Raw genomic sequence first — 57,671 nt, 5'->3', positions numbered from 1 at the left:
AAATATGGTGAGTTAATTAAAGAAGTTATTTATGATAATAATAGTAATGTTTTTCAAACAATAGATTATACTATTAAAAAAGGTGAGAATGTTATTACACGAAAACACATAAATAATGAAATACAAGAAAGTATAACCTTTGTTAATGGAGTAAGGCATGGTGAATATAAAAAGTATGATTTTAATGGAAATTTAATCATAGATGGAAATTATTTAAATGATAAAATGAATGGTCTTTGGACCTGGTATGATAATGGAAAGATCAATGCGACAATAAATTATTTAAATGGTGAGATTGATGGTGATTACATTACTTATTATCAAAATAAAAGAATAAAGTCAAAAACATTATATGATTTCGGATTAGAAGTAGGAAAAAGTATTGACTACTTTAAAAATGGAAAGGAGAAAATTTCAACTAATTACTATCAAGGGAAATTACATGGCAGAAAAAAGTTTTTTGATCCAACAGGTAAATTACAATTAGTTAGATTTTATGAATATGGAAGATTAATTGGATATAGTTATGAAGATAAAAATGGAGATGAATTACCTATGATTCCTTTGAAAAATGAAACAGGAAAGATAATCTCTTATTATAATAATGGAAAAATAGCTAAGGAGTTAGAGTATAAGAATGGTGATCTAATTAATATATATAAGTCGTATTTCTATAATGGTAATCAAGAAGATGAAATTCATTTTGTCGATGGAGAATATGAAGGTGTGAAAAAAGAGTTTTTTGAAAATGGTAAATTGATGGAAGAATCTGAATATTCTTATGGTGTTCTTCATGGAAAGAAAAAAGAGTATTTTGAAAACGGTATTATAAAAAGCGAGGAATCATATATAAATGGTCAGTTAAATGGTATTTGTTTGTACTACAACGAAAAAGGAAAACTTAAAAAAAAGAAAAACTATTGCAATGATAAAATATGGTCAGAAGAAGTCTTTTAGATTTTTCTTCCAATTAACTATAATCTTATTATCACCTCTTCTTATTTTTTCTCAAGAAAATAAAGAACAAGATTTTTATAAAAGAAAATATCCTGAAGCTCTTAAAGTAAGGTTGAATCAGGAAATCTCTGTTTCAATTACTCTAAATAAAGGAAAATTAGAAATAAATCAAGAATTCTTGGAAGAGGATCTATATTTAAATTCTTCAGCGAATTATGCTTCTAAAAGCAGTGTAAAGTATTCTTCTTTTTTTGAGTTAGAAGAAATAGAAGCTTCTTCTTTTTCTTTTGAAAAAGGAAAATATGTCGAATATGAAGTAGAAAAATTTACAGAGAAAGATAATTTGAACGATGTATTTTATGATGATGTGAAAGAATTAAGTTTTATTTATCCTAATTTAAGAAAAGGATCTAAAACCAAACTTTATTATAAAGAAAAAATAAAAAATCCTAGATTTTTAGGACACTTTTACTTTGCTGATTATTTCCCAATAATCAAAAACAAAATAACTTTAATAGTTGATAAAGGAATTGAACTTAATTTTAAAAAATTTAATCTAAACAAAATAAATTTAAAGTATTCAAAAAGAAACAAAGGAAGAAAAGTTATTTATTCTTGGGTAGTAGATAACGCTATTGCTTTTAAATTTGAAGATGATTCACCTAACTACAAAAACGTTTTACCGCATATAATTCCTTACATTACTACTTATAAAGTTAAAGGGAAAACGAAGAAAGTTTTGGGTAGTGTAAGAGATCTATATGATTGGTATTATTCGCTAGTTAAAGATGTAAACAAAGAAAAAACAAATCCCGAATTAGTTCAGTTGGTAAAAAAACTAACAGATAATAAAAAAAATGATCTAGAAAAAGTAAGAGCTATTTTTTATTGGGTTCAAAAAAACATAAAATATATTGCTTTTGAATATGAACTAGGTGGATTTATCCCAAGAGAATCTAATGATGTTTTCCATAAAAAATATGGAGATTGTAAAGATAACTCGAGTATACTTTTTAAAATGTTAGAAATTGCTGATTTGAAAGGTAATTTAACTTGGATTGGGACAAGAAGTATTCCATATTCTTATAATGAGGTACCAACACCAGCCGTTGATAACCATATGATTTTGTCTTACGATTTCGATGGTAAGACTTATTACTTAGATGCAACAGGGAGATATATAGAATTAGGAATGCCAACATCTTTTATTCAAGGAAAAGAGGCTCTTATTGCAGATGGGAGTAACTTTAAAGTCAAGAAAGTTCCTATTATTAAGGCTGAAAAGAATAAGATTAAAGATTCAACAATCATACGTATTTCTAAAAATAGTTTACTGGGGAAAACTGAATCGATAATTTCTGGATATCCAAAAACAGATTTTTTTTCGCATCTGGAAAGTAAGAGTTCAGAAGCGAAATTAAAAGAATATTATAATATCAGATTTAGAAAAGGGCACAATAAGTTTTTAATAAAGAATATTGTTGAAAATAATAAGTACAACTATGATAAAGATTTTAAAATCAAATATGACTTTGTTATTGATAATTATATAAAGGAAATAGGGAATGAAATTTATGTAAACTTAAATCTCAATAAAGAAATACAAAAATTTAAAATTGAAAAAGAAAGGGAGTTTGATATTGAATATAATTATAAAAGTTCGTTTGAATATGTTACTGTTTTAACCATTCCTGAGAATTATGAAGTTGATTATATTCCCGAAAATATTATGATAAACGATGAATTATTAAAAGTATCAATTAATTATAAAGTTAATGGTAATAAAATAATTTACAAACATGATTTACAATTAAACTATTTAGTTCTTAATAAACAAGAACAAGACTATGTGAATAAACTTATAGAAAAAATTCTAAAAAATTATAAAGAAATAATAGTACTAAAAAAAACAAATTAATATGAAAAAAAAGCTAACCGTTTTATTTATTGGATTATTTATAAGTAATGTTTTACTTTCTCAAGTAGATCCTTTTTTTAAGCAATACGATTGGGAAACCAATCCGAAATACGAAATTGTAGATAATAATGAAGATATTGTTTCACTGAAAGATAAAATTGTTACAGAGTTTTATTTTGAAAATAATTCTTTGGTAGAATACTTTTTAGAACATAAAGTATTATGGTTAAATTCTGATGAAAAAATTGAAGATTACAATAAAGTTTATTTACCCCATTCTTCAAGCTCAGAATTAGTAATTAACAAAGCCAGAGTTATTGATGAGAAGGGAAACATTATTGAGCTAGATAAATCAAAAATCTTAACTGCAAGTGATGAAGAAACTGGAAAGAAATATAAATACTTTGCTTTTGAAGGATTAAAAAAGGGTAGTTTTATTGAATATTTCTATGTTCAAAAAAAGACTCCATCGTATCAGGGAAGAAAACTATACTTACAGTCGTCGTTTGATAAGAAAAATGTGGAGTTTGATTTATTATCACCTAAAAATTTAGTTTTTAAATTTAAGAGCTTTAATGGTATTCCGTCGGTTGTACAAGATACTTTAATAAAAGAAAAACAACATTGGAAATTAAGAGTTAAAGATATTAAGAAGCTAGAAAAAGAATATAAATCGGCTTATAACGCATCTAGAGGTTTTGTAGCGTATAAATTAGATAGAAATACGGCTAGAAACTTATCTAATATTGTATCCTATAAAAAAGTGGCTCAAAATATTTATAAGTTTTATTACCCATCAGAATATGAGAAAAAAACTACTTCATTAATTAATAAAGTAATCAAAGAAGCAAATATTAAAGAAAATGACAATATTGATGATCAATTACGAAAGTTAGATCTTTTCGTAAAATCTAATTTTTATATTTCAGACTTTTCAAATAACGAGCTAGAAGATTTAGATGTTGTTTTAGAAAAGAAAGTGATGAACAATATTGGTGCTATTAAATTTTATGTAGCAATAATAAAAGCACTCGGCATTAAGCATGAATTGGTTATAACGAGTGATAGACTTGAAACTAAATTTGATAAAGAATTTGAAGCAAATAATTTTTTGAATGATTTTCTATTTTATTTTCCAAAAAACAAAAAATATTTAGATCCAACTAATATGGAGTCTAGATTTGGCTTTCCTCCAGGTAATAGTACAGATAATTACGGATTATTTATAAAAGAAGTAATAGTAGGAGATTTTAAATCTGCTGTGGGTAGAATAAAATATATTAAACCCGTAAGTGCAGAAAATACGGTTGATAAAATGTCTATCAATGTTACCTTCAATGCAGATAATATTTCTGAATGTAAAGTGAAGTTGGAAAGAGAATTTAGTGGTTATTATGCAATGAGTATTCAACCTTTTATGAATTTGATACAAGGAGATAAAAGGAAAGAACTAGTTGATGGTATAGCAAAAAGTATAAGTAAAAATATAGAAATTACAAAAAGAGAGGTTCAGAATGACTCTCCTGAAATGTTCGGGGTAAAACCTCTTAAATTCACTTTTGATTTTACAACAGAAACATTTGTTGAAAAAGCAGGTAACAAGTATCTGTTTAAATTGGGCGAGTTGATTGGACCACAAATTCAGATGTATCAAGAAAAGGAAAGAGTTTTGCCTTTAGAAGAAGACTTTCAAAGAAGTTATTACAGAACAATTGTTGTAAATATTCCTAGAGGATATAAGCTAACTAACCTTGAAGATATAAATATTAATAACGCTTTTAATAATGGGGCTAAGGAATTATTTTCTTTCAAGTCATTTTATAACTTAGAAGGAAATAAATTAGAGATTACTGCTGATGAGCATTACAGAGAAAACCTTATTGAGGTTAATTTATATGAAAAGTATAGAAAGGTAATTAATAGCGCAGCCGATTTTAATAAAATTGTTCTACTATTAGAACCTGATACTAAAAAATAGATGTTAATCTATTTTTTAACCCACTCTCGAACGATTGTATCATGTGGTAATTAGCAAGTAAATCAATAAGCTATGTGATAATTTAAAAACTACTTTAAGAATTTGAAGTAGTTTTTAATTTTTAAAGGAAAACTTGTTATGAGTAGGAATTATGAATAATCTGGAAAAGTTATATTTCGTGAGTTTTGTTAAAGTTAATTGGTTGGATGTTTTACATGCTAGAAAATGAAAAAAAGAATAATAATTTTGTTGATATTAACCTTGTTAGGAGCTTATATATTTGTAAAAGCTATTAATTACTACAATGTTGCGAACGACGTTGTTTTATTAGAAACTTCTGCGTTTAGGAAATATCTTAAAATCTACGATCTAACAGAAAACAAAGCACCTCGTAATATTAATGCTTTAAAAGAATATATAAAGATGAAGAATTTGTCGTTATATAATAAAATGAAAGCTATTGATATAAATTATCTTAAGAAAGAAGGTGAAAATTATGGGGTATTATATCTTAACGGTTTTGATAATAAAGACGATTCACTAAACATATCATATAATTTGAGTGATGTTGATTTTTTTCATCCATGACCATAAAAGGAGATTTAAAATTAGATCTTCATATGATTTTAAAAAGCGTTCCAATATTGTTTATAAAGTCAGTAAAGATTCAATTATTAATGTAGGAAAGATTGATGTAAAGAATTTTTATAAAGAAAAACTAAACTGTGAAAACCTAACTAAAAAGAGTTTAAATTATCATCCTAAGCATACTATAGAGGTTAAAATATACAATAATACTGTTAACTATAGTTCAAATGAATTATCAAAAGAGAGTATTAATGTTATAGATAATGAATTAAAAAAGAGTAGGTTTTATTTAGATAAAGAGAACGTATATCTAATTAGGTTAAAGGTTTCTCAAATTGAAATTTATGAATGTCTTGATTAGTTTTTCGGGCTTCGATATTAGTCCTTTCAGTTGATTGATTAATAGGGATAAACAACAACAAATTAAATGAAGTATTTAATAAAGTACCCTTTAGAATTTATTGTCGAAGATAAAAAGGACACTAATTTAGATATAAATGTAGTTCTTGAAACGGACGAGGTTTTTTTTGCAACGATTTTTACAATAGAAAATATTAAGAATCTAATTGTTAAAGACCAAAGTTCTTATTTTTGGGCTACAGATATGATTATAGTGAAAGAGGTGACAAAGCGAGCTATATATGAAGCTATTGGAGATATAATTGAAGATGGATACTTAGAGATGTCTCTGTCAAAAATAGGAAGTACTTCTGATGTCTATGGAGAGGGAAGTTCTTTTGTTACTTTACAAGGAAAAGGTCATCTAAGTATAGTAAGAAATGATAATAAGATTAATTAAGATATTCCCGTTCTTGGAAATTGTATCATGTAGTTGAGTAAGAGGGATCAACAACGATAAATTTTAATAGTTAAAACATGTAAGAAGATCGACTTCCGTTCATCTTTTTGTCTTTAATGTAAAGTGGTATTTTAGAGTTTTGAATTCTTTAAGCAATGAATATTATACTTTTTATAGATTATTTGAATTAGAATGCTACGCGATATAATCTTACGGTAGCGGGAGGAGATATAATAAAAAGATTAAATGGAGCAGGAGCAAAAAATATAGATACGGTACATATATTAGTTAATTAAATTTTTGAAAGATGTCAAAATTTAAATGTAAATGCAGAAAAATTATCAGATTAAATCAAATACCTAATCCCAATGAGTGGTTAATTATATCAGACATAGATTATGATAATTATTCTGGAATGATTGATAGCGAAAAACTCTATACGAAAATGGAAAGTATGTTTAAATGTTTTAACTGTGGAAGGTTATGGGTTTTTTGGGATGGATTAGATTTAGAGCCTACTTCTTATAAAATCGAGAAAGTAGATAGTTTAAAAGAATTTGGTAATGGGTCAAATTAGGCTCCTTGCTTCCGGACGATTGCATCGTGTGGTCGAGTAAGAGTGAGCAACAAGAATAAGTTAATAATTAAAAAAATCAAGAAGATGGGCTACGGTTCATCTTTTTGTTTTTATAAAAGGGTTATTTTAGGAGTTTTAAATCAACTAAGCTATGAATATTAGATTTTTTAGGTTATTTGAGTTAGAATGCCACATGATACAATCATGCGATAGAAGAGTAAATTTTAATATTATGAATAAAATAATTTCGTTGTGCTTAATAGTTTTGTTTTTTTCTTCTTGTAATCAAGAAAGTAAAAAAAATATTTCATGTGAGTTATTCGATACTGAAAATTTGAATCAAAAAATAAATTCAGTAAATGATTTAGTTTATCAAGGGTTCAATCCTGTAGAAGGAAATATTCAATTATTAGAGAAAAAGAATGGAGATACGGTTGTACATTTACAAATAGATCCAGATTTTAATGATTTAAGATGTAAAATATGGACTATAAAAATTGATTCTATTAATATAGAAAATGTTAGCGCTTTTTTATTGAAATATAACTTGTATATGACAAGCAGTAGATGTTATTCATATACTGAAAGTAGTACTTGTCAATTCTCAGTTTTTAACCCAAAAAATAATAAAGTATATATATGTGAGGCTTATTTACAGGATGATAAACCTATATTAAAAGTTATATATTTTATACCTCGATAGTTTAGTTTTGTAATCTATCCCCGCTCCCGCACGATTGCATTGTGTGGTTGATTATGAGAGAGCAACAACAATAAGTTATCAACTAATTTTAACTAAGAACAATGAAGAAAATAAATAAAGAAATATTAAATATTTACTATAAATATGATAAAGATTTTGACCTATTAAATGAATCTTGGGCAAAAAAGGAAGATAAAGAGTTAGTTAATTTTGAAGTTGCACAGATTTTTGGAAAGTATATAGAAGGGTTAGAGTTAGTAAATAATAAGTTTATAAGTGAAAAATTAAAAGAGGTTACACGTAATGAAATCAAAGAAATAGAATTGTATTTTGAAAATGACGTAATAGAGTTATTAAAGATGGAATATGGAAACAATTAATTAGATTATTATACTTCTCTTCTGTAAGAATTTTTCGTATGGTTGACTAAGCGTGAGCAACAACAATAAATTGATAATTAAAAGTGGCAAAAAGATGGACTTTCGTTCATCTTTTTGCTTTTTAAATAAGCAACAAAATCTATATAAACTAAATTCTGTACCTTTCTGTTTTTAAAATTTAACCCATGAGACTATATAAAATAGCAGTTGCTGCACTTTTAGTAGCTCCTTTGTTAACGTCATGTAAAAAGGAAGCTCCTAAGGAAGAAATCTCTAAAGAAACTGTATTACAAGAATCTAAAAAACTCAATGCATATTTTGACAAACAGTTCCAAGAAAACTTAGGACGTCATCCAATGTATCAAACCTATATTGGAATAAAAAAAGATGCTGATAAATGGGATGATATCTCTGATGAGTTTGCTGCAAAAGAATTAGAGCTAACCAAGCAGTCATTACAATGGTTACAAGATTCGGTAAATACAAAGGCTTTAAATGCAGATGCTAAATTAAGCTACGATTTATTCAAGCAACAATTAGAAAATACCATCGCAGATTTTAAATATAGTTTTCATAACTATCCGGTAAATCAAATGCATGGAATGCATGCTGAGATACCAGCGTTTTTAATCAATATGCATCAGATAACAGATGTAAAGGATGCTGAAAACTATATTGCACGTCTGCAAAATTTAAAAGACTTGTTTAAGCAATTAGTTATTAATTTAAAATTGCGACAAGAAAAAGGAATCATGCCCCCAAAGTTTGTATTTGCTAAAGTATTAGATGATAGCAGAAATATTATTAAAGGAGTACCTTTTGATAAATCGGGTACACCAAGTACTTTATTAAACGATTTTACGACCAAAGTAGAGAAGTTAGAAATTGATGCTGCGGAGAAAACATCTTTAATTAATAGAGCTAAAGAAGCATTATTAGCATCGGTATTACCAGCTTATAAAAGTTTAATAGCAACTTTAGAAGCACAAGAAAAAGTTGCATCTACAGATGATGGAGCTTGGAAGTTACCAGAAGGAGAAGCCTTTTTTAACAATGCTTTAAAACGTACAACAACTACCGATTTAACTGCGGAGCAAATTCATGAAATAGGCTTAAAAGAAGTAGCAAGAATTCATGATGAAATGCGTGCTATTATGAAGAAAGTTGGTTTTAAAGGAACCTTACAAGAGTTTTTTAAGTTTATGAAAAACGACCAACAGTTCTATTTTGAAGACTCTAAGAAAGGAAGAGAAGAATATATGGCAAAGGCAACTCATATGATTGATAGTATGAAAACTCGTTTAGATGAGTTATTTATAACCAAGCCAAAAGCTGCTTTAATTGTAAAAGCGGTAGAGCCATTTAGAGAAAAATCTGCAGGAAAAGCTTTCTATCAACAACCTGCTATTGACGGATCTAGACCAGGAACGTATTATGCAAATATGTATGATATGGCAAGTATGCCGTCATATCAAATGGAAGCATTAGCGTATCATGAAGGAATTCCGGGGCATCATATGCAAATTGCTATAGCGCAAGAGTTAAAAGACGTACCGATGTTTAGAAAATTTGGACGCTATACAGCCTATGTAGAAGGATGGGGGTTATACTCTGAGTATGTACCAAAAGAAATGGGATTCTATGCAGATCCGTATTCAGACTTTGGACGTTTAGCTATGGAGTTATGGAGAGCCTGTCGTTTAGTAGTAGACACAGGAATTCATGCTAAAAAATGGACTAGAGAAGAAGGAATTAAGTATTATACAGATAATACACCAAATGCAGAGTTAGACGCCATTAAAATGGTAGAAAGACATATTGTAATGCCAAGTCAGGCAACAGCATACAAAATCGGAATGTTAAAAATATTAGAACTGCGTAAAAAAGCAAAAGATGCTTTAGCAGATAAATTTGATATTAGAAAATTCCATGATGTAGTACTAACGAGCGGACCATTACCATTAAATGTATTGGAAGCTAAAGTAGATGAATACATAGCATCTGCAAAATAAAAATAGGAAATATACCTAATTGAAAAACCTCGCCATTAGGCGAGGTTTTCTTTTTGATAAATTGTTAGATGTATCAAATAAATAGTATTTGAAAACTAATTACACTACTTAAGACACAGTTGTATAAAAAGAGTCACTTTATTTGGTATTATTTTTGTTACTTTTAAAACATCTAAGAAAGTATACATGAAAAAAGTAGTATTACTAACATTTTTCTTCATAGCAAGTAGTTGGGCATATGCACAAGAACAAGAGGAGCAAACTCCGGAAGAAACCATTTGGTCTCTTTCTTATAAAGATGCTTTAAAACAGGCTAAAAAGGAAAAGAAACCATTGGTAGTGTATTTTAAGGGATCAGATTGGTGTGGTCCTTGTAAGAAATTAGACAAAGAACTCTTTAGTGCGACAAAATTTAAAGATTTGTCCAAAAAGCATTTTGTATTGTATGAAGCAGATATTCCGATGAACCAAGATTTAGTTACAAAAGAAAAGCTGGCTGTAAACAAAAAGTTGGTAAAGCAATTTAAAGTGTCTTCCTATCCAACGATACTTGTTTTAAATCACAAGCAAAAAGTATTAGGAATTAAAAAAGGATTAATCTTAACCGAATATTATTATCCCTTTTTTGAAAGCTATATAAAATAAAAAACCGTTGCAATTGCAACGGTTTTTTTTGATTGATTTTCTGTTAGATTTAGGTAATATTATTTTTGGTTAATTACTCTAAATTCAGTTCTTCTGTTTACTCTGTGCTGAGCCTCCGTACAAGTAACACCATCAGAACATCTGTTCTTTAATTTAGACTCCCCATATCCTTTAGCAACTAATTGACTAGCGTTAATTCCTTTAGACATTAAGTAGTTTGCTACAGACTGTGCTCTTCTTTCAGATAAATCTAAGTTAGAAGCTTTAGAACCTCTAGAATCTGTATGAGAAGCTAACTCTACTTGAACACCATCTTTTAATACTGGTAATAATCTAGAATCAATTAATCTTTTTGCCGCAGAAGTTAAGGTAGCACTTCCTAAGTTCCAGTTAATTGGTAATGGGTTATACGTTAATAATTCACACTCAACTTCTTTCCAAGTAGTTAATCCTCCTTTGTTGATTAATACTTCTTTAGTAACAGTTTTGAACTTCGCAGGAACAGTAATCTCTTCTTGCCATGCATCTTTTACTAAAACAGTTTTTCTAATTTCCTTATATACTGCAGGAATTTCGATAGAACGAGTCGTTGGTGGTGTTACCATTACTCTCTTCGTATATGTTTTTTCAAAACCTGGTACCGAAATTTTTTGAGTATTCGCATCATTACTTAATTTAGTAATAGGAATCGTTACAAATGTTGCAGGAGTTGGCTTATAACACCAATATCTACAATCGTTAGGATCACTAGACTCACAATCTGGAGCTTTTTCGCTCATCTCCCAACGTGCAGAAGCTGCTTTTGTTTCAATAGTTTCTTCATCAGGACTAAAAGTTGCTTTGATAACTCTTAATCTGTTAGCATCTTCTTTGGCAGTATATGTTACTACTTTATTTTCCCAAACAGCAGGTACAACTTCTAAACGTTGTCCAGCTTCTTTAACCATTACTCTTTCAGTTACTGTTTTGTACTCTGCAGGATGTGTAACAATCCTTTTGTATGCAGGTGCTACTTCAATAGTTACATCTTGGTTTTGCCAAACTTCTGGAGTTTTACAACGTACATAACATTTTCCTGGCTCTGGGTTTTGTGGTAAATCTTGTGAAAAAGCAGATACACTTGTAACTACTAATGCCCCTAATAATAGTTTTTTCATAATGAATATAAAATTAAATTAATGATTATTTAGCTTTCTTCAATATGACACTTAAGAGGGAAAAAAGTCACATTTACCCAAATATAAGAAAAATATGTAAATGTTAAAAAGTGTTAAAATTTTATTTTAACTTATTGTAGTATAGGCTTTTGATGATTCCGTCAGACAGTCCTATTTTAGGTACGTAAATTTTTCTTGCACCACTCCATTTCATGGCAGAAAGATAAATTTTTGTTGCAGGAACAATTACATCAGCTCTATCTGGATTAAGACTTAATTCTGAAACTCGTTCTTTATAAGACATCTTTTTTAAGAACTGATATTGGGCATTTAAATAAATATAAGAAATAGGTCTTCCCATTTCTCTACCCGACATTTTAAAGATCTTATTAATATTACCTCCAGAACCAATTAAAGAAATACGCTTAAAGTCTTTAGTATTTTCTTCAATCCATTGCTGAACTTTTTTAAACAAGGCTTTGTTTTCAGATTTTTTATTATTGATTAAACGAACGGTACCAATTTTAAAAGATTTAGAATTGACAATTCTACCGTTAGAAAACAAGGTAAACTCGGTACTACCACCACCTACATCAACATATAAATAAGTAGCATCAGATTCTATTAATTGGTTTAAGTCTGTAGAAGAGATAATGGCTGCTTCTTTTTTACCATCGATAATTTCAATATCAATGTCGGTATCTTTTAAAACTTTAGCCACTACTTCTTGTCCGTTAGAAGCCTCTCTCATAGCAGAGGTAGCACAAGCTTTGTATTTTTCTACACCATGCACATTCATCAACAATTTAAAAGCTTTCATTGCTTCAACCATTCTATGAATGTTATTTTCAGAAATATGTCCTTCAACAAAGGAATCAGCTCCTAAACGAATAGGAACACGAACTAATGATGATTTTTTAAATTTAGGTTCTTTGTCTTTTTCCTCAACAACATTTGCTACTAATAATCTTACAGCATTTGATCCTATGTCTATAGCTCCGAACTTCTTTATTTTCAAAATGAGAATCTTTTATTTATGATATTTAGGAAATTCAATTAAAGAGGTAGTTCCTTTTTTAATGTTTTTCCAATGTTTTTCTTCAAACTGAATACCAATGACACCACAGGTGGTTACATGTGCAATGGGTTTACTACCAAATTTATTTACAAATGTATTAATACCATGGTCATGACTAAAAATAATAGCACTATCAAAGCTATCATCTAAAGCTTTCACGGTTTTTACCAAGTATCCGTCGCTAAAACTATATAATTGGCGTTTAATTTGCAAGTTTGAAAGAGGGTAACCAAAGTTTTCACAAAAAATAACAGCAGTATGCAAAGCTCTGTTTGCACTACTAGAAACAAAAACATCAGGTTTTTTAATTTCTTTAGCTAATATTTTAGACATTAAATGAGCATCATTGATACCTCTTTCTTTTAAAGGACGATCAATGTCTTTTACGCTATCATAAGTCCAAGATGATTTTGCGTGACGTACTATATATAATGTTTTCATTGTTTAGTTAAAAACGATATGTAAATATAAAATTATGGAGCCAAACGTTCAAGTTTCCAAGAAAAATCTTTTTCTAAAGAATAACGAATACGATCGTGCATTCTGTTCGGACGTCCTTGCCAAAACTCAATAGAAACAGGTTTAACAATAAATCCACCCCAATGTTCTGGTCTTGGAATTTCCTGTCCCTTAAAATGTTCTTCAAATTTACTTAAGTTGGTATCTAACTCATTTCTAGAAGCAACCACAGTACTTTGATTAGAAGCCCAAGCACCTAATTTACTTCCGTCTGGTCTAGATTCAAAATAACCATCCGATAAATTGTTGGCTACTTTTTCTGCAACCCCTTTAATAATAATCTGACGTTCTAATCCTGGCCAAAAGAAAGACAAACAAACATGATCGTTTTGTAAGATCGCTTTTCCTTTTTCAGAATTATAGTTGGTGTAAAAAATAAAACCTTCCCATGTGTATTTTTTGAGTAATACAATGCGGTTTTTAGGAAAACCATCTAAACCAATCGTACTAATATTCATGGCATTGGCTTCATCAACCATTTCCGATTCATCGGCAGTTAAAAACCAATTTCTAAATAATTCTATTGGGTTCTCAGGACAATTACTTTCTAGTAATTCTTCCTTTTCATAAGACTTTCTATAATCGCTTAAATCGTGTGACATCTGAATCTTTATAACTAAAGTAAAAATACAACATACTTAGGTAATTTAGCAAGATTTGTCAATTAAAAAGCAAGATTTGTAAAAGCCAATATAAAGCTTAAAAATACTTTTGCGACAGTTCATCCTAGAAATAATACAGTTGGGAACTTTCTTTTAGAATTTATTCTTTTTCTGCTACACTTTTGTAGTGTAAATAGACCAAACAATGAAAAAAATAGTAAACATTTTAATCGCTTTTAGTTGTAGTTTTTTAATCGCACAAACAACCATATCGGGTAAAGTTACCGATGTAAAAGGAAATGTAATTGAAGGAGCAAATGTATATTTAGATGGTACCTACGATGGGGTTTCTACCAATGCCGATGGAAGTTTTTCTTTTAGCACTTCAGAAAAAGGAAATCAAACCTTAATAGTTTCATTCATTTCTTTTGAAACTTTTGTAAAAACAGGAGATGTTTCTCAATTAAAGAGTTTACAAGTAAAATTAAAGGAAGATGTAAATACCTTAGATGCAGTAAATATCAATGCTGGAACCTTTGAAGCAGGAGATAATGCCAAAGTAACTGCATTAAAACCTTTAGATGTTGTTACTACAGCAAGTGCTTTGGGTGATTTTGTCGGAGCATTACAAACATTACCAGGAACCTCTACTGTTGCCGAAGACGGTCGTTTATTTGTGAGAGGAGGTAGTGCAGAGGAAACGCAAATTTTTATTGATGGAATTCGTGTGTTTACACCATATACCCCTACTACAAACAATATACCAACACGTGGTAGGTATTCACCGTTTTTATTTAAAGGAATTACATTTTCTACAGGAGGATATTCAGCAGAATACGGACAAGCATTATCGAGTGTTTTATTATTAAATACAGTTGATGAACCGACACAAGAAAAAACAGATTTAGCGTTTATGACGGTAGGTGTTGGTGTTGGAAATACACAGTTATTTGGAAAAAACTCATTGAGTGTAAACGCTTCCTATATCAATCTACAACCGTATTTAGAATTGTTTCCAGATAGAAATACATGGAGAAAACCTTTTGAAGCATCGAGTGGAGAAATGGTATACCGATATAAAGTAAATGACGATGCCATGTTAAAATTATACGGGGCGTTCAGCTATTCTAATTTCGACTTAATACAGGAAGATATCAATTTTGAAAATGGATTCGAGTTTGCACTAAGAAATAGAAACTTATATTTCAACGGTTCCTATAAGCATCGATTAGCAAATGACTGGACAATCTCTGGAGGAGCTTCATTTACCAACGATAATTCAAAAATTGGCATCTTTGATGATCAAATTATTGATAATGAGAATTCAGCCCATTTTAAAGTAAAATTACGCAAACGTTTTTCAAATAGATTTAAATTAAGTTTTGGATCAGAATATTTCGTGACCAATTTTACAGAAGCATATAAAAGTACTTCAAACGGAAATGCAAATTATGGGTTTGACAATAATATCTTCGGAAGTTTTGCTGAGGCCGATATTTTCTTCTCAAAAAAGTTAGCAACTAAAATAGGAGTACGTGTAGAAAATTCAGAATTATTAAATCAATTTACAATTTCACCAAGAGCATCTATAGCCTATAAATCAGGGGAGAATAGTCAGTTTTCTTTAGCATATGGACGCTTTTATCAAAATCCACGAAATGAGTATTTAAAGTTCAGTTCTAATTTTGAAGCAGAAAATACAACACACTTTATTGCAAACTATCAGTATGTAAAAAACAAACAAATATTTAGAATAGAAGGATATTATAAAGATTACAAGGATTTGGTAAAGTATGACACCGAAAGAGTATTACCTACCACCAACTTTACAAACTTAGGAAGTGGTTTTGCAAAAGGAATAGATGTTTTTTGGAGAGACGGAAAAAATGTGAAGAACTTAGATTATTGGGTTTCGTATTCTTATTTAGATACCGAAAGAGATTTTAAAAACTATCCTGTAAAAGCAACACCTAATTTCGCGTCAAAACACAATTTATCTGTAGTAGGAAAGTATTGGGTAGATAAATGGAAAAGCCAGTTAGGAATCAGTTATAATTTTGCCTCGGGGAGAACTTATACCAATCCAAATGTAAATGGATTTTTAAATCAACAAACAAAGAATTATAATTCGGTGAGTTTTAACTGGGCCTATTTATTAAGTCAGCAAAAGATTTTATACTTCTCAGTAAACAATGTATTAGGAACTCAAAATGTATTTGGATATAACTATAAAAATACTCCAAATGCAAATGGTATGTTCGAAAGACAAGCAAGAGTACCTGCAGCAGATAGCTTCTTTTTTGTAGGATTCTTTTGGACGATTAGCGATAACAAAAAAGACAATCAGTTAAATAATTTATAAGAAGAATAGATACCAGCATACCATTAAACATCACAAGAAAAACTAAAGAAAATGAAAGTATTTAAAAAAGTTAGCATATTAGTATTCATCTTATTTTACCAAGTAGCAAATGCTCAGTTCGATGAAAAGTTTTACTTTCCGAAGAAAGATTGGAAAGAAGTTAAAGTACCATTTACCGAATCGTTTATTCCTGTTGAAAATGACACTATTCATTCCGTTTTTTTCAAACCTGCTAACAAGGTAAAAGCAACAGTGTTATTTTTTCATGGAGCTGGAGGAAATATTTCAACATATACCTATATGATCAAACCTTTGGTAGAAAATGGGTATCAAGTATATGCGGTAGATTTTAGAGGATATGGAAAATCAACAGGAAAACCAACACATGTAAATGTTAAGCAAGATGCTGAGGTGTTTTTTCAGAGAGTACAGCATAGCTCAGCTACTAAGAATACGAAACTAATAGTATATGGAGCATCTTTAGGATGTCAAATAGCAACATATATTGCAAATAAACACCAAAAAGAAATAAATGGCTTAATTTTAGATGGAGGTTTTGCATCGTTTGCAGATGTAGCAAAGATATATGCTCCTAAAGAAGCACATACATATATTGATATGGCCTTAGGAAAGATGTATCCATCAAAAGAAGAAATAAAAGAAATTACAAATGTGCCTAAGCTAATTATTCATGGTAAGGTTGATAAATCTATACCTATAGCACAATCAAAAATTGTATATGAAAATGCGAAAGCACCGAAAACTTTTTTTGAATCGGAACAAGATCATTTAGATGCATTAAAATTAGAAACAAAAGAAGTGATTAAGGAAATAGATAAACTTTTAACAACTCAGTAGGAAAAAATAACAGTTGAGTAATTTATATTATTTAAAACAAGGATTATACAAGATATTTGAATCATCAAAACAAAAGATATGAAGAAATTATTTTTAATAGGAATATGTGTTATTGGAGGAATACTAACCTCTGTAGCTCAAGAAACGTTTACGATCACAGCAAAGTTCTCTGGTATGGAGTCTGATAAAGGAGATTTATATGTGGCTTTATATAATAAAGAGGGTGAGTTTTTAAAAAAGACCTTTAAAGGAAGCATTGTTAAGGTAAATAATAAAACAGCCGAAGCAGTTTTTGAGAATATTCCAAAAGGAGAATATGCGATTTCATGTTTTCATGATGAAAACGATAATAAGAAAATGGATACTAGAATTTTCGGAATTCCTAAAGAACCAATTGGGATGTCAAATGATGCCAAAGGCTTTATGGGACCTCCAAAATATAAAGATGCTAAGTTTTTAGTCGATAAAGACACCGAGGTATCAATTAATGTAAACTAAACTAACCTAAAATAATCATTCAACATTACAATTAGTTGATTCGAACTTTCGAACAACTTACTAGGTAATCTAAACCATACAGATTGCTTTCAAGGAATTGTAATGTCTAAAATCAATTAAAAATGAAAAAAATAATCACACTTATTGTATTTGTATTAGCAATACAAGTATCGGCACAAACACAGTATGAAAAGGGAATGAGTAAAGCGTTTGAGCTTTGGGGAGCCAATAAAACCAAAGAAGCAAGTCAGTTGTTTGAACGAATTGCCAATGCTGAAAAAGAAAATTGGTTACCACCATATTATGCTGCTACTATTGAAATTATTGATGCATTTCAAATAAAGGAAGAAGCTAAATTAATAGCTAAACTAAACAAAGCGCAAGAATTTTTAGATGCTGCAAATGCGCTATCACCAGACAACCCAGAAATATTAATTCGTCAGGCTTTATTAAATGTTGCGTATATGGCATTTGACGGACAAAAATATGGAATGACCATGTCTATGAAGAATGTAGGTTTATACAAGAAAGCATTTGAATTAGCACCAGAAAATCCACGTGTAATATTAAGTAAAGCAGAGTCAGATATGGGTGCAGCACGTTTTTTTGGACAGCCAACCAAACCTTTTTGTAAGAGTATTCAAAAAGCAATTGACTTAGGAAAGAAAGAAGAAATTACAATTAAGTTTTATCCAAGATTTGATGTTGCCAGAGCAGAAAAAGTATTGGAACAATGTGAAGGAAAATAAGAAAATTAAAGAACAATTAACTACTTTTATCGGCCACAACACAAAACTAAAACCATGGCTTTAAAAGCAGTATTGTTTGATATGGACGGAGTAATCGTAGATACCGAACCACTTCATAAGAAAGCATATCATTTAATGTTTGAAAAAGTAGCAATTAACGTTTCAAGCGAATTATACAATTCTTACACAGGACAATCTACCATACAGATCTGCGAAGATTTAGTAGATCGATTTAACTTATCCTTAGCACCAACAGAGTTGGTAGCCTATAAGAGAGCTTTTTTTAAAGAGCTCTTTTTTGCTGATACCAATGATCTACAACTAATTCCAGGTGTTTTTGAATTGATTAAAAACTATTACGATAACGGAGTAACCTTGGTATTGGCATCTTCGGCATCTATGTTTACCATAAACAGTGTTTTTGATCGATTTGATTTGAATCCGTATTTCAAAGGAAAAATAAGTGGAGCAGATTTAAAAGCATCAAAACCACACCCAGAAATATTTATTAGAGCTGCAGAAATAGCAGAAGAAAATAGAGAACATTGTATGGTTATTGAAGACTCTACAAATGGAATCAGAGCAGCTTATGATGCAGGAATTTACTGTGTAGGATATAAAAGCACACATTCAAAAGAACAAAACTATGAACTAGCACAAAAAGTGATTTCAGACTTTAATGAAATTACCTTTGATCGAATTAAAAACTTCTAAGTAGAAATACGATTAAAGATCGTTTACTAGTTGAATCATCAATTGAAAAGAATCTTTATCGCTTACCCAATTTGAATAGCTTTCATGGGGTAATTGGTAAAGATTTTTTTTAGGATATAAGGTATGAAATATTGTGAGTGCTGCTAAAAAGCTTCCTGCTTTGGAAGGGTGAAAATTATCATAATCATACAACAGGGTCTTACTTTTATAAGTATTGTATTTTTTCCAAACCACTCCTGCAGGAAAAAGAAGCGCCTTATTTTTTTGAGCGGCTAGGGTATGGTTTTCAATCACTTTATCAAAAGTATAATAATACTGAAGGGAAGGCCAAACCATATAATATCCAAGTTGAGCTTTAGATTCATTACAAAGAGCTTTTACTTTAGCACCATCTGCTAACAACATTTGTTTTCCTTGGGCTTGTGAAGAAGGGCCTTGCTGAATAATTACATAATCAAAAGATTGCTTTTTCAATAGGTATTGAAGCTTTCCACTATCTAAATGGTCAATAATAGCATAGTTTGGAGAACATAAGCTGGTAGTTTGTATTTGAACTCCGCTTTCTTCGGCTATATATTCTAAAATTTCTGGCATGTTGTTATAATAGGTTAAGCTATTGCCAACAAATAAAATGTCTTGAGCTTGAACGGTACAAGAGATCAAAAGCAGTAAATACAGTAGTTTTTTCATTGTAACTTTTATCCAGCATCTGATTTAATAAAAGAAAAATCACCTTGTCGAAGCTTTTCTTCTTCAATAAATAAAATGTTATGATCCTAAATTACTAAAAGAAAATGAATCTATTAGAAAACAGTTGTTCCAATAGATTCATCAGTGTTTTATTTAGTGAGTAATGCTGTTAACTTTTGCTGAGCATCTTTATATCCCAAAGAAACTGCTTTTTGATAAGCTTTAATGGCTTCTTCTTTTTGCTGGTTTGCTTTGTACCCATCTCCTAAAGAATCCCATAGGTTTCCGTCTTGAGGATTTAGTGCCATGTTTTGTTTAAAAAGCTCAATGGCCCAATCAACATGTTTGTTTTTCTGAAGTAATAAATTCCCAATAGTATTTAATGGTCGTTTATTGAACTCTTCTGAATATTGTTCTTTCAATAGTTTGATGAGGTTGTTGGAGGTTTGTAAAGGATTTTGCTCTACATACCTCATTATAAAAGCATATATGTTGTTTTTAATTGGTTTAGGAGTATAATTCTCATCCAATAACATTCTCGTAATTGTATAGGCAATAAACTCTACATTATCGCTGTTAGCGTTTGTGGCATAGGTAATGTAAATATCTTCTTCTGGAAACCAAATAATACTATGTGAATAAGCTCCATTAGATCCGTTGTGTGCCAATCGTTTCATTTTATTATCGAGCACTCTATGAGTCCATCCGTAGGTATATCCGTATGTATATTTTCCGTTACCATAAGATATATGCGGGGTTATGAGTTTTTGGTAGGAAGTCTTTGAGAGAATTTTGTTAGTTTTTAATGCTTGGTACCATAGTAAGAGATCATTCTGAGTAGCATTGATACCTCCATTGGCTTTCAAATGCCAATTAAGTCCTTTGTCTTTTTGATATCTTAGAATAGGGGAGTCACTCTCTAAAATACCTCTATTATAGCTGCGTGAAATTTGTTTGCTGTTCCATGTAGGTAATAAGTATCCTGTTTGATGCATTCCTGCAGGGATAAACAATTGTTCCTTTAAAAAGACCTCATAAGGCTGTCCAGAAGTAAGCTCTATGATTCTTCCTAAGATACTATATCCTGTATTTGAATATTCGTATTTCGTTCCTGGTTCGAATAGTAGTTTGGTGGCAAAAAGCTGTTGAAAGAAATCCTCTTGAGAAATTTCTGTAAAATCACGACCAATGGCATCTACAAAACCAGCTGAATGTGATAATAATTGATGAATCGTAATTCCTTGTTTATCTGCCGGAACATTCTTAAAATAGGTTGCTATAGAATCGGTTAGTTCAAGCTTTCCTAGTTCTGCTAGTTTTAAAATAGCAGTTGCAGTAAATTGTTTGGTGTTGGAACCAATGTCAAAAATAGTATTCGGATTATTAAGTGTTTGTGTGTCTTTATTAGCATAGCCATATCCTTTGTTAATAATGACTTCTCCGTTTTTTACTAGGGCAATGGCGCCAGAAAATCCGTTCTCAACTCCTGCAGTTAAATAGTTGTCTATTTTAGTATATAACGAGCTGTTTTGTGCAAAGGTTGTTATAACTCCAGCTTGTAGTAGCGTAGATACAAAAAGTATAAAAAGTGTTCTTTTCATGATTGATTTCTAAGTTTTGTCTTTGGACGATTAGAAATCAAATGAGGTTACAGAGATAGTTTTAAATTTTTAGTGGAGTGTTTGTGAAAAAAAGTAGCGTGAAATATTACTTATCATAAATAATACTTTTTAAGTCTTCAGAATCCGGTTGTTCCCAAACAGTTCTCCCTGAACTATCATCTAAGATGAAAGTTGACCATTTAAAATCACAGATGGTACATATATAAATTTCAGGGAGATAGTAATGATCATTAATCCAACCAATCTTTTCCATATTTTCATAGTCAGGAGACTTGTTATATGTTAGAGCTAATTTACAGTTGCACTTAGAATTGCTTTTCATTTTTTCATATTCTAAGTCTTTTAAAATGCTTTCTAATCGATATAGAATAAAGGTTCCTTCAGAGTTAATTATAGGAGTCCCATTTTTATTATCGATAGATGGAGGGAAATGATGTAAGTTTTTTCCTTTGATTAGTAGGTTTTTAAAACGACTCTCATAAGGTTTTGTTATTTTTTTAAAAAGAATAGGGCTTATTTTTTCATGCTCGTCAATGATTTGAATAAATTTATTAATTAATAAATTGTATGAAGTTAATTGTTGTAAAAAATCTAGATCATTAAACTTATTCCAATCATATGCTAATAACTCATTTAAATAGTCTTTAATTAAGTTTGTTTCTGTTTTCATAGTGTTTTTAGTTAAGATGATTTATTTAGTTCCTTCATTTTTAAAATTCTATTCATAATAATTCCCAGATAGGAAGCTAAAATTACCATATAGGTTATGGTTATTTCCCAATATTTATAAGTAGAATCTCCAAACAAGAATTCAAATTGTGGTATTTGAAGTAATATTAAAACTAAAATGATTACAGAGAAAATACTAAGTGATATCAAGTTTTTACGATAAGACGCAGGTCTATATCCAATAACAATTTCTTTTGTATGTAGCATTACAATTCCAATGCTTACAATATTAGGAAGTAGTACATTAAAAATAGAATTTGTCTCTTTAAAAAGAATACCAAAAGTTGTGAAGAAAGTAAACCAACTAAAAATATATACGGAAAATATTGTAGATCCTATCCAAAGTATTTTTAATGGTATTTCTAACTTATCTATTTTCATTTATGGTTTGTAATACTTCAGTTTGTGTTATGTGTTTTGTTGCAAACTTCTTTTTTGTTTTTCTAACCATTCTAGGGCAATAGGTCTAGTTTTGGCAAAATAAAAATCGGTCCATTCGGATTTAAAATTCTCATCAGTGATTCCATTAGTAAGATATTCCATTTCAACTCCAGGTTTAATTCCTTTTTTATAAAAAACGGAACTATATTTTTGAGAGGATTGAATTAGCTCTTCTTTATTGATTAAGAGTTTCTCTTTATAAGAGTTACTAATATTGATAAACTCCTCCATGATTTGAAACCTTTGCTCTCTGGTTAACCTAGGAATGTAAATATGAGTGTCATAACCTTTTTCGTTAGCAATAATGGCTTCTTTAATATCTCTTTCTTCTTCTTTGGTTAAACCAGTTTCATAATCTGATTCACATTCTGATATTAGGGAATAATCGAATATATGGACACCAATTACCTTTAAATCTCTTTTTCTTAAATAAAAGGTTTGGTTCATAGAAGCATATGAATAGGTAAATGCTGCAACTAAAAATTCTATATCTGTTTCTTGTTCGTTCATTTTACTAAGTTAAATACTCAAAACTATTGTTGAAATATTTTTTGACAGACTTTTTCATATACTGTGAATACTCTGTATTCTCATTTCGTTCTTTAGATAACCAAGCCATAGCATAGGCAATAATTTGTTCTGGTAAGTAGCCTTGCCCTGATGATTCCCAACCATGTCCATCATTAGTAGCAAATTGAGAAAAGTTAAAGCGTGAATTCCCAATAAAAATCCCAAAGCCATAGGTTATAGCGGTCAAGTCCGTTAAGAACTCGTCATTTTCTTCTATTCTTTGTTCGCCTAATAGAATCTGATGCGACAATTCGTGTGAAATAGTGGCAATTAAAGAGATTGGGTCTTTTAGCTGTTGAGTTTCAATAGATATAATAATTTCTTCATCTTGATTTATTTCATAGGTTCCTGCTGCACTTTCCCAACTTCCTCCGATACCTTCTGCAGGTGTTGATAATATACTTCCATCCTCCATTTCTACAACGTCATCATCAAAGAATTCTAGTTTAATGTCAATATTGCCAATACTCATTAATTCCATAGTTCTTTTTAAAACAAAGTGAGCATCTTGTTCTGATCCATCAAAATCTCTGTTATAAAAATCTTTGGTGGGGGTAACCGTTTTTATTTCCAAGAAATGTTTTTCTCCAAGTTCTTCTTTCAGCCAATTAAGATCTTCGTCAACCCAGATTTTATCTTCTGGCGTAATTGGTAGTTTATTTTTTCTTTTCCAAAACATGTTGATTTAGTTTTTAGGGTTGAGTAAAGGTTTACTTTTTACTTGAACAACTATAAAATCCAGGATCGTCAACCATAGTAGATAAGAACCGAAATTTGTGTATTCTTTTTTTATTAGATGCAACAACGATAAAATGACGAGTGTATAGCTCACAATAACCCAAGTTAGTTTCAAATAATCTAGTCTTTTCTTGATTGGTTTTTTCAAAAAACTAACAAAATAAGAGGTCATAATACCAATTAATCCTAAGGAAATTAAAATATTTGCGTATGATGACCAATGCATTATTCTTATCAAAGCTCCTATAATTACAATAGAAAAAAATCCTTTGGCAAATCGGAAATATTTAGTTTTTACAAATGTTCCGTTTACAAGCAACATAATACCTCCTAGTATAGCACCAATCATAAATCCAAAATGAAACATAGTTTGTCCTAGGTTAACAATATCAAGCTCTTTAGAAAATAAGGTGATACTAAAACCAATAAGACCTGTTAATACTAAAAGACTTATGAGTACTATAAACAATTTATTATTCATCTTCTTTTTCTATGAAATTTTTCTTTTTTAAGACAAATATATTAAATAGCTGTTTATTAAGAAGTTTTTGAGAACGGTTAAACTCTATTTTGGTTCTTCACCTGAATAACTTGAGCAGCAATACTTACCGCAATTTCTTCTGGAGTTTCACTTTTGATAGAGAGTCCAATAGGTGCATGTATTTTTTCTAATTGTGCAAGTGTAACACCTTCGTTTTGTAAAACTTCCCACATGGTATGTAATTTAGCCTTACTACCTAAAACACCTAAGAAACCATAGTTATGATGTATTAACTTACTTAATACTAATTTGTCATCGGTATATTTGTTGGTCATAATGGCTACATAACTGGTTGAAGAAGTGTCAATATAGTTTTCAATATCGTTATAATCAATGACCATTTTTTTATGAGCAGTTTGGTTATTTTCTAAAGTGTTGAGGTTTTCTCTATTATCAAAAACAACTACATAAAACCCTAACTTTACAAAAAGCTCTGAAACAGCCACTCCAACATGTCCACCACCAACAATATAAAGAGTTTCTTTAAACCCGATATGTTCTTTAAAAAACCAATCTTCTTTGTCGTTTATTTGATAATCAAATTGTGCAGAAATTTGGGCGGTACTAAAGTCAAAAGCATCTGGAGTTAAAGAAAGTGTTCCTTTTGCGCCACTTTTTAGACAGTTAATAAGATTCTCAACAACAGAAATATGTTGTTTGTTTAAACAATGAAAAGCCACCGTTTGTTCTCCAGAACAAATCATTCCTGATCCATCTTTGATGTTTCCTTTATGAATTTGTTTTTTGATAAAAGGAGGTGTGTTTTCTTTTTGTAATAACTCTTTAGCTTCTTCCACCAAAGCAAATTCCATAACACCACCACCTACAGAACCATAGATAAATCCATCTTCGGCAATTAACATTTTAAAACCTTTGCGCCCTGGTGAACTACCAAAGTTTTCAATGACCGTTAAAACTAATACTTTTTGTTGTTGTTGAAGTTTATCGTGTATGTATTGCCAGAATTTCATTGTTATTTATAATCTGTCATTACGAACGTAGTGAAGTAATCTCTTTAAAAAGATTGCTTCGTTTTACTCGCAATGACGCTAATTAAAAATTGTTTCACTTAGGGCATAGTAAATAGCCATGAGTGCAGAGAATATTGCACTGGCTAAAAAGCGCCAATCTAGTTTTATTTTATTTTGAATGATAAAATTCGCTATAAACGAAATAGGAATATTTGCTAAAAAAGACCAAAGGGCAACTAATAGTAATCCGCTATTTATTTGCTCGTAATTTCCAGAAAATAGTTTAATAAAAGCTAAATGCCTGAATATCCATAATGGATTGAAATAAGCAATTGCCAATCCTGTTTTGGCCAGTGTTTTTTGAATACCATTTAAACCACCTGTTTTTCGATCGATCCAAGCAAAATAATTAGGAATTTCAAAAGCATATACCGTTGTTCCAATGAGTATCATTCCGATTAATCTATAGATAGAAAATTCGTTTAATAACAAGGAAGCAATGGTATCACCAGTACTATAAATAATAGCACCTCTAATTATATTATGTCGCGTGTATTGTAGTTTGATAACTTTCCTATTTCTCGTATAAGCTCATCAACACTTTTTCAGGTGTAAAAGGTGCGTGGAACTTTAATTTATAATTCGGATTAAACTCTTTTACGGCTTGTTGAATGGCAAAATAAGCTCCAATACCATACATTAAAGGAGGCTCTCCTACAGCTTTTGACTTTTGAATAGCTAAAGGATTTCCTTCTGTTTCTAATGGAATGGTATCTACCGTTTTCGGAGCAGAAAAGATATCTGGAACTTTATAGGTTGATAAAGCGTTTGAAAGCAAACGTCCATCATCGTTATAGGCAATCTCTTCCATAGTCATCCAACCAATACCTTGTGCTAAAGCTCCTTCTACCTGACCAACATCAATTCCGATATTCATTGATTTTCCAAAGTCATGTACAATCTTCACACTATCGATTTCATAATTCCCACGAATACAATCCACCGTTACCGTTGTAATTGCTGTACCGTATACATGATAAGCAAAAGGATGTCCTTTTTCCTTAGTTTTATCAAAGTGAATGATTGGTGTTGCATAATGCGCATTTTCAGACAACGCAACACGACGCAGCATAGCTTCAGCAATTAATACTTCCCAAGTAATATCTGTTTTGGTATTGTCAACAAAAACGGCATCTTCTTTAAACGAAACATTTGTTTCTTGTGTAGAAAGCATATCCGCAGCAACCGTAGTTAATCGTTCTACTAATGAATTACAAGCCATTTCAACAGCCTTACCATTTAAATCTGCAGTAGAACTCGCCGCAGTAGGAGAGGTGTTAGCAACACGGGTGGTATTGGTAGTTTCTAGCTTTACTTTGTTAGCAGAAATACCTAAAATCGATTGTGCTACTTGTAGCATTTTAGTATTTACACTTTGCCCCATTTCAACAGCTCCCGTAGAAACACCTACACTACCATCTTGATAAATATGTATCAAAGCTCTGGCGTGGTTCATAGGAGTATTTGTAAAAGAAATTCCGAATGCGATAGGCATTAAAGAGATTCCTTTTTTAAATAACTCATTTTCTTGGTTGAACTGAGCTACTTCTTGCTCTAATTTTTCGAATTCGAATTTTTCTTTGGCAGAGAACCAAGCTTTTTGAGCCTGTACTTCTGTAGCGATTTGTCCGTATGAAAACTCATCGTTTTCCGCTAGTAAATTAGCTTCTTGAATTTGTCGTCTGTTAATTCCAATTTGTGCTGCAGCATCTGCAATAGCACTTTCGATAACAAACATTCCTTGCGGACCTCCAAATCCACGAAAAGCCGTATTAGGAGGTAAGTTTGTTTTACAGCTATATACCGTAGTACTTACATTAGGAATAAAATAACTATTAGTAGCATGAAATAAAGTTCGCTCAGCAATGGCAGGAGATAAATCTGCTGCTGCTCCAGAGTTTTGTAAAAACTCTACTTCAAAAGCTTTAATTTTTAAATCTTTGGTTAAACCGATTTTATAAAATGATGAATATGGATGACGCTTTCCGGTCATTCGTAAATCATCATGTCGATTTAACATATATTTTACAGGGCGATTTAGGTGTTGTACAGCAACGGCAGTCATTACTGCCCAAGGTGTCGCTTGATCTTCTTTTCCACCAAAACCACCACCTAAACGAATTACATCTACTTCAATTTTATGCATTGGTATTCCTAATACCTTTGCAGCTGTTTTTTGAACAGCCGTAGGTCCTTGAGTAGATGAGGTTAATTTGATGTTTCCGTTTTCTTGGGGTACTGCATAACATCCTTGTGTTTCAAGGTATAAATGCTCTTGTCCGTTTGAAAAAGTTTCTCCTTCAAACACATAATCACAATTCGCAAATTCAGTAGTAGCATCTCCTAGTTTAAAAGAACGTGGAGCATTGATAAAACTTTGCTTTTCTTTCGCTTGTTTTGCGGTAGTGATTACAGGAAGTTCTTCAATATCAATACTAATTAAAGTTCTTGCTTTTTTGGCGATAGCTTCACTTTCTGCAACGACAAAGGCAATAGGTTGCCCCCAGAAATGTACTTCATCTTCTGCCCAAAGAGGTTCATCAGGAATAATTCCTCCGATTTGGTTTTCTCCTAAAACGTCTTTGTAAGTAAATATCTTTACAACTCCTTCTAAAGCTTCTGCCTTAGAATAGTCTACTGATTTTATTTTTCCATGTGCTTTTGGCGAATCAAACACCAATCCAAATAAGGTATCCTGGCGTAGCATTAAATCATCAACAAACAATGATTCTCCTCGAACATGTGTAAAACTGTCAATATTCTTCATTGTTTTCATTAGGCCATCAGTTTTTTAAGTTCAACTTGCTTTGGAAATAACTCGATAAAGTGTGCAAAGAACAACTGTTTTGCTAACAAACGTTTGTATTCTGAAGCTCCTCTAACATCACTAATCGGTGAGATTTCTGATTGTAAAATAGCTTCTGCTTCTTTAACCGTTTCAGAATTGATCGTTTTTCCAATAAGAAACTCGTTGGTTTTAGATAAATACTTAGGAATGGCTGCTGTACCTCCTACAGAAAAATGAGCGTCAGTGATAAGGTCATTTTCAACAGTTATTCTTCCAGCGGCATTTACACTAGCAATATCTAAATGTGTACGTTTACTTACTTTTTCAAAGTTGAATTTATCATTTGATTGAGGAACTTTAAAAGAAATGTCTTTTAAAATCTCATTGTCCTGTAAATCGTATACTTTATAATTTTGATGAAATTCTTGGAAAGGAATTTGTCGTTCGCTTCCATCTTCTTTTTGAATAGTCAAGGTAGAATTTAAAGCTAAAAAGAAAATAGACATATCACCAATAGGAGATGCATTTACAAAGTTACCTCCAATAGTTCCCATGTTTCTAATTTGTTCAGAAGAAACTAGTTTTAAAAACTGTTTTAATTTTGGAAATACCGTTTGTAGCTTTTTACTTTCAGCTATTTCAGTAACTGTTGTATTGGCTCCTAAAGTACATACTCCTTCAGAAAAAGAGATTCCTTTTAAAGCATTTTGATCGGTTAATAAATGTACATCTTCTTCCGCCATTTGATCTGCATAACGAACATATACATCGGTTCCGTTAGCTACTTTTACTCCTGACTTTTCGAAAGTTTTTGGTTGAAGTTGCGATAATCTTTCAGGAATGGTATCAAAATAGTTAGGAACAAATCCTTCTTTAATTAACCAAGCCAATGCATGATTTTCATCTTGTTGCTGTAGTTTTTCCTCTACCGCGAATCCAGCTTTTTCAATTGATTTATAACCTGTACATCTACAAATATTTCCGCTAATAGCATCATTACAAGAGGTAGCTTTATTGTTTTCTAAAGCATATCCAGTCATAGAAACCACAAAACCTGGTGTACAAAAACCACATTGGGTTGCATAGTTATCGGTCATGGCTTTTTGTACTGTATTTAACTCATTAGGAAGATTAATTCCTTCTACAGTAACAATATGTTTACCATTAGCATTTCCTAAAGGAGAAATACATGATGTATTACTTTGGTAGGTTACTTTGTTATCTTTTAATTCTCCAACTAAAACAGTACAAGCGCCACAGTCACCCTCTCTACATCCTATCTTTGTACCTTTTAATTGTTTGTTGTCTCGAATGAAATCAAGTAATGTAATACCTGCATGTGCAGATGTCTTTATTAGTTGATTATTTAGTATAAATTGTATCATAAGCAGTGGGGCAAGATACAAAAATGTTACGATTGTTAAAGTGCTAAGTTTAAATATACTTCCTTCATAAATGTTTATGCTTTGTAACAATAATTCTTATACCTTCGCATTATGCAACAAACTACAAATACAATATTAATGGTTCGCCCTGCTAATTTCAGGATGAATGAGCAAACGGCGGTAAATAATTATTATCAACAAGAATTATCTGGAATGTTACCGGCGTCAATTAATGCAAAAGCGCAACAAGAATTTGATGTTTTTGTTGAAAAGTTAAGAGCTGTTGGGGTAGAAGTAGTGGTAATAGAAGATACCAAGGAACCAAATACTCCAGATGCGTTGTTTCCTAATAATTGGATTTCTTTTCATGAAAATGGTGATGTGGGAATTTATCCGATGTTTGCAGAAAATCGTCGATTAGAACGTAGAGAAGATGCTTTAGAAATTTTAGAAGAAAAAGGTTTTACTATTGAAAATGTAGTAGACTATTCTGAAGCGGAAGAGGAAGAGATTTTTTTAGAAGGAACGGGAAGTATGGTTTTAGATAGAGTGCATAGAAAAGCCTATTGTGCTTTATCTCCAAGAGCAGATGAAGAACTTTTTATTGAGTTTTGTGAAGATTTCGAGTATACGCCTTTAGTTTTTACTGCAAATCAAACTGTGGAAGGTAACAGAGAAGAAATCTATCATACTAATGTAATGATGTGTGTTGCAGAAACCTTTGCAGTCGTTTGTTTAGATGCGATTGATGATAAAAAGGAAAAGAAAAATGTATTAAAGCATTTAAAAACAGATGGAAAAGAGGTAATTGCTATTTCTGAAAAGCAAGTAAATCAATTTGCTGGAAATATGTTGCAAGTAAAGGGAGCTGACAATAAAGTTTATTTGGTGATGAGTTCCTCTGCCTATAATTCACTTAGTAAAGAACAACTCAATAAAATAGAAAAGCATAATCCAATAGTACATTCCTCTTTAGAAACCATTGAAACTTGTGGTGGAGGAAGTGCACGTTGCATGATGGCTGAGGTATTTTTACCTCGATAATAAAGGTAAAATTGTCTTAAGAAAAACTATAAATAGTATCTCTTAAGACAATTATATCAATAAGAATGAAAACGAAGTTCTAAGCTATAGATGTACTATTTACTTTGATGTTTTTATAGTACTGCATTAAAATAAATGAACATATTACCGAAGAGGCAATTCCTTCTATAAGTAAGGCAAAAACAACTAATGGTAATGTGAGGTTACTTCCCCAGAAAAATGAATCTTCTAGAACAGATAGAAAAGAATTATCTATATAATCTACATAAATAATTAAACCAAATGCGGTTAATCCAACTGCCAATACTGAGGTTCCTATTCCAATAGAAAGATTGTTTAGATAAAATGTTTCTTTGTTGATATTAATGTTTGTTTTTATAGCTCGGTTAATACCCCATAGCACAAAAACAAAATTTAATAAACGAAGTTCTGAAACATTGTCTAATCCAAAAATTTTCATCAAGAAAAAGAACCCAACAATCCCTCCAAAAATCAATAAGGCATTGTTGATGATTATTTTGGTACTTGACATAAATGTGTATTTAAAATGATTTACACCTTAAATATACGAAATAACTTACTGAAAATCAATTAGAAAAAAGTTTGATGGTGCTTTTCTATAGTCTAATTGAAGTTTTTTTAAAGCCAATGGTAGCTAACAAACCTACGATAGGAATAATTGAGAAATAAGAAAATAAATTTTGATATTCGGTAATTGTTGGGTTTTCACCTAACATGTAACCAATAAAAAGCGACATGAAAATATCTGGGGTAAATCCGACAACAGAAATAATTCCCACCAAAGTTCCTGTAAGTTGTATTGGAGTTTTGGTCTCTTCAATAATAGCAAAATATAAACCTCTTAAAGCATAGGTTCCAAAAGCCATAAAAACAAAAGTGGTAAAGGATACATAAAAAGGAACGTTCCCCATAAAACCTAGTATAGAAGACGTAATTACTAAAACAGTAAAACAAGGAATGATTAATTTAGATGGAATAAACTTATCTGCAATCCAGCCAATAGAAATAGCAGCAATAGGTCTTAAATATTGAATAAATACGGCAAAATAAGTAGCTTCTTCTAAAGAATAGTTCCAAACATCCTTGGCATAGGTACCATAGGTACCTGTAAGTTTATAAGCACAGTAGGCGCAAAAAATAATTAATGAATGAAAAATTACTTTAGGTTGAATAATGAGTAATAAGGCTTTTTTAAAGTCGAATTGAAACTCTTTTTTGTCTTCAGGTTGTACTTCAGTTTTAGGTAATGAAAACCAAACAAATACCGCAACAGCTATTACAATTATGGTAATTGCTCCAATAATATATTGTAGAGTGGTTACTTTATCTTCAAGAGTTATTGTTCCGCTTTTTGGAAAGAAAAAACTTAAAATTGCTGCACCAGATAGGGCGGTAGTCGCTGCAAAAAAACCTCGACCTCCATCCAATAGTCCAAATGACAATCCTTGGTTATTCTCATTCCCCCATTGTCTGGTAGCTTTAATTAAAGCGGCCCAGAATAAAAGGATGGTAGATACACCCCAAAATGCATACAATAATTTTAATCCAGTAATAGAAGGAATCAAAAGCATCCATATTCCTCCGAGTGCAGTAAGCCCTAATGAAAGTGTAAGAAGTTTTTTGGCTTCCCATTTATCAGCAATAAAACCTCCAAAGAAATATGAAATGACAGCAGTAATACCATATAAGGCTTGAGCTTCTCCAATTTGTGCATCTGTAATTAAAAAAGCTTCTCTAATTACCGGTTTAAAAACACGCATTAAGATAAAAGGTAATAAAAAAATAGCTTCCCCTGCAATAATCAGGGAAAGCATAGATGTAATTTTGTTCTTATTTTGCATTTGCCTAAGATAAGGCTTCTTTCAATATAGTAATAGGATGCTTAGCAATACGTTTGGTTCCATCATAGATTTGATGACGACAACTGGTTCCTGCGGCTACAATTTCTGTAGTTTCTGAACAGTTTCTAACTTTTGGAAATAAGGTATCTTCACCAACTTGCATACTTACCTTATAATGTTCTTTTTCATATCCAAAAGAACCCGCCATACCACAGCACCCTGTATTCATAATGGTAACTTTATAGTTGTTTGGAATATTTAATATAGAAAAAGAAGCATGCGTACTAGACAGTGCTTTTTGATGGCAATGTCCATGTATTTTTAATTCTTTGTTTTCAGATGTAAATAAAGAAGTATCTATATTTCCTTTTTTATGTTCAGAAGCTAAAAACTCTTCAATAGTAAATGTATTTTTAGAAATGTTTTCAGCACTCGCTTTATCATCTGCTAAACGGATGTATTCATCTCTAAAAGTTAAAATAGCAGAAGGTTCAATTCCAACCAAAGGAGTTCGATCTGAGATTAAAGTTTTAAAAGTAGCTACGTTTTTATTTGCAATTTCTTTGGCTTCTTTTAAAAATCCTTTAGAAATATAACTACGTCCACTTTCTTCATGAGCTATCGCTTTAACTTCATATCCTAACTTTTCTAAAACAGTGACAGCATCTTTTCCAATTTCGGCATCATAATAATTGGTAAACTCATCGTTAAAAAGATAAACAGTCTTATTACTAGCTTTTGTTTGATAATTTTTTAACCAAGTTTCTAAAGGCTGTTTTGCAAGTTTAGGAACAGAACGCTCGGTAGCCACTCCCATTACTTTTTTTGCAACGATTGTATTGGTAAAGAAGTTGGTTAGGGTTGGGAACTTACTTCCTAGTTTATTATATTTTGCATTGTTTGCAAAGAGTTTGCTTCTAAAAGAATATCCGTTTGTTTCTTGATATTGATATAAGAATTCTGCTTTCATTGAAGCAATATCAACATTACTCGGACATTCAGTAGCACAAGCTTTACAACTTAAACATAAGTCTAAAACTTGTTTTAATTCTTTAGAGTCAAATTTGTTTTTAGCGGTATTATTGGTAAGTACTTCTCTTAAAGTATTTGCTCTAGCTCTTGTAGTTTCTTTTTCATTTCTGGTTGCTCTATAACTAGGACATAAAGTACCACCTGCCTCTGGAGATTTTCTACAGTCACCAGAACCATTACATTTTTCAGCAAGTTTTAAAATACCTTCACTATCTGAAAAATCTTGAATGGTTTCTATTTCAGGTTCTTGTCTGTCTACTACATAACGCAAGCTTTGATCCATAGGAAAAGCATCTGTAATCTTTCCTTTGTTAAAAATATTATTTGGGTCAAATGCTTTTTTTATACGCCTTAGCAATTCATAGTTTTTATCTCCAATCATCAATGGAATAAACTCAGCACGTACGATTCCATCTCCGTGTTCACCACTAAAAGAACCTTGGTACTTTTTTACCAATTCAGCAGTTTCTGTAGTGATTTTTCTAAATAGCACTACATCTTCTTGCTTTTTCAAATTTAAGATCGGACGTAAGTGTAATTCTCCAGCTCCAGCATGTGCGTAATAAACTGCTTCTTGCTGGTATTTATCCATGATTTGGGTAAATTCTTCGATATATTCTGGTAAATCCTCTAATGCAACAGCTGTATCTTCAATACATGCAACAGCTTTCATGTCGCCCACAATATTTCCTAATAAACCTAACCCAGCTTTTCTTAAATAATGTACTTTGGCAATATCCTCACCATATACTTTAGGATAGTGATATCCGAAGTTATTAACTTTTAAATCTTCAATTAGTTTGTCAGCTAAAACTTCTGCTTCTTCGATAGTTTTTGCAGAAACTTCCAACATTAATACAGCTTCTGGATCTCCTTGTAAGAAAAAACGATTTTTGGATTGTTCTCGGTTATTTTTTGTACAGTCTAAGATTACTTTGTCCATCAACTCACAAGCATATAACTTATGATTCATGGCGGTAACAGTAGCTTTTAAACTTTCATTTACACTAGTAAAGTGCGGACAAACCATAATACTCTGTGTAGGAGGTAAGTCGTCTAATTGAATCGTAATAGCGGTTGAGAAAACTAAGGTTCCTTCACTTCCCGATAAAAATTTAGCAGGATTTATCTTTTCTTCAGTTCCTCCAAACAAATTAGAAGTTAAGAACTCATCTACTGCATACCCAGTATTTCTTCTATGAATGCTTTCTTTTGGAAATTCTTTTTTTATTTCATCTTGATTTTCCTTAGAACTTAATTCAAAGAAAATAGACTTATATATTTTTCCTTCAAGATCGTCTTGTAAAGATTTTGTTCTGAATTCTTGAGAAGAAATTTCTTCAAAGGTAACTTCAGAACCATCACTTAATAAACCATCAATTGCTACTACTTTATCACGGGTAACACCATAGCGAATAGAAGTACTACCCGAAGAGTTGTTTCCAACCATACCTCCAATCATACATCGGTTAGATGTTGAGGTATTTGGACCAAAAAACAAACCAAATGGTTTTAAAAAACGATTTAAATCGTCTCTAATGATTCCTGGTTCAACAGTAATTGTTTTAGCTTGTTCATCAAATGCTAAAACATTGGTAAAGTGTTTAGAAACGTCTACTACGATTCCATCTCCAACACATTGTCCAGCCAATGAAGTTCCTGCTGTACGTGGAATTAAAGTCGTTTGATGTTTTGTGGCAAATTCAATCAATTGCTGAATATCCTTTTTGTTTTTTGGATAGGCAACAGCTAAAGGAATCTTACGATATACCGAAGCATCGGTAGCATATATGTTTTTATGTAAATCGTCAAAGAATAATTCGCCAGTTAACGATTTTTCTAAGCTTTGTAATTGTACTTTCTGTATCATGGTTTACACCTTATGATGTTGTTAGTTGTTTGTTAAGGTAAAAATAGTGTTCATGTTCTGTAATGGTATATGAATCTATTTCTAATTCCTTTGAAAAATAAGGAGCATTTAATACCATCGTATGGTACTCTCCATTTTCACCACAAATATCAATATTTAATTTCTTTAATTCTTCAATAATTGTTGAATCTATTACTTTTCCTACCCATTTTTGATCAAAAAAAGGTTTTTTAACTAGTGAAAAGATAATCTTGAAATTTTCATTTATTAATTGATGAAGCAATTCATTTCTATCTTTTTTCCAGAGCGGATTATAAACCAACATTCCCGATTTTTGACAACATTTTTCAATCCAATTATCATGGTTTTGAACTTCATCAATATCACCAGTAATTAAAGTGTCAATTTTATATTGCTTTTTCAAGGTAGCTATGTTGTTTTCATAACTCTCTTGCATAGGAGCTTTTACTGTTAATAGTAAATGAGGTAACCCAATAGCTGCTACTTGTTGCTGAATTAACGATAAGTTATGTGCTTTAAAATCTGGGTTTTCAGGAGTAAACGTTACTAGATGTGTGATATTATATCCTTTTTTTTGAGCTTTGAAAAGAGCCAAAGCGCAATCTTTTCCTCCAGTCCATAAAACTGCTGCTGTTGTACTCATAATTATTAACCTATAGGAACGTTACGTTTAAAACCTGTATCAAAACAAATAAAAGTATCTGTTCCGGCTACTCCATTTATCAAATGAACTTTATCGTAGAGTATTTTTCGAAGATGTTCGTTATCTCTTGCATATATTAAAATGAATATTGCATAGTTACCAGAAACAAAATTACACTCTACAATTTCATCAATTTTTTCTAATTCTTTTATAACATCTTTTGCAAAACGGGCTTCACGTAAACGGATTCCTGTGTAGGATTTGGTTTTATATCCTAATTTCTTTTCGTCTAAAATGAATTCAGCATTTTGAATAACGCCTTCAGCGTTTAACTTTTTAATGCGTTGGTGAATTAAAGAGTTTGATACTTTTAGCTCTTCTGCTATTTGCGAATAAGCTTTACGAGCATCTTTTCGAAGCTTGAGAAGTATTTGTTGGTCTATATAATCAAATTGATCTTTCAAAAGAATAGTTTTGGTTTGTTAGAATACACTCAATGTAAGCTACAAGATATAGAATCTCTTTAATGCAAAAAAGTGTAGCCGAAAATGTAAATATACGACTACACAATTTTAAAATTTAGATATTATATAATCAAGCATTTATTTCTGCTAAACATTTTTCGATGCTTTCATCCTGCATATCTTCATACCATTTGGTCAATTTGTAAACAGGTTCACCTAAATCATTTTCAAATAATTCTTGATTAGAAGTACCTTGGTATTCACGTTTTGCATCGTCTGTACCTAAGTTTGAAGCAAAAATTCCTGCTGCACTTACCGGTAAAAAGTCCTCATAAACCATTGGTTCTATAGTTAAATAACCATTTTCTAATAATTGGTTTATATCTACTTTAGTGTACTTTTTGTCTTTAGCAATGTTTTTCGCTTTATCGGTAGCGAAATAATGGAAATATGCTAATTCTTCCGATTGTAATTCTTGATAGTTATCAGGAAATACTTTAAAGTTCTCTGCTAATAATTGGTTGTACTCTGCAGCGTTTTCAGCAGTTGGAGAACCACCAATTGCTTTACGTGTTTTACCTAATAATTCATGATATAAATCAAGTCCCTTTTGAGTTAAGGCAGCACCACGTTGTTCAATTTCACCAAAACGAGCTTTATGCTCTCCCATTTCTTCATTTTGAACATTGTTTTTAAAGGTAACCTTTTCAGTTAATGCTTTAAAACTTGTTTGACGTAATAAAATTGGACATTTTCTAGTAGGAGGTCCTTCAATATTGTCTTTTGGTGGAATATTACGAGCTTCCATACTCACTTGTACTTCGTCAATATCTAAAGTTCTAGGAGTAAGGTGGTTGATGTGAGGCCCTTTAAATGCAACTACATCCGCAATTAACCTATGTTGATTTAATAAGGCTTCGTACATTTCGTAATCTACGGTAGCAGTATCATGCCAACGGAAAGTTTCTAATGCTTCTTGAACAAAGATTTCAGCATCTTCTTTGTTTAAACCTCCTTCTTTCTCAGACTTGTCAATTAACTCTAAAGCCTTGTCTGTAAAAATTTGACGATTTTCTAAAATAGCTTCAACATTCTTACGAAGTTGCGCATCGTTAATTAAATCGATACGTAATAAAGATGTGAATACTCTAAATGGAGCTTGATTAAGAGCAGTACTTTCAATAGCTCTAAATGCAGTAGCGTGAACAGGAACACCAGCTGGTGCTAAGTCATAGTATCCAACAGAGTACATTCCCATAACTTTAAATAAACGTCTCATGGTAAATAACTCATAAGGTTTGCCTAAACGGATTGCTCCATGGCGTTCCATATCTAATCGAGTTATTTCTCCAGTATGTGCTAAATGTTGCTCAAGTTCTTTCGATTCTGAAAGAACATTTTCATTAATACCATGAACCAAATCAAGTAACTCACCATAAAGAGGTACCTCTTCTTTATACATATCAGACATAATCCTAGAAAATCGATTACGAATGTATTCTGGTGATACGAATTCTTGAGCTGTGTTATTCAAACTTTCTGCTGTGTTTTTTGATGACATAATTCATTAAATTTCACTGCAAATTAAGTGAATTTAATTTTTTTAAGACGTTATAAAAGTGAATTTTGTTTATATAGAGGTGTTTTTAAGTTTATTTGATTCTTTTGGTGGGTTTTAGAAAGTCGAAAAGACAGTTTTAGCTAAAAAAAGAGTTTTTTTTAAACCAATTTGACTTTATTTCTATTTGAAAATGTACGTGTTATATCGTAGATAAACTCTTCGTTTATTGCTGGATCATGGTGTAAATGTACTTTCTTAACGTAAGATGTACAGCTCGTTTTTTTAGATGTATATTTTTTTGAAAAAATGTAGTTTGAAAAAAGAGTATTTCTATTTTTGTTGGAAACTTATAAAACAGAACTATGAAAAAATTGTTTGCAATTCTTTTAATGTGTTTATGTGTTGCCAATGTCTTCTCGCAAGAATTGGTATCACAAGAATGGACTTCAATTAACCAAGTTATTCCACTTTCTAAAGTAAAGGAAGTTAGGTTTACTGGTTTTTTAAAGCAAAAATCAAAGAAGAAAAAGGTGTTTTCTTTTCTATGGATGCGTACAGCAAAAGAAGATGGAGAAATGGGATGGTATTCCAATTCGCAAGAAGTATATAAAGGTTCAGAAGACTGGGAAAAAGTAACAATGTTACATCAGGTAACCAATGAAGATGTTAAGTTATATTTTGGAGCAGTTAGTTTTGGAGAGGGAGATTTTTATTATGATGATTTTAAACTAGAAATAAAAAATAGTTTAGGAGAATGGAAGGAAGTAAAAGTTGAAAATAATGGATTTGAAGATGAAGTAAATAACGAAAATGTTGTTGGCTGGAAAGAAGGGACTAATGAAAAAGAAAAAAATGTTCGAGAATTTCAGATAAAGTCAAGTGCTAGTAATGCACATAGTGGAAAACGAAGTTTATTAATGATAGGTAGAAATATTTATCAAGATGAAAGCGAAGATGCATTTGTAAAAGTAACTAGTGATGCAGAGAATGTAAATAGTGATGATGTCTTAATTACGAATGTAAACTATGTTGATGTAATTAATGGGAAAACGAAAAAAGGAAATGTTTTAGTCAAAGAAGGTAAAATAGTATCTATTTCGAAGAAAGGAATAAAAACAGATAAAGTGTATACTATAGATGGAACAGGAAAATGGTTAATTCCTGGTTTGGTAGATGCTCATATACATATGTTTCAATCTGGAGGTTTGTATACAAGACCAGATGTAATTGATTTAACAAAGTATAGACCTTATGAAAAGGAAAGAAAATGGCTACGAAAAAATGCGCCAGACATACTAAAGAGATATTTAAAAGTAGGGGTTACTTCAGTGATAGATGTAGGTGGACCGATGTATAATTTCAAACTGAGAAATAAACTTTCTGATACAAAGGAGTATCCAAATTTCTATTTAACAGGACCTTTAATTTCAACGTATCAACCAGCAGCATATAAAGAGGTTGTTGATGCGCCTATTCTAAAAGCAATGAATAAAGAAGAGGCTGTTGAGATGGTAAGAAATCAGTTAGAGCATAAACCAGATTTTATTAAGATTTGGTATATCGCTAGAGGTAAAGCTGAGGCTGATAAAAATTATGATATAGTAAAGGCAACTATTGACGAGGGCCATAAACATGGACTAAAAGTAGCGGTACATGCAACGCAATTACATACAGCAAAACTTGCAGTAAAAGCAGGAGCCGATATATTAGTGCATAGTGTAGATGATGAAGAAGTAGATGATGCATTTGTAAAGATGTTGAAAGAAAAGAATGTTGTGTATGTTCCAACAATGATAGTTGGAAAAAATTATCAAAAGTCATTTGCACAAGAAATGGATTTTAGTGCAGAAGACTTTGAAATAACCAATCCATTAACGATAGGGTGGTTGCAGGATGTGTTTCATGTAAAGGATAAAAACTTAAAGAGATATAAGGAGTATTATGCCAAAGAAGAAAACAGAAAAAGAGGTATTGATGAGGAACAAATGATGAGAAAGAACCTGAAAAAGTTAAATGATGCAGGAGTTGTTATTGCTACTGGTACAGATGCAGGTAATATTGGAACATTGCATGCTTCATCTTATTATGATGAAATAGAAGCAATGAAGAAAAGTGGACTTTCTAATATTGACATAATCAAAGCTTCTACAATCAATGGAGCAAGAGTATTAGGAAAGGACAATATGCTGGGTAGTATTACTAAAAACAAAATTGCTGATATGGTATTATTAAATAGTAATCCTACAGAAAATTTAGAAGCGTTAAAAAACATATCTCATATAATAAAGGCTGGTAGAGTTTATACACCCGAAAAAGTTATTTACAATACTCCAGAACAATTAGCCCAACAGCAATTAAATGCCTATAATGCTGGAGATATTGAAGCGTTTTTAGCACCATATAGTGAAGATGTTGAGATATATACATTTCCAAATACTTTAACAAATAAAGGAAAGGATAAGATAAGACCTGGGTATAAGGAGATGTTTGAAAAATATCCAAACTTACATTGCGAACTTGTAAAAAGAATTGTAAACAAGAATACAGTAATAGACCATGAACGAATTACTGGGATTGGAGAAGGTTCGTTTACTGCTATTGCAATTTATAAAATAGAAAATGGTAAGATTGCAAAAGTGTATTTTGTAAGAAATTAAAATAAAAAGAGCTTACTAAATTTAGTAAGCTCTTTTTTATTAAAACTATCTATTTATAGTGTTGTTCTTTTTACGCTTAATGTTTTTACTAGCCCTGTTTTGAGCGTTTTGTAAACGTACTCTTTCTTTTCTTGTAACTACACCATCGCTCTTAGCTCTCCTTTCCATTTTACGGATGTTTGCTTGCTGTTTTGCTAATTGCTTTGTTTCTCTAGCCGTTAACTCACCACTTTTAACACCATTAACAATTCTTGTTTTTTGATTTTTTTGTCTTTTGTCTACTTTAGGAGTACTTTGACTATAAGCTATTCCACTAAAAGTAAAACTTAAGGCTACAAATAAAACTTTTACATTCATAATACATAATTTTTAAAGTTAACTATATCTATGACCTTATAAATGTAAAAAGGTTTAAAATGGAGTTATTTAATTGCTTGGAGGTAGGTCCAATATTCTTCACGAAAAGGAGTGTGTACTTTTGAAAAACCAACTTTTTTTAACCAATCCATTTGTGTATTATAATTCGTAGGTTGATCAAATGTATTGTAATGTTCCATTAACCATTCCCATTTCTCTCGATTAGGATAATTGTTTAATACAAACGCTTCCCATTTTTTTAGCAAATCTGAATGTTCTGGACTCTTTTTGGAAATCATCAAATCACTACAAGAAAATATCCCATTAGGTTTTAAAGAAGCATAAATGTTTTTAAAAATCACTTGTTTTTCTTCTTCATTACAATGATGTAAACTAAAGCCAGCAACTACTAGATCATACTGATTTTTGTTAAAATCAAATTCATTGAAATAAGAATTTGAATAGCTCATAGAAAAACCTTTAAATCGCAACTTACATAAATCAATCATTTCTTTTGATGCATCTACTAAAGTATAATTTGCTTTCGGGAAATGTTGTAAAAGAGCTGCAGTTACATTACCATTTCCACTACCTAATTCTAATATTGAGTTAGGAGAAAAACCTTCAGGTAGATATTCCGTAAAACTAGAAATCAATTTTTCATAATGAGGAACACAACGAATCATGTCATTGGTATAGTCTTTTGCAAACTCATTAAATTCTGACGCTATGTTTTTTCCTAATTTCATGGTGTAATTCTTTGACTTAAAGATATTAAAAGAATAAATAACAATAAAGGTAGAAATTATAAAACAATATCGTTTTTCCATTCATATGGGGCAGGGATATCTGTATCATCTATCAACTGACGAATATCTATTTCTATTCCTCTACTCATATTTGTAATTGGAACATCGTTTGGACCTCCTTCAAATGGATTCTCTGAATTTTCACCAATACTTTCCATTGTGTTAAAAACCCAAGAAATAATTACGCTAAAAGGTATAGAAAGCCAAACAAAACGTTCAGCAAGAAATTCTTGAATTTGATGCCCCCACGAAGTTCTTGATTGATGTGTTGTGAGGTCTTCAATAATATGTTTACCTATACTTTCAAAACCTTCCATGATTCCGAAAGGTAATAGTATAATGAATAGCCAAACAAAAAGGTAGTTCATTGTAGCATATTGACGTGGGTATGGGAAATTTTTAATACGTTCACTTTTTCCTTGTAAAGTATAAAATTCCACGAGCATGTTTTCCATTTCTACATGTCTAAAATCATCTATAAAACCTTGTTGTTTTAATTCTCGTAAACGACGAGATTGGATTCCTAAAATTTGAGAAGCCTGATTTCCTTTTGCAAAGAGTTCTGTGTATTCTTTTTCTGAAATATAATCTTTGATAACATTTTCAATAGGTATTTCGTCTTCATGAACAAAGAAGTTTTCTTTTCTAAATTCGGCATTAGACTTGTCTTTGTTCAAATGCATTTCCCATGGTTTATCTTTTCGTAATTGATATCTTAATGCAGTTAACCATGCTACGTGTCTATGTACTAATTCGCGATGGATATGAAATAAACCATCGTTTGAAAGTTTATCTTTCGCATGATCATTATTAATGTAATCTTTTACCATGATGGTCCATGATCTTGATGAATTTACAATTCCACCCCAGATTTTGCGAGCCTCCCACAATCGGTCATAAGAGGCATTGTTCTTAAAACTGACTAAAAAAGAAATAGCGGTACCTAGCACTCCTAGGGGGAGCCATGGCACATGAAGCCATTTAAGACCAACAATATCAAATAGAAAAACAGGAATAGTTGCTAAGATGATAAAAAGATAGATGTTTCTTCGTGTCCAACGTAGCATTCCACTTAACGGAAAAGTTTTTTTGATGTACATACGTTAATATTATGTTATAGTCTCAAAAATAGAAAAAAGGAATCAATATATTTGGTAGTCAATAAAAACCAACTTTTTAAATGAAAAGGCTAAGCTATCTTTTGTTTTTTTTTAGTTTATCAATAATATCTCAACAAAAACTAGATTTATCATATTATTTACCAAATGATGTAACCTATTATAAGAATATTCCTACTCCAAAATCTGTTATAGGTCACGAGGTAGGAGAATGGCATATTACTCATGATAAACTGGTAACGTATATGAAAGCTTTAGCTCAAGCTTCTGATAGGGTTACTATTGAAAATAGAGGAGCAACTTTTGAGGGAAGACCTTTATTGTTACTAACAATTACTTCTCCTGAGAATCATCAAAATTTAAATAATATTCGAGAAAACCATATCAAAGCAACGGATAATGCTTCTGTAGATGTGTCTACTTTGCCAATAGTGGTTTATCAAGGGTTTTCAATTCATGGTAATGAAGCAAGTGGTTCTAATGCCGCCTTGGCTGCGGCATATTATTTAGCAGCTGCAGAAGGAACTAAAATTACAGAGCTGTTAAATAATACTGTTATTTTGTTTGATCCAGCTATGAATCCTGATGGTTTACAACGTTTTGCATATTGGGCAAATACGAACAAAGCGTCTAACATAAATCCAGATCCAAATGATAGAGAATATCATGAGGTTTGGCCTGGAGGAAGAACAAATCATTATTGGTTTGATATGAACCGTGATTGGTTACCAGTTCAATTACCTGAAAGTAAAGCAAGAATAAAAACTTTTCATAAGTGGTTGCCGAATATTTTAACAGACCACCATGAAATGGGAACAAATTCTACATTCTTTTTTCAACCAGGAATTCCTAGTAGAACCAATCCTTTAACACCGCAAATGAATCAAGATTTAACGAAAGAAATAGCGGGCTATCATGCAAAAGCATTTGATAAAATAGGATCAACATATTACTCTGAAGAAAGTTTTGATGATTTCTACTATGGTAAAGGATCAACATTTCCAGATATTAATGGAAGTATAGGGATTTTGTTTGAACAAGGAAGCTCTCGAGGGCATGCACAAGAAAGTGAAAACGGAGTCTTAACATTTCCATTTACAATTAGAAATCAGTTTACGGCTACTTTATCTACATTAGAAGCAGCAAAAAACATGAGAGTTAAGATATTAAAGTATCAACAAGGTTTTTATAAAGATTCTAGAAACTCAGGAACTAACAAAGCCATTGTTTTTGGAGATGAAAAAGACGCAGCAAAAACAAATGAATTGGCGAAAGTGCTAAAGCGCCACAAAATAAAAATTCACGAATTAGCAAGTGATTTTACATCGAATGGTAAAAAATTTAAAAAAGGATATAGCTATGTAGTTCCAATGAATCAAAAGAACCATCGTTTGGTAAAAGCAATGTTTGATGTTCGTACAAAATTTAAAGACAGTTTGTTTTATGATGTTTCTGCTTGGACATTTAATCATGCATTTGGTGTTGATTATGCTAATAATGTTCCTTTGAGTAAAGCTGGAGTAGAAGTGTTAGAAGTTAAAGTTAAAAGTGGAAATATAACAAATAGAAGTTCTGTAGGATACTTATTTTCTTGGAATGAATATAACACCCCAAAAGCATTGAATTCAATTTTAGAAAAAGGATTACGAGCTAAGGTGGCTATGAAACAATTTAAAAATGATGGAAACTCTTATGATTACGGAGCTATTTTCGTTCCGGCACAAAACCAAAAACTAAATGCCAATGAGTTATTTCAATTTTTAGAAAGAGTAGCTCAGGAAAATTCAATTGATATAAAAGGAGTTTCTAGCGGTTTAAATCAGGGAATAGATTTAGGAAGTAGAAACTTTAGAGCTGTAAAGCAACCTAAAGTAGCCATGTTGGTAGGGAGAGGAATTACGAGTTATGATGCAGGTGAAATATGGCATTTGTTAGATCAACGTTTTAAAATCAAATTGACTAAACTAGATGTTTCTTATGCAGCCCGTGTAGATTTAAGTAGGTATACCACTATAATTGTCCCGAATAGTTACTCTTTAGATAAGAAGGTAGAGCAAAAACTAAAAACATGGGTAAATAACGGAGGGGTATTAATCGGTTATAGGAATGCAGTGAATTGGTTATCTAATAAAGGATTTGTCAATGTAGAATTTAATAAAACCAAAATAGATGCTGTTAAAAATGTTTCTTTTGAAGATCGATCTTTGAATTCGGGAGCGCAGGTGATTGGAGGAGCTATTTTTGAAGCAAAATTAGATCGTTCACATCCAATTAATTTTGGATATAAAAATGATAAAGTTGCACTTTTTAGAAATACACGTCAATTTATTAAGGCTGATAAGAGAAGTTTTAATAATCCAATTCAGTATACAAATTCTCCATTGCTAAGTGGTTATATTTCTAAAGAAAATTTGAAGGAATTAAAAAATACAGTTCCATTTGTTGCGCAAAGATTAGGAGGAGGTCGCGTGCTTGTATTTACCGATAATACTAACTTTAGGGCCTTTTGGTATGGAACAAATAAGCTACTTGCTAATGCAATTTTCTTTGGAAAGTTGATGTAGTTAAGTGTTTGTTTTTTAGTGTTTTATTTTTTTTATTGAGGGGTTTTTATATCTTTACCATAACTAATCAAAAATGTCCCTCAATGAAAAACACGCTATTCTTAGCCATGTCCTTGGCTACGTCTGTTTTATTTTCTCAAAACAGCGATTTATGGAAAAAACAACAAAGTGTAAAAGTTCAAGCAAGTAAGTCTGCATTGCAGAAAAGACTGCCTGACAAAGAAGTGTATCAGTTAGATTTAAAAGCCTTTAAGCAGGCTCTTGCAGGTGCTCCTGAAAGAAAAGCAAAAGGAAAATCTAATGTGATTGTTTCCTTCCCAAATGAGGAAGGAGTATTGGAAAGATATCGAGTCTCTGAAGCATCTGTATTGCATCCAAGTTTATCTCAAAAGTACCCAGATATTAAATCTTATATGGGAGTGGGAGTAGACAATCCTTCAGACAGAATTCGTTTTAGTCTTTCGAATGCAAAAGGATTACAAAGTATGCGTTTAGGAATTGATAAATCAACTGTGTTTATTGAACCTTATTCGGATGACTTAACAAAGTATACAGTTTATAAAAGAGCAGATAAACCTAAAGATGTAGATGGGTTTAAGTGTGATGTAGATCCTAACAATAGAAGTAAAAGCTCAAGCAATTCATCTTCTTTAAAAAATGCAGATGACGGTATTTTAAGAACCTATCGTATTGCTATTTCGGCTACAGGAGAATACACGGCGCATCATGGTGGAACTAAAGCTCAAGCATTGGCTGCAATGAATACAACAATGACAAGAGTAAATGGAATCTTTGAAATGGATTTTAACGTTACCATGGTTATTATTGCAAATAATGAAGATGTAATTTATACAAACGCCTCAACAGATCCGTATACTAATGGAAGTTTTAATTCTCAAGTACAATCTACTTTAACAAGTGTAATTGGAGAAGCAAATTATGATATTGGGCATTTATTTGCAAAAGCATCTAATAATGGAAATGCAGGATGTATTGGTTGTGTTTGTGTGAATGGAAGTAAAGGAAGTGCCTTTACATCTAGAACAACTCCAGAAGGAGACCCGTTTGATGTGGATTTTGTAGCGCATGAAATTGGACATCAATTTGGAGGTAATCATACATTTACAATTAGAAATGAAGGAACAAATGTACATATGGAGCCGGGAAGTGGTACAACAATTATGGGGTACGCAGGTATCACGGGAGCAACAGATGTACAGCCAAATAGTGATCCTTATTTTCATGCAATTACTATTCAACAAATAACCAACTACATTAAAACAACATCTTGTCAAACCAATACGAATACGGGGAACAATGTTCCTACAGTAAGTGCAGGAAGTGATTATACAATTCCAAAAGGAACTCCATTTGTTTTAACAGGAACAGGAAATGATGCCGACGCATCGGATGTACTTTCTTACTGTTGGGAGCAAATGGATGAAAACAATGCAGCAACCACATATCCAAGTGTAACTGCAACGGCAGGTGTTGCATTTAGATCATATTCACCTACAGCAAGCACTTCGAGGTATTTCCCAAGGTTGGAAACTATTAAAGCAGGAAGTACTTCTTGGCAATGGGAAGCAGTGCCAAATGTAGCACGTAGTTTAAACTTTAGATTAACTGTAAGAGATAATAGAGCTGGAGGAGGAACCAATAACAGTGATGACATGGTAGTTACTGTAAATGGAACAGCAGGACCATTTGTGGTAAACTCTCCAAATACAAATGTAACATTAACCGCAGGAGCAACAGAAACAGTTACTTGGGATGTAGCAGGAACAACTGCAAATGGAGTAAATGCTGCAAATGTTGATATTTTAATGTCTACAGATGGAGGAGATACCTATTCGGTAGTATTGGCTAGTAGTGTTCCTAATGATGGATCACATGATATTACGGTACCAAACTCGGTAGGAAATCAAAATAGAATTATGGTTAGAGGTACGAATCATATCTTCTTTGATATTTCAAATACTAATTTTACAATTTCTAATCCATTACCATGTACTGCAACAGTTCCAACTGGTGTTAGTGTTAGTGGAGCTACTGCTTCGGGAGCAACTGTTTCATGGAATGCAGTTTCAGGAGCAACTTATACAGTAGAATATAAAAAAGCATCAGATGCGTCTTGGACGGCTAGTAATACTTCTGGAACAAGTACAACATTATCTGGGTTAGATGCAAATACAAATTATGAAGTAAGAGTAAAAAGTCTTTGTACAGACGGAACATCTTCTAGTTTTAGTACAGCGGTTAGTTTTACAACAACAGATGTACAATTAGTATACTGTACAGCGAATAGTACTAATGTGAATGATGAGTATATTTCTAATGTAAAATTAAATACCATTGATAATACCTCTACAGGACAATTCTATTCAGACTTTACAAATATCTCAACAACAATAACAAAAGGAGCTTCAGAAACAATTACAATTACACCAACTTGGACAGGTACTGTATATAGTGAAGGGTATGGTGTTTGGATTGATTATAATAAGAATGGAGTATTTACAGATGCAGGAGAATTAGTTTGGAGTAAAGCAGCATCAACGGATACGCCAGTTTCTGGAAGTTTTACAGTTCCGGCATCAGCAGTAACTGGAGATACAAGGATGAGAGTAATATTGAGATATAATGCAATTCCAAGTGCATGTGGAGAATTTACCTATGGAGAAGTAGAAGATTATACGGTAACTATTGCAGCCGCTGGAGCGGATACGGTAGCACCGGTAATAACGTTATTAGGTGATAGCGTTGTAAATATTTCAGTAGGAGATAGCTATACAGATGCGGGAGCAACAGCTACAGATAATGTTGATGGAAATATAACTAGTAGTATCGTGGTTACTGGTACAGTAGATGCAAATACTCAAGGAACCTATACCTTAACTTATAATGTATCTGATGCAGCTGGAAATGCTGCAACTGCAGTAACGAGAACCGTTAATGTTAATGCTGTAGTGGCTGGATGTACAGGAGGAATAGGAAGCTATCCTTATACGGAATCTTTTGATAGTTCGTTTGGTCAGTGGACACAAGCAAGTGGAGATGATCTTGATTGGTCGAGAAGATCAGGAGGAACACCGTCTAATAACACAGGACCAAGTGCAGCTACAAATGGATCTCATTATATATATGTTGAAGCTTCTGGAAGAAATACTGGATATCCGAACAAGAGAGCAATAATAAATTCGCCTTGTTTTGATTTATCTGGGTTGTCTGCAGCCTCTGTTTCGTTCCAATACCATATGTATGGAGCATCTAATATGGGAACTATAGATTTAGAAATTAGTGAGGATGATGGATCAACATGGACCTCTATCTGGAATCAATCTGGAAATAAAGGAAACTCATGGTTATCTGCTTCAGTAGATTTGAGTAGTTATGTAGGTAAGGGAGTAAAATTAAGATTTAACCGTTTTACAGGAAACACTTGGAGAGCGGATATTGCAATTGATGCTTTCGAACTTACGTCAACAGGTTCTTCAGCTATAAGTAGAGCAGAAACGATTCCATCAGTAGAATTAGGAATTTATCCGAATCCTGTGGTATACGATCAAATCAGATTGATTAAGCCAGCAGGTTATAAATCTGTAAATTATTCTATTTATAATACATTAGGACAAGAAGTGAAAAAAGGTAGTTCTACAGATTATATAGATGTAAGTAAACTTCAAACGGCAATTTATACGATCTTATTTAAAGAAGAAGATCAAGTAAAAAGTATAAAGTTCGTTAAGAAATAAACTAAAAACCCCGTCTAAGACGGGGTTTTTTTGTAACAATTCTTAAAGAAACTCGTCTTTTAAATAAACAATCAAAAAAAGACTATGAGTTTATTACGCGTTTTATTGGCAATTTTCTTTCCTCCTTTATCAGTTATAGGGTATGGATGCGGTTCTATTGTAATCGTTTTCTTGTTAACACTTTGTGGCTGGGTTCCAGGAGTTATAGGGGCTTTGGTGATTTTAAACAACACCAAATAATTTTTTCACAAAAAAGTTGTGACCTTTTATTTTTTTGTGTGTCTAATTTATTAGAAACCAAAAACATATAATATGACACTGCTTTTACCTACCTTAATTACATTATCAGTTTTATATATTTTAATAACACGTTCTAGTGAACTAAGAACTAGTAAGGTGTATGTAAAAACTAAAAGAAGAAATAAGTAAAGACCCTTTTAAGTAAATTCCCTTAAATTTAAATATAAATAGAAACTGCACTCTTGGGGAGTGCAGTTTTTTTACTTTAATACTTCGTTTATAATTTTTCCAGTATTTCCATTTGGAAATTCAATTTGCAATAAATTAGAAAGTGTTGGAGCAATATCAATAATTTCATATTTCAATTTAGAACTTCCTTCTTGGATACCATTACCATAAAAGATTAGTGGTATATGAGTGTCATAAGAATACCCTGAGCCATGAGAAGTTCCACCATTTTTATAATAAGTACTAAGTGTAGATGGATTTGGAATTAACAATACATCTCCAGAGAACTTTTGATTGTATCCATTTTGCAATGAATTTAGAATACCAGACGTAAATGAGGTAGATTGTAAAGTTCGTGCCGTTACAGATTTGTAAATTTCATTATAGTTGATTACCTCGTCTGCAATTTTTTGAGCAACTATACTTGCTTCTAGTTTTAATTTTTCAATTTTCGCCTTGTCTAAGAATATTTGAAAGTTCGAAATATTTTCAACCAATTCATCTGAATCAAAATGCTTCTTAGTGATATTATTCACATAATCAGTAAACTTCTTATTACTAAAATAATTTGCTGGAATTTTTACAGACTTTAAATAAGAAGGAACTTGTACAGCGGCATGATCTGCTGTAAGAAACAATGTGTAATTATCTTCTCCTATTTCAGTATCTAAAAACTGTAATAAATCTGCCAAATCTTGGTCGAACCTTAAATAAGTATCTTGGATTTCTTTTGAAGCTACTCCAAATTGATGTCCTACATAATCAGTAGAAGAAAAACTAATCGCAATAAAGTCAGTATAGTCAGATTTTCCTAAATTTTCATTAATAATGGCAGCTTTTGCAAAATCACTTGTAAATGTATTTCCGGCAGGAATGGCTTTTAAAATACTGTAATTATTGTTTTTACTTCTTAATTCTGGGATGTTATGTGGAAAGATAGGTTTGTCCTGTCCATCAAAAGTTTGTTCAAATTTATTATCATCAACAATACTTTCAGTATAGGTGTTGATATCATATAAAGTTTCCCATGGTTTACTTAAATATTCATCGGCTTTTTTGGAAGCATTGAAATCTTTAACCCATTGTGGTAATTCATTCATATAATAAGAAGAAGAAATCCATTGTCCTTTACTTCCTCCATCAAACCAGTAAGCTGCATTTGCAGTATGACCTGCAGGTAAAATAGCAGAACGATCTTTAATAGCTACACCAATGGTTTTCCCTTGCATGTTTTGAGCTAATCGTAATTGATCGGTAACGGTGGTAGTTAACATTCTATTCGGAGACTTTTTACCTCCATCTCCATCATTACCAATCGTAGTGTAATTACTATCGTCAACACAATAAATAGTTTCTTTTAAGAATTTATCATACCAATGATTACTTATAATTCCATGGTTAGTGGGAGTTGTTCCTGTATATATAGAAGTGTGTCCAACCGCGGTGAAAGTAGGGATGTAGTTATAATGAACGTTTTCTAAGGAAAATCCATCTCTTAACAATCTTTTAAAACCACCTTCTCCATATTTGTTTTGAAATCGAGTTAAATAATCGTATCGCATTTGATCAACTACAATACCAACAACCAATTTTGGCTTTGTTGAAGTTTTTTGTTCAATTTTACAAGCACTAAAAAGTACAGAAAAAATAAGTGTAAAAATTGAGATTTTTCTCATGATAAATATTTGTTTTACTAAATCAAAGGTAGGTAAATAGGTACTAAATAACTAATACATTCTCTCGGTTGACGATAATTTAATACTTTAGCAAAAAGAAAAAATTTTAGATGAATTATATTGAGCATATTGGTAAATATTTTTTAATGCTGAAGCAAGTATTTACCAAACCTCAAAGAAGGAGAGTCTTTAGAGAGGCTTTGTTTAGAGAAATTGAAGAACTAGGACATAAATCTTTAGGGATTATTTCTTTTATCTCGTTCTTTATTGGTGGAGTAATAGCATTACAAACTGCTCTAAATATTGAAAGTCCTTTTATACCCAAATATTTAATTGGTTTCGCAACAAAGCGTTCTATAATACTAGAGTTTGCCCCAACTTTCTGTTCCATAATTTTGGCGGGAAAAGTAGGGTCATATATTACCTCTAGTATTGGTACGATGAGAGTTACCGAACAAATTGATGCATTGGAAGTAATGGGAATTAATTCTCTAAACTATTTAGTGTTACCGAAAATTATAGCTACAGTGTTTTTCTATCCATTTTTGGTGGTGTTGTCTATGTTTTTAGGAATATTAGGTGGATGGGTAGCAGGAGCAACTTCTGGAATATTTTCTTCAATAGATTATTTAAACGGAGTTCAGTTAGAATTTGATCCGTTTTTGGTAACCTATGCATTGATAAAAACGGTTGTTTTTGCCTTTATCATTGCAACGGTACCTTCTTATCATGGTTATTATGTTAAAGGAGGTTCCTTAGAGGTAGGGAAAGCAAGTACGCAATCAGTAGTTTGGACTATTGTAGTAATTGTAATAGCGAATTATTTCTTAACTCAAATGCTACTTACTTAATTATGATAGAAGTTAATAATTTACATAAAGGATTTAATGGAGTTGAGATTTTAAAAGGGATTTCAACATCTTTTCAACCTGGAGAAACAAGTTTAATCATTGGGCAAAGTGGATCTGGTAAAACGGTGTTTTTAAAATCATTGATTGGATTACATACTCCGGAAGAAGGAACCATAATATATGATGGAAGAAAGAACACAGAGATGTCTATAGAAGACAAACGGTTATTTCGTCAAGAGTTAGGTATGGTTTTTCAAGGAAGTGCGTTGTTCGACTCTCAAACAGTTGAGGAAAACGTAATGTTTCCTCTAAAGATGTTTACACAGCAGCCGGAAGATGAAATGTTAGATAGGGTTAATACAGTTTTAAAAAGAGTTAATCTTGAGAATTCTAATGGAAAGTATCCTGCAGAGTTATCTGGAGGAATGCAAAAACGAGTAGCAATAGCAAGAGCAATTGTAATGAACCCAAGATATTTGTTTTGTGATGAACCTAATTCAGGTTTAGATCCACAAACATCTATAGTAATAGATAACTTAATTCAAGAAATTACAGCAGAATATCAAATAACAACAGTAATTAATACGCATGATATGAATTCTGTTATGGAAATAGGAGATAAGATTGTATTTTTAAATAAAGGGTACAAAGCATGGGAAGGAAGTAGCAAGGAAATATTTAAAACAGATAATGAATCGGTGGTGAATTTCGTGTATTCTTCCAATTTGTTTAAAAAAGTTCGTCAAGCTTATTTAAATGACCATTAGATAAGATTCTGTGAATGAGTAGCTAAAAAAAAAGGCTGGATTTTTTTTAAAATTATTTCAAAAAAACTTTTGCCAAACTAGAAAAAGCTTCTATATTTGCACCCGCAAACGCAGAAATGCAAACGTAATGACCGGGTAGCTCAGTTGGTAGAGCATCTCCCTTTTAAGGAGAGGGTCCTGGGTTCGAGCCCCAGCCCGGTCACTATAAAAAAGCTTCAATTATAGAAGCTTTTTTTAACAGCTTTGGGGAGATTCCAGAGCGGCCAAATGGGACGGACTGTAACTCCGTTGTCTTTCGACTTCGCAGGTTCGAATCCTGCTCTCCCCACTAGCCTCAATTGAAAAGATTGAGGTTTTTTTATGTCTTTTTGCACTCGCAAACGCAAAAATGCAAACACAATGACCGGGTAGCTCAGTTGGTAGAGCATCTCCCTTTTAAGGAGAGGGTCCTGGGTTCGAGCCCCAGCCCGGTCACTATAAAAAAGCTTCTATAATTGAAGCTTTTTTTAATCGCTATGGGGAGATTCCAGAGCGGCCAAATGGGACGGACTGTAACTCCGTTGTCTTTCGACTTCGCAGGTTCGAATCCTGCTCTCCCCACGAGCCTCAATTGAAATATTGAGGTTTTTTTGTGTCTTAATTTTATTTTGTTTAATTTTTTATTAAATTTGTTAAACAAAATATATTTCCGATGAATAGCTTATTAAAACTTAATGTTTTTGCATTTTTTCTAGTATGTAGTGTTAGTTTGTTTTCTCAAGATACTGGAGTTATCAAAGGTAAGGTGCTAGATAAAAAAACAAGAGAAGCATTACCTTTTGTAAACATAACTGTTAATGATGGCAGTGTTGGTACGTCAACCAATGATGAAGGAATGTTTGAACTTACTGGCGTGGTGTTAGGTTATAATAAAATTCAGGTGTCTTTTGTAGGGTATAAAACTGTTGTTACAAGTGATTATTTGGTGACGAAAGATAAGATACCTTTTGTATTGGTGGAACTTGAGCAAGAAGCAGCAACATTAGAAGAAGTTGAAGTGACAGCAAGGTTATTTCAAAAACCATTGGAAAGTCCATTGTCTTTGCAGTCTTTAGGTGTGGAAGAAATAGAACGAAATCCTGGAGGGAATAGAGATGTGTTAAAAGTAATTCAATCTTTTCCAGGAGTAGCATCAAATCCAGGGTTTAGAAATGATATTATCATTAGAGGAGGTGCAACGTCAGAGAATAAGTTTTATGTTGATGGAATTGAGGTGCCAGTAATTAATCATTTCCAAACACAAGGAGCTACTGGAGGACCTGTAGGGATGATAAATGTAGACTTAGTTAGGAAGGTAGATTTTTATGCAAGTGCCTTTCCTGCGAACAGAGGAAATGCATTGAGTTCTGTAATTGAATTTACACAAAAAAGAGGGAATCCCAATAGAATGCAAACAAGAGCTACAGTAGGAACATCGGATGCTGGTATTACTATTGATGGACCATTAGGAGAAAAAACAAATTACATGTTGTCTGTTCGTCAATCCTATTTGCAATTTTTGTTTAAGTTGATAAAGCTACCTTTTTTGCCAACCTATACCGATTTTCAACTAAATCTAAATTCCCAATTATCTAAGAATAGTGAATTATCAATACTAGCTTTAGGTGCTATTGATGATTTCGAAATCAATACAGAAGTGAATGATGGAGAAACTGATGAAGATGTAATCAAAAAGAACAAAGTGTTTTTAAATGCAGTACCTGTTAATACGCAATGGAATTATACAATTGGAGCTAGATATAAGTATTTTGGTAATGTTTCTACACATACTTTTGTGTTAAGTAGGAATGAATGGAAGAATAAAGCGGAAAAGTATTTCTTAAACATAGAAACACCGAGTAATCTATTATTGAATTACGAGTCTAAAGAGATAGAGAATAAATTTAGATATGAAAATGAATTAAAAACCAACAATGACTACAAAATTACTTTTGGAGGAAATTTAGAAACTGCAACATATACTAATGCAACTTTTCAAAAAATAGCCAACGTAAATGGAGTGGTGACCGATGCTTTTTCTTCCGAAGTAAATTTCGTTAAGTATGGTTTGTTTGGACAAATGTCAAAATCCTATTTACAAAATAAATTGGGAGTATCTTTTGGTTTTAGATTAGATGGGATTGATTACAATTCAAATATGAGTAATATGTTTAATCAATTTTCGCCTCGTTTATCGTTAAGTTATAATTTCAGTAATAAGTGGTCATTGAATAGTTCGGTTGGAAGTTATTATCAACTGCCATCTTATACAGTTTTGGGGTATCGAAATGCACAAGGAGATTTGTTGAATGAAGATGGACTTAAGTATATTCAGTCTAACCATTATGTTTCGGGGATTGAGTTTTTACCTAACAAAAGTTCGAAAATTACTGTTGAAGGGTTTTATAAAGAATACAAAAACTACCCTTTTTCTGTAAGAGATCAGATAAGTTTAGCGAATCTTGGAGCAGATTTTGGAGTAGTGGGAAGCGAAGAGGTAGAGTCACGTTCTGAAGGAAGGGCGTATGGATTTGAAGTATTAGCTCAGAAAAAATCATTTAATGGTTTGTATGGTTTACTGTCTTATACATTTGTGAGAAGTGAATTCAAAGATGTGAATAATCAATATATTCCTTCTACATGGGATAATAGGCATCTTTTAACAATAACAGGAGGAAAGAAACTAGCGAGAAATTGGGAGGTAGGATCAAGATTTCGATTGGTAGGAGGAAGGCCTTATACTCCGTATGATAGAGATGCTTCTTCTTTAATAGAAACGTATAATGTTCAAAATGGAGGAGTTTTAGATTATGCACGTTTAAATCAGGAGAGATTTTCAACTTATACACAACTTGATGTACGAGTAGATAAAACATGGTTTCTAAAGAAATGGTCAATCAACTTATATTTTGATGTACAAAATGTGTACTCGAGTAACACAGAACAGCAATCATTTTTATTACCTACTGAAAACCCAGATGGAACCAGAATCGTAGATCCGAACGATGCAACCAGATATGTTTTGGAAGAAGTAGAAAATACCACTGGTAGAATTTTACCAAGAATTGGTGTTATCATGGATTTTTAATCACTTTAACTTTTTAAAAACTTCAAAAAACTTAAATTGCTCATTCAAAAAAATAATTGAAGTAATAATGAAGCAATTTTTTATAACCGCTATAGCCTTAATGGTTAGCTTTTGTTCAATAGCTCAAGAATATCAATTCAAAACACTGAAGGATATTGAAAATACACAGGTAAAAAGTCAAGGAAGAACTGGAACCTGTTGGAGTTTTTCTACAACATCTTTTTTAGAATCAGAAATAATTCGATTAACAGGTAAGCAAATAGATTTATCAGAAATGTATACGGTTAGAAATACATACTCTGAAAAAGCGAATAATTATCTATACCGTCAAGGGAAGGCTCAATTTAGTGAAGGAGGTTTGGCACATGATGTAATTAATGCTGTGGCGAAATATGGATTAGTGCCAGAACAAACTTTTACGGGGTTAGATCTAGGAGTAGAAAAACATAACCATTCAGAAATGATTGCGGTTTTAAAAAGCATGTTAAATGCATATATAAAAAATCCTGCGGGAGAATTAAGTCCTAAATGGAAGCAAGCCATCGAAGGAGTTTTGGATGTATATTTAGGTAAGAGTGAAAAAGAGTTCGTGTTTGAAGGAAAAAAGTATACTCCAAAGACCTTTGCAGAATTTGTAAAGATCAATCCATCTAATTACGTTACGATAAGTTCATTTGAACATGCAAAGAAATATGAAAAGTTCATTTTAAACATTCCAGATAATTTTTCGAATGGAGCATTTTACAATGTTTCATTAGATGAATTAACGTCTTTAACTGAAGAAGCAATAAAAAAAGGGTATACTGTAGAATTGGATTGTGATGTCTCAGAAGAAACGTTTTCGTCAAAAGCAGGGGTAGCTGTAATTCCTGCAAGTAGTTTAGAAAATGAAAAAGCGTTAAAGGAAATAGTAAAAGAGAAAAATATTACTCCGAGTTTTCGTCAATCTGAATTTGAAAATTTTAATACAACAGATGATCATTTAATGCATATAGTTGGATTGGTAAAAGATCAAAAAGGAAATACATACTTTAAAGTAAAGAATTCTTGGGGGCAAAATCAGGGTAATAAAGGATATGTATATATGTCTGTTCCTTATTTTAAATTGAAAACAATATCGGTGTTGGTTCATAAAGATGCTTTGTCAGATACTATGAAGAAGAAGTTAAATGTAGAATAATTGCATAACTATATAATAGTATATAAAGAAAGCTTGAAGATATTCTTCAGGCTTTTCTGTTTACTCTATATAAAGATAATGGTAGCTAGTGGTGATATTTGTGATTTAAAAATTATGCTTTCAAAAAAAAGTTAGAAGTTTAAACCTTGTTTTTTAAGGTGTTACTTTTTTGTTTAGAAAAAAGGTTTAAAAAGGTGTTGCGGGATTAAAAAAAGGTCGTATGTTTGCACCCGCAAT

General features: G+C 31.6%; 50 protein-coding genes and 4 tRNA genes (1 of these 54 running past the window's edge). 29 read left to right on the top strand and 25 right to left on the bottom strand.

The window, feature by feature from the left end; translation table 11 throughout:
* From Q0873_RS10810 to Q0873_RS10760, 11 genes are all read left to right on the top strand, one after another.
* A protein-coding gene (locus Q0873_RS10810; protein WP_299107037.1) for a hypothetical protein crosses the window boundary here: on the top strand, positions 1-957 show its 3' portion. Its footprint begins 2,331 nt before the window's first position; the window shows 957 of its 3,288 coding nt (coding positions 2,332-3,288); its start codon lies beyond the left edge, outside the window; its stop codon occupies positions 955-957.
* Positions 926-2,875: a DUF3857 domain-containing protein gene (locus Q0873_RS10805; RefSeq protein ID WP_299107035.1), complete on the top strand. Its 1,950-nt coding sequence runs from the start codon at positions 926-928 to the stop codon at positions 2,873-2,875. Before Q0873_RS10810 ends, Q0873_RS10805 begins: the two co-directional genes overlap by 32 nt.
* Position 2,876: 1 nt before the next feature.
* Positions 2,877-4,853 carry a DUF3857 domain-containing protein gene (locus Q0873_RS10800; RefSeq protein ID WP_299107033.1) on the top strand — a complete coding sequence of 659 codons (1,977 nt, stop codon included), beginning with the start codon at positions 2,877-2,879 and terminating at the stop codon, positions 4,851-4,853.
* Between the two features lie 225 nt (positions 4,854-5,078).
* Entirely contained in the window at positions 5,079-5,441 is a 363-nt protein-coding gene (locus tag Q0873_RS10795; RefSeq protein WP_299107031.1) for a hypothetical protein, read from the top strand.
* The gene (locus tag Q0873_RS10790; protein ID WP_299107028.1) at positions 5,419-5,802 is read left to right on the top strand and encodes a hypothetical protein; all 384 of its coding nucleotides are present in this window, start codon (positions 5,419-5,421) and stop codon (positions 5,800-5,802) included. The genes Q0873_RS10795 and Q0873_RS10790 overlap by 23 nt, the downstream gene beginning before the upstream one ends.
* A gap of 66 nt (positions 5,803-5,868) precedes the next feature.
* Positions 5,869-6,240, top strand: coding sequence for a hypothetical protein (locus Q0873_RS10785; protein ID WP_299107026.1), 372 nt, complete (start codon positions 5,869-5,871; stop codon positions 6,238-6,240).
* Between the two features lie 307 nt (positions 6,241-6,547).
* A complete protein-coding gene (locus Q0873_RS10780; protein ID WP_299107024.1) occupies positions 6,548-6,817 on the top strand; it encodes a hypothetical protein in 270 nt (89 codons plus the stop codon).
* A 232-nt stretch (positions 6,818-7,049) separates the two neighbouring features.
* Positions 7,050-7,520 carry a hypothetical protein gene (locus Q0873_RS10775; protein ID WP_299107022.1) on the top strand — a complete coding sequence of 157 codons (471 nt, stop codon included), beginning with the start codon at positions 7,050-7,052 and terminating at the stop codon, positions 7,518-7,520.
* A 101-nt stretch (positions 7,521-7,621) separates the two neighbouring features.
* Positions 7,622-7,900, top strand: a complete 279-nt coding sequence (locus tag Q0873_RS10770) for a hypothetical protein (RefSeq protein ID WP_299107020.1) — start codon at positions 7,622-7,624, stop codon at positions 7,898-7,900.
* A gap of 185 nt (positions 7,901-8,085) precedes the next feature.
* Entirely contained in the window at positions 8,086-9,912 is a 1,827-nt protein-coding gene (locus Q0873_RS10765) for a DUF885 domain-containing protein (protein WP_299107018.1), read from the top strand.
* 186 nt (positions 9,913-10,098) lie between these two features.
* Positions 10,099-10,557, top strand: a complete 459-nt coding sequence (locus tag Q0873_RS10760; RefSeq protein ID WP_299107016.1) for a thioredoxin fold domain-containing protein — start codon at positions 10,099-10,101, stop codon at positions 10,555-10,557.
* A 59-nt stretch (positions 10,558-10,616) separates the two neighbouring features.
* Here the strand turns inward: Q0873_RS10760 and Q0873_RS10755 are convergent, their stop codons facing one another.
* The 4 genes from Q0873_RS10755 to pdxH all read right to left on the bottom strand — a co-directional run bounded on the left by Q0873_RS10755 (position 10,617) and on the right by pdxH (position 13,913).
* Positions 10,617-11,714 carry an OmpA family protein gene (locus Q0873_RS10755; RefSeq protein WP_299107014.1) on the bottom strand — a complete coding sequence of 366 codons (1,098 nt, stop codon included), beginning with the start codon at positions 11,712-11,714 and terminating at the stop codon, positions 10,617-10,619.
* Positions 11,715-11,835: 121 nt separating this feature from the next.
* The gene (locus tag Q0873_RS10750) at positions 11,836-12,735 is read right to left on the bottom strand and encodes an ethanolamine ammonia-lyase reactivating factor EutA (protein ID WP_299107833.1); all 900 of its coding nucleotides are present in this window, start codon (positions 12,733-12,735) and stop codon (positions 11,836-11,838) included.
* A gap of 9 nt (positions 12,736-12,744) precedes the next feature.
* The gene (locus Q0873_RS10745; protein WP_299107012.1) at positions 12,745-13,233 is read right to left on the bottom strand and encodes a histidine phosphatase family protein; all 489 of its coding nucleotides are present in this window, start codon (positions 13,231-13,233) and stop codon (positions 12,745-12,747) included.
* A gap of 32 nt (positions 13,234-13,265) precedes the next feature.
* Positions 13,266-13,913 carry a pyridoxamine 5'-phosphate oxidase gene (gene pdxH / locus Q0873_RS10740; RefSeq protein WP_299107010.1) on the bottom strand — a complete coding sequence of 216 codons (648 nt, stop codon included), beginning with the start codon at positions 13,911-13,913 and terminating at the stop codon, positions 13,266-13,268.
* 205 nt (positions 13,914-14,118) lie between these two features.
* Between pdxH and Q0873_RS10735 the strand changes: the two genes are divergently transcribed.
* The 5 genes from Q0873_RS10735 (at position 14,119) to Q0873_RS10715 (ending at position 19,094) form a co-directional block, all read left to right on the top strand.
* Positions 14,119-16,275 (top strand): TonB-dependent receptor, encoded by a 2,157-nt coding sequence (locus Q0873_RS10735; RefSeq protein WP_299107008.1) that lies wholly within the window; start codon positions 14,119-14,121, stop codon positions 16,273-16,275.
* Between the two features lie 51 nt (positions 16,276-16,326).
* Entirely contained in the window at positions 16,327-17,133 is an 807-nt protein-coding gene (locus Q0873_RS10730) for an alpha/beta hydrolase (RefSeq protein ID WP_299107006.1), read from the top strand.
* Between the two features lie 78 nt (positions 17,134-17,211).
* Positions 17,212-17,631 carry a DUF2141 domain-containing protein gene (locus Q0873_RS10725; protein ID WP_299107005.1) on the top strand — a complete coding sequence of 140 codons (420 nt, stop codon included), beginning with the start codon at positions 17,212-17,214 and terminating at the stop codon, positions 17,629-17,631.
* 122 nt (positions 17,632-17,753) lie between these two features.
* A complete protein-coding gene (locus Q0873_RS10720; RefSeq protein ID WP_299107004.1) occupies positions 17,754-18,380 on the top strand; it encodes a hypothetical protein in 627 nt (208 codons plus the stop codon).
* Positions 18,381-18,434: 54 nt separating this feature from the next.
* Positions 18,435-19,094 (top strand): HAD-IA family hydrolase, encoded by a 660-nt coding sequence (locus Q0873_RS10715; protein ID WP_299107003.1) that lies wholly within the window; start codon positions 18,435-18,437, stop codon positions 19,092-19,094.
* A gap of 12 nt (positions 19,095-19,106) precedes the next feature.
* Here the strand turns inward: Q0873_RS10715 and Q0873_RS10710 are convergent, their stop codons facing one another.
* The 11 genes from Q0873_RS10710 to Q0873_RS10660 all read right to left on the bottom strand — a co-directional run bounded on the left by Q0873_RS10710 (position 19,107) and on the right by Q0873_RS10660 (position 29,629).
* Positions 19,107-19,784, bottom strand: coding sequence for an SGNH/GDSL hydrolase family protein (locus Q0873_RS10710; protein WP_299107002.1), 678 nt, complete (start codon positions 19,782-19,784; stop codon positions 19,107-19,109).
* Between the two features lie 149 nt (positions 19,785-19,933).
* Entirely contained in the window at positions 19,934-21,385 is a 1,452-nt protein-coding gene (locus tag Q0873_RS10705; protein WP_299107001.1) for a serine hydrolase, read from the bottom strand.
* A gap of 106 nt (positions 21,386-21,491) precedes the next feature.
* Positions 21,492-22,076 carry a hypothetical protein gene (locus Q0873_RS10700; RefSeq protein ID WP_299107000.1) on the bottom strand — a complete coding sequence of 195 codons (585 nt, stop codon included), beginning with the start codon at positions 22,074-22,076 and terminating at the stop codon, positions 21,492-21,494.
* An 11-nt stretch (positions 22,077-22,087) separates the two neighbouring features.
* Complete coding sequence (locus tag Q0873_RS10695; RefSeq protein WP_299106999.1) at positions 22,088-22,516, bottom strand: hypothetical protein; 429 nt, start codon at positions 22,514-22,516, stop codon at positions 22,088-22,090.
* A 27-nt stretch (positions 22,517-22,543) separates the two neighbouring features.
* Positions 22,544-23,086, bottom strand: coding sequence for a hypothetical protein (locus Q0873_RS10690; protein ID WP_299106997.1), 543 nt, complete (start codon positions 23,084-23,086; stop codon positions 22,544-22,546).
* Between the two features lie 4 nt (positions 23,087-23,090).
* Positions 23,091-23,825 carry a hypothetical protein gene (locus Q0873_RS10685; RefSeq protein WP_299106995.1) on the bottom strand — a complete coding sequence of 245 codons (735 nt, stop codon included), beginning with the start codon at positions 23,823-23,825 and terminating at the stop codon, positions 23,091-23,093.
* Positions 23,826-23,831: 6 nt separating this feature from the next.
* The gene (locus Q0873_RS10680; RefSeq protein ID WP_299106993.1) at positions 23,832-24,365 is read right to left on the bottom strand and encodes a hypothetical protein; all 534 of its coding nucleotides are present in this window, start codon (positions 24,363-24,365) and stop codon (positions 23,832-23,834) included.
* 77 nt (positions 24,366-24,442) lie between these two features.
* Positions 24,443-25,396 (bottom strand): XdhC/CoxI family protein, encoded by a 954-nt coding sequence (locus Q0873_RS10675; RefSeq protein ID WP_299106991.1) that lies wholly within the window; start codon positions 25,394-25,396, stop codon positions 24,443-24,445.
* Between the two features lie 78 nt (positions 25,397-25,474).
* Entirely contained in the window at positions 25,475-25,849 is a 375-nt protein-coding gene (locus Q0873_RS10670; RefSeq protein ID WP_299106989.1) for a hypothetical protein, read from the bottom strand.
* 121 nt (positions 25,850-25,970) lie between these two features.
* Positions 25,971-28,223 carry a molybdopterin cofactor-binding domain-containing protein gene (locus tag Q0873_RS10665; RefSeq protein WP_299106987.1) on the bottom strand — a complete coding sequence of 751 codons (2,253 nt, stop codon included), beginning with the start codon at positions 28,221-28,223 and terminating at the stop codon, positions 25,971-25,973.
* 8 nt (positions 28,224-28,231) lie between these two features.
* Entirely contained in the window at positions 28,232-29,629 is a 1,398-nt protein-coding gene (locus tag Q0873_RS10660; protein ID WP_299106985.1) for an FAD binding domain-containing protein, read from the bottom strand.
* 111 nt (positions 29,630-29,740) lie between these two features.
* On the opposite strand from Q0873_RS10660, the gene ctlX reads away from it, so the two are divergent.
* Positions 29,741-30,673 (top strand): citrulline utilization hydrolase CtlX, encoded by a 933-nt coding sequence (gene ctlX / locus Q0873_RS10655; protein WP_299106983.1) that lies wholly within the window; start codon positions 29,741-29,743, stop codon positions 30,671-30,673.
* A gap of 79 nt (positions 30,674-30,752) precedes the next feature.
* Here the strand turns inward: ctlX and Q0873_RS10650 are convergent, their stop codons facing one another.
* The 6 genes from Q0873_RS10650 to Q0873_RS10625 all read right to left on the bottom strand — a co-directional run bounded on the left by Q0873_RS10650 (position 30,753) and on the right by Q0873_RS10625 (position 38,126).
* Complete coding sequence (locus Q0873_RS10650; protein ID WP_299106981.1) at positions 30,753-31,205, bottom strand: hypothetical protein; 453 nt, start codon at positions 31,203-31,205, stop codon at positions 30,753-30,755.
* Positions 31,206-31,290: 85 nt separating this feature from the next.
* The gene (locus Q0873_RS10645; RefSeq protein WP_299106979.1) at positions 31,291-32,508 is read right to left on the bottom strand and encodes an MFS transporter; all 1,218 of its coding nucleotides are present in this window, start codon (positions 32,506-32,508) and stop codon (positions 31,291-31,293) included.
* A gap of 31 nt (positions 32,509-32,539) precedes the next feature.
* The gene (locus Q0873_RS10640) at positions 32,540-35,437 is read right to left on the bottom strand and encodes an FAD-binding and (Fe-S)-binding domain-containing protein (protein WP_299106976.1); all 2,898 of its coding nucleotides are present in this window, start codon (positions 35,435-35,437) and stop codon (positions 32,540-32,542) included.
* A 10-nt stretch (positions 35,438-35,447) separates the two neighbouring features.
* Positions 35,448-36,101, bottom strand: coding sequence for a diphthine--ammonia ligase (locus tag Q0873_RS10635; protein ID WP_299106973.1), 654 nt, complete (start codon positions 36,099-36,101; stop codon positions 35,448-35,450).
* A 5-nt stretch (positions 36,102-36,106) separates the two neighbouring features.
* Positions 36,107-36,565: an Lrp/AsnC ligand binding domain-containing protein gene (locus Q0873_RS10630; protein ID WP_299106970.1), complete on the bottom strand. Its 459-nt coding sequence runs from the start codon at positions 36,563-36,565 to the stop codon at positions 36,107-36,109.
* A gap of 130 nt (positions 36,566-36,695) precedes the next feature.
* Complete coding sequence (locus Q0873_RS10625; protein ID WP_299106968.1) at positions 36,696-38,126, bottom strand: DUF1338 family protein; 1,431 nt, start codon at positions 38,124-38,126, stop codon at positions 36,696-36,698.
* Between the two features lie 362 nt (positions 38,127-38,488).
* On the opposite strand from Q0873_RS10625, the gene Q0873_RS10620 reads away from it, so the two are divergent.
* Complete coding sequence (locus tag Q0873_RS10620; RefSeq protein WP_299106966.1) at positions 38,489-40,783, top strand: amidohydrolase family protein; 2,295 nt, start codon at positions 38,489-38,491, stop codon at positions 40,781-40,783.
* 45 nt (positions 40,784-40,828) lie between these two features.
* On the opposite strand, the gene Q0873_RS10615 is transcribed toward Q0873_RS10620, so the two are convergent.
* The 3 genes from Q0873_RS10615 to Q0873_RS10605 form a co-directional block, all read right to left on the bottom strand.
* On the bottom strand, positions 40,829-41,140 hold the full coding sequence (locus tag Q0873_RS10615) for a hypothetical protein (RefSeq protein ID WP_299106964.1): 312 nt from the start codon (positions 41,138-41,140) through the stop codon (positions 40,829-40,831).
* 65 nt (positions 41,141-41,205) lie between these two features.
* Complete coding sequence (locus Q0873_RS10610; protein ID WP_299106962.1) at positions 41,206-41,889, bottom strand: class I SAM-dependent methyltransferase; 684 nt, start codon at positions 41,887-41,889, stop codon at positions 41,206-41,208.
* A gap of 56 nt (positions 41,890-41,945) precedes the next feature.
* Entirely contained in the window at positions 41,946-43,049 is a 1,104-nt protein-coding gene (locus tag Q0873_RS10605) for a bestrophin family ion channel (RefSeq protein ID WP_299106960.1), read from the bottom strand.
* Positions 43,050-43,129: 80 nt separating this feature from the next.
* Between Q0873_RS10605 and Q0873_RS10600 the strand changes: the two genes are divergently transcribed.
* The 3 genes from Q0873_RS10600 (at position 43,130) to Q0873_RS10590 (ending at position 49,626) form a co-directional block, all read left to right on the top strand.
* Complete coding sequence (locus Q0873_RS10600; RefSeq protein ID WP_299106958.1) at positions 43,130-45,631, top strand: M14 family metallopeptidase; 2,502 nt, start codon at positions 43,130-43,132, stop codon at positions 45,629-45,631.
* Positions 45,632-45,714: 83 nt separating this feature from the next.
* Positions 45,715-49,386, top strand: a complete 3,672-nt coding sequence (locus tag Q0873_RS10595; RefSeq protein WP_299106957.1) for a reprolysin-like metallopeptidase — start codon at positions 45,715-45,717, stop codon at positions 49,384-49,386.
* 84 nt (positions 49,387-49,470) lie between these two features.
* Entirely contained in the window at positions 49,471-49,626 is a 156-nt protein-coding gene (locus tag Q0873_RS10590) for a YqaE/Pmp3 family membrane protein (RefSeq protein WP_299106955.1), read from the top strand.
* Positions 49,627-49,886: 260 nt separating this feature from the next.
* On the opposite strand, the gene pafA is transcribed toward Q0873_RS10590, so the two are convergent.
* Positions 49,887-51,530 (bottom strand): alkaline phosphatase PafA, encoded by a 1,644-nt coding sequence (pafA, locus tag Q0873_RS10585; protein ID WP_299106954.1) that lies wholly within the window; start codon positions 51,528-51,530, stop codon positions 49,887-49,889.
* Between the two features lie 110 nt (positions 51,531-51,640).
* On the opposite strand from pafA, the gene Q0873_RS10580 reads away from it, so the two are divergent.
* The 8 genes from Q0873_RS10580 to Q0873_RS10545 all read left to right on the top strand — a co-directional run bounded on the left by Q0873_RS10580 (position 51,641) and on the right by Q0873_RS10545 (position 57,434).
* Entirely contained in the window at positions 51,641-52,381 is a 741-nt protein-coding gene (locus tag Q0873_RS10580; protein WP_299106953.1) for an ABC transporter permease, read from the top strand.
* Between the two features lie 2 nt (positions 52,382-52,383).
* On the top strand, positions 52,384-53,148 hold the full coding sequence (locus Q0873_RS10575) for an ATP-binding cassette domain-containing protein (RefSeq protein ID WP_299106951.1): 765 nt from the start codon (positions 52,384-52,386) through the stop codon (positions 53,146-53,148).
* A 129-nt stretch (positions 53,149-53,277) separates the two neighbouring features.
* Positions 53,278-53,350 (top strand) — tRNA-Lys (locus tag Q0873_RS10570).
* Positions 53,351-53,393: 43 nt separating this feature from the next.
* Positions 53,394-53,476 (top strand) — tRNA-Tyr (locus Q0873_RS10565).
* A 73-nt stretch (positions 53,477-53,549) separates the two neighbouring features.
* Positions 53,550-53,622, top strand: a tRNA-Lys gene (locus Q0873_RS10560).
* Positions 53,623-53,665: 43 nt separating this feature from the next.
* Positions 53,666-53,748: transfer RNA gene (locus Q0873_RS10555), tRNA-Tyr, on the top strand.
* Positions 53,749-53,839: 91 nt separating this feature from the next.
* Positions 53,840-56,254 carry a TonB-dependent receptor gene (locus Q0873_RS10550; protein ID WP_299106950.1) on the top strand — a complete coding sequence of 805 codons (2,415 nt, stop codon included), beginning with the start codon at positions 53,840-53,842 and terminating at the stop codon, positions 56,252-56,254.
* Between the two features lie 67 nt (positions 56,255-56,321).
* Entirely contained in the window at positions 56,322-57,434 is a 1,113-nt protein-coding gene (locus Q0873_RS10545; protein WP_299106949.1) for a C1 family peptidase, read from the top strand.
* Positions 57,435-57,671 lie beyond the last annotated feature (237 nt).

The sequence above is a fragment of the uncultured Tenacibaculum sp. genome (genome assembly GCF_947498805.1).
Taxonomy (GTDB): Bacteria; Bacteroidota; Bacteroidia; order Flavobacteriales; family Flavobacteriaceae; genus Polaribacter.
The sequence above is the reverse complement of the archived record's forward strand: the minus strand, read 5'-3'. Positions and strand labels throughout refer to the sequence as shown.

What these genes read in the sequence shown, in the direction of transcription:
- Q0873_RS10805 (WP_299107035.1), top strand. Translation starts at nt 926, where the DNA reads ATGATAAAATATGGTCAGAAGAAGTCTTTTAGATTTTTCTTCCAATTA.
- Q0873_RS10800 (WP_299107033.1), top strand. Translation starts at nt 2,877, where the DNA reads ATGAAAAAAAAGCTAACCGTTTTATTTATTGGATTATTTATAAGTAAT.
- Q0873_RS10795 (WP_299107031.1), top strand. Translation starts at nt 5,079, where the DNA reads ATGAAAAAAAGAATAATAATTTTGTTGATATTAACCTTGTTAGGAGCT.
- Q0873_RS10790 (WP_299107028.1), top strand. Translation starts at nt 5,419, where the DNA reads ATGTTGATTTTTTTCATCCATGACCATAAAAGGAGATTTAAAATTAGA.
- Q0873_RS10785 (WP_299107026.1), top strand. Translation starts at nt 5,869, where the DNA reads ATGAAGTATTTAATAAAGTACCCTTTAGAATTTATTGTCGAAGATAAA.
- Q0873_RS10780 (WP_299107024.1), top strand. Translation starts at nt 6,548, where the DNA reads ATGTCAAAATTTAAATGTAAATGCAGAAAAATTATCAGATTAAATCAA.
- Q0873_RS10775 (WP_299107022.1), top strand. Translation starts at nt 7,050, where the DNA reads ATGAATAAAATAATTTCGTTGTGCTTAATAGTTTTGTTTTTTTCTTCT.
- Q0873_RS10770 (WP_299107020.1), top strand. Translation starts at nt 7,622, where the DNA reads ATGAAGAAAATAAATAAAGAAATATTAAATATTTACTATAAATATGAT.
- Q0873_RS10765 (WP_299107018.1), top strand. Translation starts at nt 8,086, where the DNA reads ATGAGACTATATAAAATAGCAGTTGCTGCACTTTTAGTAGCTCCTTTG.
- Q0873_RS10760 (WP_299107016.1), top strand. Translation starts at nt 10,099, where the DNA reads ATGAAAAAAGTAGTATTACTAACATTTTTCTTCATAGCAAGTAGTTGG.
- Q0873_RS10755 (WP_299107014.1), bottom strand. Translation starts at nt 11,714, where the DNA reads ATGAAAAAACTATTATTAGGGGCATTAGTAGTTACAAGTGTATCTGCT.
- Q0873_RS10745 (WP_299107012.1), bottom strand. Translation starts at nt 13,233, where the DNA reads ATGAAAACATTATATATAGTACGTCACGCAAAATCATCTTGGACTTAT.
- pdxH (WP_299107010.1), bottom strand. Translation starts at nt 13,913, where the DNA reads ATGTCACACGATTTAAGCGATTATAGAAAGTCTTATGAAAAGGAAGAA.
- Q0873_RS10735 (WP_299107008.1), top strand. Translation starts at nt 14,119, where the DNA reads ATGAAAAAAATAGTAAACATTTTAATCGCTTTTAGTTGTAGTTTTTTA.
- Q0873_RS10730 (WP_299107006.1), top strand. Translation starts at nt 16,327, where the DNA reads ATGAAAGTATTTAAAAAAGTTAGCATATTAGTATTCATCTTATTTTAC.
- Q0873_RS10725 (WP_299107005.1), top strand. Translation starts at nt 17,212, where the DNA reads ATGAAGAAATTATTTTTAATAGGAATATGTGTTATTGGAGGAATACTA.
- Q0873_RS10720 (WP_299107004.1), top strand. Translation starts at nt 17,754, where the DNA reads ATGAAAAAAATAATCACACTTATTGTATTTGTATTAGCAATACAAGTA.
- Q0873_RS10715 (WP_299107003.1), top strand. Translation starts at nt 18,435, where the DNA reads ATGGCTTTAAAAGCAGTATTGTTTGATATGGACGGAGTAATCGTAGAT.
- Q0873_RS10710 (WP_299107002.1), bottom strand. Translation starts at nt 19,784, where the DNA reads ATGAAAAAACTACTGTATTTACTGCTTTTGATCTCTTGTACCGTTCAA.
- Q0873_RS10705 (WP_299107001.1), bottom strand. Translation starts at nt 21,385, where the DNA reads ATGAAAAGAACACTTTTTATACTTTTTGTATCTACGCTACTACAAGCT.
- Q0873_RS10700 (WP_299107000.1), bottom strand. Translation starts at nt 22,076, where the DNA reads ATGAAAACAGAAACAAACTTAATTAAAGACTATTTAAATGAGTTATTA.
- Q0873_RS10695 (WP_299106999.1), bottom strand. Translation starts at nt 22,516, where the DNA reads ATGAAAATAGATAAGTTAGAAATACCATTAAAAATACTTTGGATAGGA.
- Q0873_RS10690 (WP_299106997.1), bottom strand. Translation starts at nt 23,086, where the DNA reads ATGAACGAACAAGAAACAGATATAGAATTTTTAGTTGCAGCATTTACC.
- Q0873_RS10685 (WP_299106995.1), bottom strand. Translation starts at nt 23,825, where the DNA reads ATGTTTTGGAAAAGAAAAAATAAACTACCAATTACGCCAGAAGATAAA.
- Q0873_RS10680 (WP_299106993.1), bottom strand. Translation starts at nt 24,365, where the DNA reads ATGAATAATAAATTGTTTATAGTACTCATAAGTCTTTTAGTATTAACA.
- Q0873_RS10675 (WP_299106991.1), bottom strand. Translation starts at nt 25,396, where the DNA reads ATGAAATTCTGGCAATACATACACGATAAACTTCAACAACAACAAAAA.
- Q0873_RS10670 (WP_299106989.1), bottom strand. Translation starts at nt 25,849, where the DNA reads ATGATACTCATTGGAACAACGGTATATGCTTTTGAAATTCCTAATTAT.
- Q0873_RS10665 (WP_299106987.1), bottom strand. Translation starts at nt 28,223, where the DNA reads ATGAAGAATATTGACAGTTTTACACATGTTCGAGGAGAATCATTGTTT.
- Q0873_RS10660 (WP_299106985.1), bottom strand. Translation starts at nt 29,629, where the DNA reads ATGATACAATTTATACTAAATAATCAACTAATAAAGACATCTGCACAT.
- ctlX (WP_299106983.1), top strand. Translation starts at nt 29,741, where the DNA reads ATGCAACAAACTACAAATACAATATTAATGGTTCGCCCTGCTAATTTC.
- Q0873_RS10650 (WP_299106981.1), bottom strand. Translation starts at nt 31,205, where the DNA reads ATGTCAAGTACCAAAATAATCATCAACAATGCCTTATTGATTTTTGGA.
- Q0873_RS10645 (WP_299106979.1), bottom strand. Translation starts at nt 32,508, where the DNA reads ATGCTTTCCCTGATTATTGCAGGGGAAGCTATTTTTTTATTACCTTTT.
- Q0873_RS10640 (WP_299106976.1), bottom strand. Translation starts at nt 35,437, where the DNA reads ATGATACAGAAAGTACAATTACAAAGCTTAGAAAAATCGTTAACTGGC.
- Q0873_RS10635 (WP_299106973.1), bottom strand. Translation starts at nt 36,101, where the DNA reads ATGAGTACAACAGCAGCAGTTTTATGGACTGGAGGAAAAGATTGCGCT.
- Q0873_RS10625 (WP_299106968.1), bottom strand. Translation starts at nt 38,126, where the DNA reads ATGTCATCAAAAAACACAGCAGAAAGTTTGAATAACACAGCTCAAGAA.
- Q0873_RS10620 (WP_299106966.1), top strand. Translation starts at nt 38,489, where the DNA reads ATGAAAAAATTGTTTGCAATTCTTTTAATGTGTTTATGTGTTGCCAAT.
- Q0873_RS10615 (WP_299106964.1), bottom strand. Translation starts at nt 41,140, where the DNA reads ATGAATGTAAAAGTTTTATTTGTAGCCTTAAGTTTTACTTTTAGTGGA.
- Q0873_RS10610 (WP_299106962.1), bottom strand. Translation starts at nt 41,889, where the DNA reads ATGAAATTAGGAAAAAACATAGCGTCAGAATTTAATGAGTTTGCAAAA.
- Q0873_RS10605 (WP_299106960.1), bottom strand. Translation starts at nt 43,049, where the DNA reads ATGTACATCAAAAAAACTTTTCCGTTAAGTGGAATGCTACGTTGGACA.
- Q0873_RS10600 (WP_299106958.1), top strand. Translation starts at nt 43,130, where the DNA reads ATGAAAAGGCTAAGCTATCTTTTGTTTTTTTTTAGTTTATCAATAATA.
- Q0873_RS10595 (WP_299106957.1), top strand. Translation starts at nt 45,715, where the DNA reads ATGAAAAACACGCTATTCTTAGCCATGTCCTTGGCTACGTCTGTTTTA.
- Q0873_RS10590 (WP_299106955.1), top strand. Translation starts at nt 49,471, where the DNA reads ATGAGTTTATTACGCGTTTTATTGGCAATTTTCTTTCCTCCTTTATCA.
- pafA (WP_299106954.1), bottom strand. Translation starts at nt 51,530, where the DNA reads ATGAGAAAAATCTCAATTTTTACACTTATTTTTTCTGTACTTTTTAGT.
- Q0873_RS10580 (WP_299106953.1), top strand. Translation starts at nt 51,641, where the DNA reads ATGAATTATATTGAGCATATTGGTAAATATTTTTTAATGCTGAAGCAA.
- Q0873_RS10575 (WP_299106951.1), top strand. Translation starts at nt 52,384, where the DNA reads ATGATAGAAGTTAATAATTTACATAAAGGATTTAATGGAGTTGAGATT.
- Q0873_RS10550 (WP_299106950.1), top strand. Translation starts at nt 53,840, where the DNA reads ATGAATAGCTTATTAAAACTTAATGTTTTTGCATTTTTTCTAGTATGT.
- Q0873_RS10545 (WP_299106949.1), top strand. Translation starts at nt 56,322, where the DNA reads ATGAAGCAATTTTTTATAACCGCTATAGCCTTAATGGTTAGCTTTTGT.